At 69.7% G+C, this 54,553-nt stretch carries 56 protein-coding genes (2 of these 56 running past the window's edge); 16 read left to right on the top strand and 40 right to left on the bottom strand.

The genetic code is table 11. The annotated features are described in order from the left end of the window. The 5 genes in view from ACFJI0_RS10385 to ACFJI0_RS10365 are tightly spaced (at most 6 nt apart) and all read right to left on the bottom strand, a layout consistent with a single transcriptional unit that may run on beyond the window. On the bottom strand, nt 1-815 hold the 5' portion of the coding sequence (locus tag ACFJI0_RS10385; protein WP_382324767.1) for a phosphotransferase family protein. The gene continues 223 nt to the left of window position 1, outside the view; only the first 815 of its 1,038 coding nucleotides appear in the window; the start codon lies at nt 813-815; its stop codon lies off the left edge, out of view. A 4-nt stretch (nt 816-819) separates the two neighbouring features. Continuing rightward, the gene (locus tag ACFJI0_RS10380; RefSeq protein WP_382324765.1) at nt 820-1,611 is read right to left on the bottom strand and encodes a TRAP transporter large permease; all 792 of its coding nucleotides are present in this window, start codon (nt 1,609-1,611) and stop codon (nt 820-822) included. Continuing rightward, the gene (locus ACFJI0_RS10375) at nt 1,578-2,129 is read right to left on the bottom strand and encodes a TRAP transporter large permease subunit (RefSeq protein WP_382324763.1); all 552 of its coding nucleotides are present in this window, start codon (nt 2,127-2,129) and stop codon (nt 1,578-1,580) included. The genes ACFJI0_RS10380 and ACFJI0_RS10375 overlap by 34 nt, the downstream gene beginning before the upstream one ends. Then, a complete protein-coding gene (locus ACFJI0_RS10370) occupies nt 2,129-2,635 on the bottom strand; it encodes a TRAP transporter small permease (RefSeq protein ID WP_382324761.1) in 507 nt (168 codons plus the stop codon). Before ACFJI0_RS10370 ends, ACFJI0_RS10375 begins: the two co-directional genes overlap by 1 nt. 6 nt (nt 2,636-2,641) lie before the next feature. Continuing rightward, complete coding sequence (locus ACFJI0_RS10365) at nt 2,642-3,673, bottom strand: TRAP transporter substrate-binding protein (RefSeq protein ID WP_382324759.1); 1,032 nt, start codon at nt 3,671-3,673, stop codon at nt 2,642-2,644. A gap of 187 nt (nt 3,674-3,860) precedes the next feature. Between ACFJI0_RS10365 and ACFJI0_RS10360 the strand changes: the two genes are divergently transcribed. Then, complete coding sequence (locus ACFJI0_RS10360) at nt 3,861-4,808, top strand: DMT family transporter (RefSeq protein WP_382324757.1); 948 nt, start codon at nt 3,861-3,863, stop codon at nt 4,806-4,808. On the opposite strand, the gene ACFJI0_RS10355 is transcribed toward ACFJI0_RS10360, so the two are convergent. From ACFJI0_RS10355 to ACFJI0_RS10280, 16 genes are all read right to left on the bottom strand, one after another. After that, complete coding sequence (locus ACFJI0_RS10355) at nt 4,765-5,379, bottom strand: TetR/AcrR family transcriptional regulator (RefSeq protein ID WP_382158059.1); 615 nt, start codon at nt 5,377-5,379, stop codon at nt 4,765-4,767. The two genes, ACFJI0_RS10360 and ACFJI0_RS10355, sit on opposite strands and share 44 nt — an antisense overlap. Before the next feature lie 40 nt (nt 5,380-5,419). Continuing rightward, nucleotides 5,420-6,631: a CoA transferase gene (locus ACFJI0_RS10350; RefSeq protein WP_382324755.1), complete on the bottom strand. Its 1,212-nt coding sequence runs from the start codon at nt 6,629-6,631 to the stop codon at nt 5,420-5,422. Further along, nucleotides 6,628-8,880 carry an acyl-CoA dehydrogenase family protein gene (locus tag ACFJI0_RS10345; RefSeq protein ID WP_382324753.1) on the bottom strand — a complete coding sequence of 751 codons (2,253 nt, stop codon included), beginning with the start codon at nt 8,878-8,880 and terminating at the stop codon, nt 6,628-6,630. The genes ACFJI0_RS10350 and ACFJI0_RS10345 overlap by 4 nt, the downstream gene beginning before the upstream one ends. Then, the gene (locus tag ACFJI0_RS10340) at nt 8,877-9,623 is read right to left on the bottom strand and encodes an FAD-dependent oxidoreductase (protein ID WP_382324751.1); all 747 of its coding nucleotides are present in this window, start codon (nt 9,621-9,623) and stop codon (nt 8,877-8,879) included. The genes ACFJI0_RS10345 and ACFJI0_RS10340 overlap by 4 nt, the downstream gene beginning before the upstream one ends. Further along, nucleotides 9,620-10,495 (bottom strand): HpcH/HpaI aldolase/citrate lyase family protein, encoded by an 876-nt coding sequence (locus ACFJI0_RS10335; protein WP_382324749.1) that lies wholly within the window; start codon nt 10,493-10,495, stop codon nt 9,620-9,622. The genes ACFJI0_RS10340 and ACFJI0_RS10335 overlap by 4 nt, the downstream gene beginning before the upstream one ends. A 35-nt stretch (nt 10,496-10,530) precedes the next feature. Beyond that, nucleotides 10,531-11,376: an acyl-CoA dehydrogenase gene (locus ACFJI0_RS10330; RefSeq protein WP_382324747.1), complete on the bottom strand. Its 846-nt coding sequence runs from the start codon at nt 11,374-11,376 to the stop codon at nt 10,531-10,533. Then, complete coding sequence (locus ACFJI0_RS10325; RefSeq protein WP_382324745.1) at nt 11,373-12,899, bottom strand: 3-hydroxyacyl-CoA dehydrogenase; 1,527 nt, start codon at nt 12,897-12,899, stop codon at nt 11,373-11,375. Before ACFJI0_RS10325 ends, ACFJI0_RS10330 begins: the two co-directional genes overlap by 4 nt. Nucleotides 12,900-12,903: 4 nt before the next feature. Continuing rightward, nucleotides 12,904-13,680, bottom strand: coding sequence for an enoyl-CoA hydratase-related protein (locus ACFJI0_RS10320; protein ID WP_382324743.1), 777 nt, complete (start codon nt 13,678-13,680; stop codon nt 12,904-12,906). Further along, nucleotides 13,677-14,474: an enoyl-CoA hydratase/isomerase family protein gene (locus tag ACFJI0_RS10315; protein ID WP_382324741.1), complete on the bottom strand. Its 798-nt coding sequence runs from the start codon at nt 14,472-14,474 to the stop codon at nt 13,677-13,679. The genes ACFJI0_RS10320 and ACFJI0_RS10315 overlap by 4 nt, the downstream gene beginning before the upstream one ends. Further along, nucleotides 14,474-15,676, bottom strand: a complete 1,203-nt coding sequence (locus ACFJI0_RS10310) for an acetyl-CoA acetyltransferase (protein WP_382324739.1) — start codon at nt 15,674-15,676, stop codon at nt 14,474-14,476. The genes ACFJI0_RS10315 and ACFJI0_RS10310 overlap by 1 nt, the downstream gene beginning before the upstream one ends. A gap of 3 nt (nt 15,677-15,679) precedes the next feature. Next, nucleotides 15,680-17,161, bottom strand: a complete 1,482-nt coding sequence (locus ACFJI0_RS10305) for a hydroxymethylglutaryl-CoA synthase family protein (protein ID WP_382324738.1) — start codon at nt 17,159-17,161, stop codon at nt 15,680-15,682. After that, complete coding sequence (locus tag ACFJI0_RS10300) at nt 17,158-18,168, bottom strand: alpha/beta hydrolase (RefSeq protein WP_382324736.1); 1,011 nt, start codon at nt 18,166-18,168, stop codon at nt 17,158-17,160. Before ACFJI0_RS10300 ends, ACFJI0_RS10305 begins: the two co-directional genes overlap by 4 nt. Further along, nucleotides 18,165-18,908: an SDR family NAD(P)-dependent oxidoreductase gene (locus ACFJI0_RS10295; RefSeq protein ID WP_382158083.1), complete on the bottom strand. Its 744-nt coding sequence runs from the start codon at nt 18,906-18,908 to the stop codon at nt 18,165-18,167. Before ACFJI0_RS10295 ends, ACFJI0_RS10300 begins: the two co-directional genes overlap by 4 nt. Before the next feature lie 2 nt (nt 18,909-18,910). Beyond that, nucleotides 18,911-19,609, bottom strand: a complete 699-nt coding sequence (locus tag ACFJI0_RS10290; protein WP_382324734.1) for an enoyl-CoA hydratase/isomerase family protein — start codon at nt 19,607-19,609, stop codon at nt 18,911-18,913. A 160-nt stretch (nt 19,610-19,769) separates the two neighbouring features. Then, on the bottom strand, nt 19,770-20,267 hold the full coding sequence (locus ACFJI0_RS10285; RefSeq protein WP_382324732.1) for an aromatic-ring-hydroxylating dioxygenase subunit beta: 498 nt from the start codon (nt 20,265-20,267) through the stop codon (nt 19,770-19,772). Between the two features lie 62 nt (nt 20,268-20,329). Next, nucleotides 20,330-21,625, bottom strand: coding sequence for an aromatic ring-hydroxylating dioxygenase subunit alpha (locus tag ACFJI0_RS10280; protein ID WP_382158089.1), 1,296 nt, complete (start codon nt 21,623-21,625; stop codon nt 20,330-20,332). A 128-nt stretch (nt 21,626-21,753) separates the two neighbouring features. Here ACFJI0_RS10280 and ACFJI0_RS10275 point away from each other — a divergent pair, with 128 nt between their 5' ends. The 3 genes from ACFJI0_RS10275 to ACFJI0_RS10265 all read left to right on the top strand — a co-directional run bounded on the left by ACFJI0_RS10275 (nt 21,754) and on the right by ACFJI0_RS10265 (nt 22,757). Beyond that, the gene (locus tag ACFJI0_RS10275; protein WP_382324730.1) at nt 21,754-22,074 is read left to right on the top strand and encodes a 2Fe-2S iron-sulfur cluster-binding protein; all 321 of its coding nucleotides are present in this window, start codon (nt 21,754-21,756) and stop codon (nt 22,072-22,074) included. Between the two features lie 157 nt (nt 22,075-22,231). Next, on the top strand, nt 22,232-22,507 hold the full coding sequence (locus ACFJI0_RS10270; protein ID WP_382324728.1) for a BrnT family toxin: 276 nt from the start codon (nt 22,232-22,234) through the stop codon (nt 22,505-22,507). Continuing rightward, the gene (locus tag ACFJI0_RS10265; RefSeq protein ID WP_382324726.1) at nt 22,497-22,757 is read left to right on the top strand and encodes a BrnA antitoxin family protein; all 261 of its coding nucleotides are present in this window, start codon (nt 22,497-22,499) and stop codon (nt 22,755-22,757) included. The genes ACFJI0_RS10270 and ACFJI0_RS10265 overlap by 11 nt, the downstream gene beginning before the upstream one ends. Here ACFJI0_RS10265 and ACFJI0_RS10260 read toward each other — a convergent pair. The 6 genes from ACFJI0_RS10260 to ACFJI0_RS10235 all read right to left on the bottom strand — a co-directional run bounded on the left by ACFJI0_RS10260 (nt 22,723) and on the right by ACFJI0_RS10235 (nt 27,236). After that, nucleotides 22,723-23,661 carry an acyl-CoA thioesterase gene (locus ACFJI0_RS10260; RefSeq protein ID WP_382324724.1) on the bottom strand — a complete coding sequence of 313 codons (939 nt, stop codon included), beginning with the start codon at nt 23,659-23,661 and terminating at the stop codon, nt 22,723-22,725. The two genes, ACFJI0_RS10265 and ACFJI0_RS10260, sit on opposite strands and share 35 nt — an antisense overlap. Nucleotides 23,662-23,664: 3 nt before the next feature. Next, a complete protein-coding gene (locus tag ACFJI0_RS10255) occupies nt 23,665-24,417 on the bottom strand; it encodes an NAD(P)H-dependent oxidoreductase (protein ID WP_382324722.1) in 753 nt (250 codons plus the stop codon). 73 nt (nt 24,418-24,490) lie between these two features. Continuing rightward, nucleotides 24,491-24,952 (bottom strand): hypothetical protein, encoded by a 462-nt coding sequence (locus tag ACFJI0_RS10250; protein ID WP_382324720.1) that lies wholly within the window; start codon nt 24,950-24,952, stop codon nt 24,491-24,493. Beyond that, entirely contained in the window at nt 24,949-25,296 is a 348-nt protein-coding gene (locus ACFJI0_RS10245) for a hypothetical protein (RefSeq protein WP_382158100.1), read from the bottom strand. The genes ACFJI0_RS10250 and ACFJI0_RS10245 overlap by 4 nt, the downstream gene beginning before the upstream one ends. 163 nt (nt 25,297-25,459) lie before the next feature. After that, complete coding sequence (locus tag ACFJI0_RS10240; protein WP_382324718.1) at nt 25,460-25,774, bottom strand: hypothetical protein; 315 nt, start codon at nt 25,772-25,774, stop codon at nt 25,460-25,462. Between the two features lie 37 nt (nt 25,775-25,811). Next, complete coding sequence (locus ACFJI0_RS10235) at nt 25,812-27,236, bottom strand: phospholipase D-like domain-containing protein (RefSeq protein WP_382324717.1); 1,425 nt, start codon at nt 27,234-27,236, stop codon at nt 25,812-25,814. Nucleotides 27,237-27,342: 106 nt separating this feature from the next. On the opposite strand from ACFJI0_RS10235, the gene petA reads away from it, so the two are divergent. Beyond that, nucleotides 27,343-27,927, top strand: coding sequence for a ubiquinol-cytochrome c reductase iron-sulfur subunit (petA, locus tag ACFJI0_RS10230; RefSeq protein WP_382324715.1), 585 nt, complete (start codon nt 27,343-27,345; stop codon nt 27,925-27,927). Between the two features lies 1 nt (nt 27,928). Here the strand turns inward: petA and ACFJI0_RS10225 are convergent, their stop codons facing one another. After that, complete coding sequence (locus ACFJI0_RS10225; protein WP_382324713.1) at nt 27,929-28,660, bottom strand: response regulator; 732 nt, start codon at nt 28,658-28,660, stop codon at nt 27,929-27,931. Nucleotides 28,661-28,742: 82 nt separating this feature from the next. Between ACFJI0_RS10225 and ACFJI0_RS10220 the strand changes: the two genes are divergently transcribed. Continuing rightward, complete coding sequence (locus ACFJI0_RS10220) at nt 28,743-30,815, top strand: ATP-binding protein (protein ID WP_382324711.1); 2,073 nt, start codon at nt 28,743-28,745, stop codon at nt 30,813-30,815. A 90-nt stretch (nt 30,816-30,905) separates the two neighbouring features. Further along, on the top strand, nt 30,906-31,265 hold the full coding sequence (locus ACFJI0_RS10215) for a hypothetical protein (protein WP_382324709.1): 360 nt from the start codon (nt 30,906-30,908) through the stop codon (nt 31,263-31,265). Nucleotides 31,266-31,268: 3 nt separating this feature from the next. Here ACFJI0_RS10215 and ACFJI0_RS10210 read toward each other — a convergent pair whose 3' ends face one another. Together ACFJI0_RS10210 and hemP are read right to left on the bottom strand one after the other, a co-directional pair. Beyond that, nucleotides 31,269-32,975 (bottom strand): AMP-binding protein, encoded by a 1,707-nt coding sequence (locus ACFJI0_RS10210; RefSeq protein ID WP_382324707.1) that lies wholly within the window; start codon nt 32,973-32,975, stop codon nt 31,269-31,271. Nucleotides 32,976-33,117: 142 nt separating this feature from the next. After that, on the bottom strand, nt 33,118-33,354 hold the full coding sequence (hemP, locus tag ACFJI0_RS10205; protein ID WP_382324706.1) for a hemin uptake protein HemP: 237 nt from the start codon (nt 33,352-33,354) through the stop codon (nt 33,118-33,120). A 381-nt stretch (nt 33,355-33,735) separates the two neighbouring features. Here hemP and ACFJI0_RS10200 point away from each other — a divergent pair, with 381 nt between their 5' ends. From ACFJI0_RS10200 to ACFJI0_RS10180, 5 genes are read left to right on the top strand one after another with little or no spacing between them, the layout of a single operon-like run. After that, nucleotides 33,736-34,443, top strand: a complete 708-nt coding sequence (locus ACFJI0_RS10200) for an ABC transporter substrate-binding protein (protein ID WP_382163982.1) — start codon at nt 33,736-33,738, stop codon at nt 34,441-34,443. A 12-nt stretch (nt 34,444-34,455) separates the two neighbouring features. After that, nucleotides 34,456-35,142, top strand: coding sequence for an ABC transporter permease (locus tag ACFJI0_RS10195; RefSeq protein WP_382324705.1), 687 nt, complete (start codon nt 34,456-34,458; stop codon nt 35,140-35,142). Nucleotides 35,143-35,155: 13 nt separating this feature from the next. Continuing rightward, complete coding sequence (locus ACFJI0_RS10190) at nt 35,156-35,869, top strand: ABC transporter permease (protein WP_291118681.1); 714 nt, start codon at nt 35,156-35,158, stop codon at nt 35,867-35,869. 22 nt (nt 35,870-35,891) lie between these two features. Then, on the top strand, nt 35,892-37,031 hold the full coding sequence (locus ACFJI0_RS10185) for a succinylglutamate desuccinylase/aspartoacylase family protein (protein ID WP_382158117.1): 1,140 nt from the start codon (nt 35,892-35,894) through the stop codon (nt 37,029-37,031). Between the two features lie 26 nt (nt 37,032-37,057). Further along, a complete protein-coding gene (locus ACFJI0_RS10180; RefSeq protein ID WP_382324704.1) occupies nt 37,058-37,858 on the top strand; it encodes an ABC transporter ATP-binding protein in 801 nt (266 codons plus the stop codon). A gap of 5 nt (nt 37,859-37,863) precedes the next feature. Here ACFJI0_RS10180 and ACFJI0_RS10175 read toward each other — a convergent pair whose 3' ends face one another. Both ACFJI0_RS10175 and ACFJI0_RS10170 read right to left on the bottom strand, forming a co-directional pair. Next, entirely contained in the window at nt 37,864-40,377 is a 2,514-nt protein-coding gene (locus ACFJI0_RS10175) for a penicillin acylase family protein (RefSeq protein ID WP_382324702.1), read from the bottom strand. Nucleotides 40,378-40,460: 83 nt separating this feature from the next. Next, nucleotides 40,461-41,405, bottom strand: coding sequence for an FHA domain-containing protein (locus ACFJI0_RS10170; RefSeq protein ID WP_382324700.1), 945 nt, complete (start codon nt 41,403-41,405; stop codon nt 40,461-40,463). 330 nt (nt 41,406-41,735) lie between these two features. On the opposite strand from ACFJI0_RS10170, the gene ACFJI0_RS10165 reads away from it, so the two are divergent. After that, the gene (locus ACFJI0_RS10165; RefSeq protein ID WP_382158123.1) at nt 41,736-42,071 is read left to right on the top strand and encodes a hypothetical protein; all 336 of its coding nucleotides are present in this window, start codon (nt 41,736-41,738) and stop codon (nt 42,069-42,071) included. Between the two features lie 16 nt (nt 42,072-42,087). Here ACFJI0_RS10165 and ACFJI0_RS10160 read toward each other — a convergent pair whose 3' ends face one another. Together ACFJI0_RS10160 and tadA are read right to left on the bottom strand one after the other, a co-directional pair. After that, nucleotides 42,088-43,086 carry an LD-carboxypeptidase gene (locus ACFJI0_RS10160; RefSeq protein ID WP_382324698.1) on the bottom strand — a complete coding sequence of 333 codons (999 nt, stop codon included), beginning with the start codon at nt 43,084-43,086 and terminating at the stop codon, nt 42,088-42,090. Nucleotides 43,087-43,110: 24 nt separating this feature from the next. Continuing rightward, nucleotides 43,111-44,502 (bottom strand): tRNA adenosine(34) deaminase TadA, encoded by a 1,392-nt coding sequence (tadA, locus tag ACFJI0_RS10155; RefSeq protein ID WP_382324696.1) that lies wholly within the window; start codon nt 44,500-44,502, stop codon nt 43,111-43,113. Between the two features lie 124 nt (nt 44,503-44,626). On the opposite strand from tadA, the gene nhaA reads away from it, so the two are divergent. The 3 genes from nhaA (at nt 44,627) to opgC (ACFJI0_RS10140) (ending at nt 48,288) form a co-directional block, all read left to right on the top strand. Further along, nucleotides 44,627-45,868: a Na+/H+ antiporter NhaA gene (nhaA, locus tag ACFJI0_RS10150; protein ID WP_382324694.1), complete on the top strand. Its 1,242-nt coding sequence runs from the start codon at nt 44,627-44,629 to the stop codon at nt 45,866-45,868. Between the two features lie 25 nt (nt 45,869-45,893). Further along, on the top strand, nt 45,894-47,036 hold the full coding sequence (opgC, locus tag ACFJI0_RS10145) for an OpgC domain-containing protein (RefSeq protein ID WP_382324692.1): 1,143 nt from the start codon (nt 45,894-45,896) through the stop codon (nt 47,034-47,036). Between the two features lie 97 nt (nt 47,037-47,133). Then, nucleotides 47,134-48,288 (top strand): OpgC domain-containing protein, encoded by a 1,155-nt coding sequence (gene opgC / locus ACFJI0_RS10140; protein WP_382324690.1) that lies wholly within the window; start codon nt 47,134-47,136, stop codon nt 48,286-48,288. Here opgC (ACFJI0_RS10140) and ACFJI0_RS10135 read toward each other — a convergent pair. The 6 genes from ACFJI0_RS10135 to ACFJI0_RS10110 form a co-directional block, all read right to left on the bottom strand. Further along, entirely contained in the window at nt 48,263-49,063 is an 801-nt protein-coding gene (locus ACFJI0_RS10135) for an SGNH/GDSL hydrolase family protein (RefSeq protein ID WP_382324688.1), read from the bottom strand. The genes opgC (ACFJI0_RS10140) and ACFJI0_RS10135 overlap by 26 nt on opposite strands. A gap of 157 nt (nt 49,064-49,220) precedes the next feature. Beyond that, a complete protein-coding gene (locus ACFJI0_RS10130) occupies nt 49,221-50,114 on the bottom strand; it encodes a universal stress protein (RefSeq protein WP_382324686.1) in 894 nt (297 codons plus the stop codon). A 47-nt stretch (nt 50,115-50,161) separates the two neighbouring features. Then, entirely contained in the window at nt 50,162-51,331 is a 1,170-nt protein-coding gene (locus ACFJI0_RS10125; protein ID WP_382324684.1) for an ABC transporter permease, read from the bottom strand. After that, the gene (locus tag ACFJI0_RS10120; RefSeq protein ID WP_382324682.1) at nt 51,328-52,515 is read right to left on the bottom strand and encodes an ABC transporter permease; all 1,188 of its coding nucleotides are present in this window, start codon (nt 52,513-52,515) and stop codon (nt 51,328-51,330) included. Before ACFJI0_RS10120 ends, ACFJI0_RS10125 begins: the two co-directional genes overlap by 4 nt. An 8-nt stretch (nt 52,516-52,523) precedes the next feature. Continuing rightward, a complete protein-coding gene (locus ACFJI0_RS10115; RefSeq protein ID WP_382324680.1) occupies nt 52,524-53,507 on the bottom strand; it encodes an HlyD family secretion protein in 984 nt (327 codons plus the stop codon). A 4-nt stretch (nt 53,508-53,511) separates the two neighbouring features. Then, nucleotides 53,512-54,553: the 3' portion of a TolC family protein gene (locus tag ACFJI0_RS10110; protein WP_382324678.1), read on the bottom strand. The gene runs 332 nt beyond the window's last position; the window shows 1,042 of its 1,374 coding nt (coding positions 333-1,374); its start codon lies off the right edge, out of view; its stop codon occupies nt 53,512-53,514.

The raw sequence follows: 54,553 nt of genomic DNA, 5'->3' as shown, positions 1-54,553 counted from the left end.
TCGCGCTCGATCAGCCCGCCGATGCGCGAGGTGCCGGCGGCGAAGGTGCGCAGCCCGGCCCAGGCCAGGTCGGCGTGCGGGTCGCCCAGGTGCACCAGCTCCCAGTCGAGGATGGCGGTGATGCGGCCGTCCTGCTGCAGGAAGTTGCCCACCCGGTAGTCGCCGTGCACGATGGTGATGCGCTCGGCCTCGGGCGCGTGCGCCTCCAGCCAGCGCATGGCGTAGTGCATCTGCGGCGGCGTGGGACCGGTCCCCAGCTGGGCATGCCGCGTCCAGTAGCGCGTCTCGTGCAGCGCGGTGGTCCGCGGCGTGATGGGACCCTCCTGCGCCCAGGCGGCCAGCGGGGTGGTGGTCCAGTCGAAGGCGTGGATGGCGCCGAGCGCATCGGCGAAGTCGTGACCGAGCGACTGGTTGGCCGCTTCGCCGCGTTCGTCCGCGCCGCGCCAGGGCGTGGGCGTGTCGCCGGCCACGCGCTGCGTGATCACGAAGGGCGCGCCGAGGATGGCCGGATCGTCGCTGTGCTCATAGGCCTGGGGGATGGGCAGGTCGGGCACGCTGGCCAGCGCGGCCAGCGCCTCGTACTCGGGCCGCGAGCTGTAGGGCGAGAACAGGCCGCCCGGGTCGCCCACGCGCAGGATGAGGTCCAGCGGCGCCTCACCCGGTGACTCGGCGGTGAAGCCCAGGGTCACCCAGGACATGCCGGCCGGAAAGCGGCTCAGCCCGCTCACCTGGACCGGCTTGCGCCAGCGTTGGGACAGCCACGATTGAAGGCGCGCCGGCAGTTCGGGCGCCGCGGGGTCGAAGACAGGGTTCACGGTGTCAGGCGGCTGCCTTGAACAGCAGGTTGGGCAACCAGAGGGACAGGGCCGGCACGGCGGCGATGAGCAGGATGCGCAGCACGTCGGCCACGATGAACGGAATCACGCCACGCACCACGGTCATCATGGGGATGTCGGGCATGACCGAGCGGATCACGAACAGGTTCACGCCGATGGGAGGCGTGATCAGCCCGATTTCCACCACCATCACGACCAGGATGCCGAACCACACCGGGTCGTAGCCCAGGGCCAGGATGATCGGGAAGAAGATCGGCACGGTCAGCAGGATCATCGACAGGCTTTCCAGCACCGTGCCGAGCAGGATGTACAGCACGATCATCAGCAGGATGATCCCGAACGGCGGCAGGCCGCTCTCCTGCACCACATGCAGCAGGCCTTCGTGCACGCCGGTGAGGTTCACGAACTCGCCGAACAGCGCGGCGCCCAGGATGATGGCAAACATCATGGCCGAGGTGCGCGCGGTGTCGACCAGGATCGCGTAGATGTCCTTGAGCCTGAGCGAGTGGTGCGTCAGCGCGAACACCAGGGCCGCCGTCGCACCGATGCCCGAGGCCTCGATGGAGGTGAAGAAACCGCCGTAGATGCCGCCCATGACCACGCCGAAGATCAGCGCCACGGGCCACAGCGCGCGCAGCAGCGCCAGCTTGTTGACCTGTTCGTTGTCCTCGGCCAGCGGCGCGAGTTCCGGCTGGCGCCAGACCGACCACTTCACCGCCGCCATGTAGCCGCCGATGGCGATCAGGCCGGGCACGATGCCGGCGGCGAACAGCATGCCGATGTGCGTCTGCGTTGCGCAGCGCCGTACACCACCATGATCACGCTGGGCGGGATCAGGATGCCCAGCGTGCCGCCCGCGGCGACCGCGGCCGACGAGAGCGAGTCGCCATAGCCGAGCTTGCGCATGGAGGGGGATCGCCAGCCTTGCCCATGGTGGCTGCCGTGCGCAGCGCTGGAGCCGCAGATGGCGCCGAAACCACCGCAGGCCACCACGGTGGCGACTGCCAGGCCGCCCCGGCGCCGGCCGATGAAGGCCTGCGCCGCGCGGAACAGATCGCCCGAGATGCCGGCACCGGCCACGAGGTTGCCCATCAGCACGAACAGCGGCAGCACGATCAGCGAGTACACCAGCGTGCTGTCCTTGGTGACGGTGGCGACCATGCTCAGCGCGGGCGTGAGGCCATTGAGCACCACGTAACCGCCGAAACCGGCGAGGGCCAGCGCGGTGGCGATGGGCACCTGGAACAGGATGAACGCGAACGCCACGAGAAAACCCAGACAGGCAGCGAGCATCAGATCACCTCGGTGGCGTGTGGCGCGGCAGGCGCGCCGGGATGGCGAAAGGACCGCGCGGCGGCCAGCAGGAACGCGAGCGTGCTGATGGCGGCCATGGCGCCGATGCCGCCGAGCACCCAGGACAGCGGCACGCCCAGCAGCGGCGTGGCCTCGCCATAGCTGGCGGCACGCAACGCCTGGCGGACCATGCACCAGGTGATCAGCGCGAACACCACGGCGCCGATCGCGCCGCTGAGCACGCGCTGTACCTTGTGCAGGCTGGCCGGCAGCTGGATCAGGTCCACGGTGATGTGGCCGAAACCGAGCGCCAGCAAGGGATAGATCGCGAAGATCATCAGGGCCAGCACCATCTCCAGCAGCTCCGTGCCCCAGGGCAGCGGCGTGTTGAAGAGGTTGCGCCCCACCACGTCGATGAAGACGGTGACCATCAGGATCAGCAGCGCGACCGCGCCGATCGCTTCCAGGACGCGGACGGTGCGTCCGCCGGTGGCTTGTGCGGTCATGGCGGCTTATTTGGCGACGGCGATGTCGGCGCGCAGCTGGTCCAGCACCTTCTGCGGATCGGCCATGCCCTTCTTCTTCGCCTTCTCGATCCACTCGCGCTCGATCGGCAGCAGCACCTTCTTCATCTCCGCCAGCGCCGGGGCCGGGAACACCTCGGCCGGCTTGCCCGCCTTGCGCATGGTCTCGAAGGCGGCCTTGTCGCCGTTGGCGTAGGCGCGGCCGATGTTTCGCGCGAACACGTCGCCCGAGATGCGGGTGATCGCCTCGCGGTCCTCGGCGCGCAGCGACTTCCACTTGTCCTCGTTGATGCCCAGCACCAGCACGGTGTTGTAGACCGCGCCCGGCACGATGGTGGCGTAGGGCACGAGCTCGGTCAGCTTGAAGGCGGGAATCGACTCGGGCGGCATGAAGGTGCCGTCGATCACGCCGGAGGACAGCAGCTCGTAGGTTTCGCTCACCGGCTTGGAGATCGGCACCGCGCCCAGCAGCGTGAGCGCCTGCGTGGCGCTGGTCTGCGGACTGCGCATCTTCAGGCCCTTGAAGTCGGCCACGCTGCGCAGCGGGCGCTTGGAGTTGAAGATCTGGCCGGGCGAGACCACGTAGACCGACAGCGGGTGCACGCCCTTGAACTCGTTGTGCGAGGCCAGGTGCTTGCGGTAGAAGCGGTCGGCCAGCGGCGCGTACACCTCGGGGTTGTCACTCACGAACGGCAGTTGCAGCACCTCGAGCAGGTCGAAGCGGTTGGGCGTGTAGCCCGGAATGAAGATCACCAGATCGGCCTGGCCGTCGCGCGCCACGTCGAACTGGGCCGGCAGCGTGCCCACAACCTTGGGCGCGGTGTCGATCTTCACGCGGCCCTGCGTGGCCTTCTCGACCTCGGCGATCCAGGGCTCCACCACCTCCACGCGCATGGCCTGCCCCGGCGGCAGCCAGTTGGAGTACTTGATGACGGTGGTCTGCGCCATGGCGGGCGCGCTGGCGGCGAAGGCACTGGCCAAAGCGAGGGCTGCGGTGAGCCTGGGAAGGGAAAAACGCATGCTTGTCTCCTGGGTGGATTGACGTGAGAACGACCAAACGCTGGCAGCCCGTATAATAGACCGACGGGACGGTTTAACAAAACAATTGGTCAAAAAAAATCCCTAGGGATTTCCCGTATCAAAGGCCGGTTCAGATGAATCTTCTGCCGCTGGATCGATTGCAAATATGACTCATGGGACGGTTTTAATGGGCATCAACCCCAACCATCCGCCGGTTTCCGGCACGGTCCGCCGCCGGTGGGCGCTGGTGGTGGCGCTGGCCCTGATGCTGCTGTGGGGCAGCAACTACAGCGTGCAGAAGGCGGTGATGGCGCAGATCGGGCCGGGCGCCCTGGTCTTCGCGCGCTACCTCGTCACGCCGGCCTGCGCCATCGCCCTGCTGCTGTGGCGCCACGGTTGGCACTGGCCGCGGCTGGAACGGCGCGACTGGCTGGGCCTGGCGGGCCTTGCCCTGCTCGGCCACATCGCTCACGTCAACGTGATGACGCAGGCCATGCACCTGTCCACCGCGTTCTCCAGCGCGCTCATCTCCGCGCTCGGCCCCATGTTCACGCTGCTGCTGGTGCGCGTGCTGCACAGCCAGCGCTTCACGCGCCTGCAGGTGGGCGGTGTGGCGCTGGCCATGGCGGGCGTGCTGGTGTTCCTGTCGGACAAGGTCGCGCTCATGCGCACGCAGGGCCTGGGCGACCTGCTGCTGCTGCTCGCCGCCCTGCTCTTCTCGGCCCACACGGTGGCCGCCAGCCGGCTGTTCGCCCGCCATGGCGTCACCTTGGTGATGGCCTACACCACGCTGCTGGCGATGGTGCCCATGCTCCTCATCAACGCGCCGCAGGCCTTGCAGGTGCCGTGGGCCAGCCTGGGCGCGGCCGTCTGGGGCGCCCTGCTGTGGTCGCTGGCGGTGGCGTCGTTCGCGGGCTGGCTGGCCTGGGGCTGGCTCAACGACCACCTGGGCGTGGCGCGCACGGCGCCCCTGCTCTACCTGCTGCCGCCGGTGGCGGGCCTGATCTCGTGGCTGGCGCTGGGCGAGACCTTCAGCGCCCTGAAGATCGCCGGCGCGATGATGGCCGGCGTGGGCGTGGCGGCCACGCAGTTCAGCTGTAACCCGGCGGATGGTCCCCGCCGTCGAAGCCCTTGAGGTAGACCTCGGTCAGGCGGTCGGCCAGCTCGTGCGGCGTCATGCCGCCGCCCCGGCGGTACCAGGTCGCGGTCGAGATCATCGAGCCGTAGAGGAACAGCGCGTAGGACGCGCTCTCGCGACGCCGCCGCATGAGGTGGGGGTTGATGTCGGTGAGCAGATCGATCACGAAGTCCAGCGCCTTGGCCTGCGCCAGCTTGATCCCCTGCTGCTGCAGCGTCGGCAGGAACTTGAGGTCGTTGGTCAGCACCGTGTGCTCGTGGCGCTTTTCCGCGGCCCGCGTCACCATGGCCCGCACCAGGTTCGTCAGCCGTTCCCGGCTCGTGCCCGGGCCCTGCGCGATGGCCTCGAGCTCGGCCACCGAGCTCATGATGTGCTCGGTGATGATCTCGAGCAGCAGCACTTCCTTGCCAGGGAAGTAGTGGTACAGCGCGGACTTCGACATGCTGCACGCCGCCGCGATGTCCTGCAGCCGGGCACTCTCGTAGCTCGTGCTCGCGAAGAGCGCGGCTGCGACGTCGAGGATCCTCTGGCGTTTGTCGTCGTGGTTCCTTGCAAGCGATCGGGTCATCGTGTTCCGCTCAAGTTTTGAGGCGGCTATTCTGACCCAACTAGACCACGCCCCTGTCGCGAAGATCACCGAATTGCGCCTGGGATACCCCCAGGAGTTCAAACAGCACCTCGCCCGTGTGCTGGCCCAGCGTGGGCGCGGTTCCCGCGGGGATGCGATCCATGCCCGAGAAGTTCAGCGGCAGCCCGGCCGCCAGGTGCGGCCCCACGCCAGGCTGGTCGATGGTGCGGAACATCGGGTTGGCTGGCGAGCAGGCCCCGTCCTGCGTCACCAGTTGCGTGAGCGTCTGGTACTTGCCCCAGCAGGCGCTCTGCTTCGTCAGCGCGGCCGCCACCTCGGCCAGGCTGTGCCGCGACACCCAGGCCTCCACCAGCGCGCCCAGTTCCTTGCGCGCGCGAAAGCGGTGGCCTTCCAGGTCCAGGTCCAGGCCCAGGCGGTCGCCCAGCGCCTTCACGGCCTCATTCAGGCCCATGGCCTCGCAGATGGCCTGCCATTGTTTCAAGGTCAGGCCGACGACGATCACGCGCTCGCCGTCCGCCGTCTTGAAGTCGCGGCCGAAGGCGCCGAACAACTCGTTGCCGTGGCGCTCGCGTTGCTGGCCGAGTTGCGCTTCGGCGATCAGGCCGAGGTGACTCACGGCCGCGAGGGCCACGTCTTCCAGTGGCAGCTTCACGTGCTGGCCCTGGCCGGTCTTGAGGCGGTGGCGTTCGGCGGCCAGCAGGCCCACGGCCGCCATCTGGCCGGTGACGAGGTCCCAGGCCGGCAGCACGTGGTTGACGGCCTCGTTCGTGGCCGCGCCGCGCTCGTCGCCCGTGATGTAGGGGATGCCGACGCGCGAGTTGATGGTGTAGTCCACCGCCGAGCCGCCGTGCCGGTCGCCCTGCACGGTGAGCTGGATCAGGTCGGCGCGCCTCTCTTTCAGCTTGTCGTGGTCCAGCCAGCCGCGCGGCGGAAAGTTGGTGAGCAGGATGCCCGCGTCCTCGCCCGGCGCGGTGATCAGCGCCATGGCGATCTCGCGGGCTTCGGGCTTGCTCAGGTCCAGCGCGACCGAGCGCTTGGACTTGTTGAGGCCGCACCAGAACAGGCTCACGTCGTCCCGGGTCACGGGCCAGCGCTTGTAATCCAGCCCGCCACCCAGGGTGTCGATGCGGATCACGTCGGCGCCCATCTGCGCGAGCGTCATGCCGCCCAGGGGCGCGGCGACGAAGGCGGCGGCTTCGACCACCCGCATGCCGCAGAGGATGGGTTTCATGGTTTGAGTGCGTCTTCCAACAGGCTGCGACCGATGACCTTGAGCGCCAGCGTTTCCTCCGCGCCCTCGAAGATCGAGAGCACGCGCGCATCCACGAAGTAGCGGCTCACGGCGCTTTCCTCAGCGTAACCCATGCCGCCGTGCAGCTGCAGCGCTTCGCGCGTGACCATCTCGGCCGATCGGCAGGCCAGCAGCTTGACCAGGCTGGCCTCCATGCGGCCGCCGCCGGCGTTGAGCTGCTCGGCGATGGCGTAGGCCAGCGTGCGGCAGGCCGCCAGGCGCGCGGCCATGCGCGCGAGCTTGGCCAGGGTGAGCGCGTAGGCCTGCAGCGGCGCGCCGAACACCTTGCGGTCGGCCGTGTAGCGCATCGAGGCGCGCAGCGCCGCGCGCATCACGCCGCAGGCGCGCGCCGAGGTCTGCATGCGCCCGCCCACCATGCCGGCCATGGTGAAGTAGAAGCCCTTGCCCAGGCCGCCCGCGCCGCCGATCACGTTGGCGTCGGGCACGAAGAACTGGTCGAAGGCGAGATCGAACGAGTGCATGCCCCGGTAGCCGATGGTGGGAATCGCCTTGCCGCTCAGGCGCCCGCCGCCGGGCTGCTGGAAGTCGAAGGCGTGGCCGTCGTAGGACGGCTTTTCCACCAGCAGCACGCTCAGGCCCCGGTAACCGGCCGAGCGGTCGGGGTCGGTGCGCGTGACCACCATCAGCAGACCGGCCTTGCCGGCGAAGGTGCACCAGGTCTTGGCGCCGTTGAGCAGCCAGCCGCCCTCGGTGCGCGTGCCCTTCAGGGCCAGGCTGGCCACATCCGAGCCGTAGTCGGGCTCGGTGATGGCGATGGCGCACAGCGGATCGCCCGCCGCGATGCGCGGCAGCCAGGTGGCCTTCTGTTCGTCGGTGCCGCCGCTGATGAGCGCGCGGCTCAGGATCTCGGGGCGCGTGATCAGGCTGCCGGCCGCCGCCAGCGAAGCTTCGGACAAGGCCTCGGTGACGACCACCATCATGGTCGCGTCCTCGCCCTCGTCGGGCCCGGTGCCGCCGTGCGACTCGGGGATGGACAGGCCGAACACGCCCATGTCGCGCATGGGCTGCAGCAGCGATTCGGGCACGGTCGTATCGTGCCGGTGGATATGCTCGGCCTGGGGCGCCACCACATCGGCGGCGAAGCGGCGGAACGCGTCCTGCGCCATCACCACCGGGTCTTGCAGCGCCACGCTGCCCAGCTCCACCGCGTCACCGGCGGCCACGAGGGCGCGGCCGGCCGCCGTGAGCGCCTGCGCGCCGCCCGCCGCGCCGCGCAGCGCGGCCCAGTCGGCGTCGGCACCGAGTTGCTGCAGGGGCGCGAGTGGCAGGCCCAGCTCGATGCAGAGCGCCTCCAGGCGCGGCAGCAGCGCGGCGATGGCGTCCACCGCGAAGATCAGGGCCAGTTGCGACTGCAGCGGATCGCCGTTGAGCCGCGCCAGCGTGGTCTCGGCGGCCAGCAGGTCGGCGCTGGCCCAGGCGATCTCGAAGGTCGCGACCTGTTGCTCGTCCAGCTTCGCGCCGTCGAGCTGGCCGCCCGGGGCGCAGGCCCTGGCGAGCGCGGCCACGCCGTGCTCGAACAGCGGGCGCAACCGCGCCAGCAGCGCGCGCGCCTGGTCCACCTGCGCTTGAAGCTCGGCAACGGCCATCACGCCGCCGCCGCCACGCGGGCACCGTCCAGGTGGGCTTCGGCCTGGCGCGCGGCCTCGCGGCCGGTGTAGGCGCAGGCCTGGGTGCCACCGTCGCCATAGTCCTTCACCGCGTCGCCCACGTGCCAGAGGTTGGCGCAGCGGCGTGGTCTGCGGCAGGTCGAAGCCGGCGCAGGAGCGCTGGGCCGGCCAGCCGTCGCGCATCACGCGCATCGAGAGCATCTTGGCCTGCGCGAAGCCGGGGAACTCGTCGCGCAGGTCCTGCAGCGAGGCCTCGATCTCGGTCTTCTCGTCGAAGTCACCGATGGCCGGGCGCGGCACGGCGTAGGCCACGTACTGGTGCCAGCCGGCCGGCGCGAGCTCGGGGCAGGTGGCGGTGAGTTCGCCCATGTTGCACAGGCGGCGCGTCTTGCCGAAGGTGACCAGGCCGGGCACGTCCACCAGGCGCTGCTGCGTGGCGAAGTTGATGACGATGTTGGCCGAGGGCTTGGGCGCGGTGTGCGCGAGCCGGATGTAGTCGCCGCCGAAGGCCTCGCCGCCGGGCAGGTCCACCGTGGCGCGCGGGCCGATGTTGCTGATCACGGTGCGGGCCTGGATGCGCGTTGCGCAGCGCCGTCCTTCATCACGGTCACGCCGCTGGCCAGGCCGTCCTGCGTGTGCAGCTGGGTCACCGGCGCGTCGAGCCAGATCTCGCCGCCGGCCTGGCGGATGCCGTCGGCCAGGTCGTTCCACAGGCCCACGGTGCCACGCGGGCAGAAGCCGAAGCGCTTGAACGCGCCCTTGACCGCGAAGTAGGTCAGGAAGGCGCGCGCGGGCACCTCGTCGTCGTTGGCGGCGAAGATGGCCGCGCACAGGTTGCGGAAGATCGCGTGCACGGTCTCGTTCTTCGTGTACTGGCTGAGCCACTCCTTGGTGCTCATCTTGGCCTCGGGCAGGTCGCCCGCGCGCGCGTCGGCGAACTTGGTGCCGATCTTGGCGGCCTGCTTGGTGAAAGTGCCCAGCAGCATGCCCCAGCCGCCCTTGGCGACGTTGATGACCTTGCCGTCGATCAGGAACACGGTGGCCGGGCTGGGTTCGCGGATGTCCAACGGCACGTTGAGCAGGCCGAAGGTTTCCTCGAACACGCCGCCGCGCTCGATGGCGATGGCGCCGATGTTGACGGTGAAGCCGTCGATCTGTTCGCTCGATGCGCGGCCGCCGACGCGGCCCAGGCTCTCGACGACCAGCACCTTGCGGCGGGCGGCCACGAGGCGCGCCGCCGCGCTGAGGCCGCCGGCGCCGGCGCCGATCACGACCGCGTCGTACACGGTGGGGTGGGTGTTCATGGGTGTGTCTCCTGTTGGGTGGAAAGGGGGGCCGGTGCGGCGGCGCGGCGCAGGATTTCCCGCGCGCGCGCCACCACGGGCAGATCGACCATCTTCGAGCGGTACTCGGCCGCGCCGCGGCCTTCGCGCGCGGCGGCCTCGAAGGCTTCGATGGCGCCGCGCGCGTGTTCGATGTCTTCCGTCGAAGGCGAGAAACCGGCGTTCATCACCGCCACCTGCGTGGGGTGGATGCACAGGCCGCCGACGAAGCCGAGCTGGCGCGCCAGGCGGATGGTCTGCGCGAAGGCTTCGGCGTCGCCGTAGTCGGCGATGGAGCCGGGAAAACCGAACGGCAGGATGCCGGCGCGCCGGCAGGCGAACAGCACCAGCTGGTTGGGCAGCAGCAGCGCCTCGCGCACTGGCGCCATGCCGGCGGAGGCGGAAAAATCCTCGGGGCCGAGCATCATGCCCAGCATGCGCGGCGAGCAACGCGCGATGGCGTCGAGCTCGGACAGGGCCTGCACGTCCTCGATCAGCGCGATCAGCCGCGTGTGGCCGGCGGGCAGGCCGCGCTGCGCCTCCGCGCGGTCGATGCGCCGCGCCACCTCGCGCACGGTGGCGTCGTCGTTCACCTTGGGCAGCACCAGCGCGCTCACGGCCGGGCCGATGGCGGCGTCGATGTCGGGCGCGGCGAGTTCCCAGGGCTGGTTCACGCGCACCAGCACGGGCGTGCCGTGGGCCGCGATGGCGGCGGCGGCCTGCGGCACGGCGGCGCGCGCCTGCGCCTTCTGCGCCAGCGGCACGCTGTCTTCGAGGTCGAGCACGCAGGCGTCGGCGCCGCGCTCGTGAGCGCGCTCGACGAAGCGCGGCACGTGCGCCGGCACGAACAGCATGGATCGCCAGATCGGGTGATGGCGCATGGCGGCGTTCAACCCAGCGTGGCGCGGGCCGTCATGCCCACCTGGCCGTGCGCGTCCTGCGTCCAGAGCTCGACCGTGTCGCCCTCGGCGGCGGCGCAAAGCTGCAGCGTGTCGGTGTCGAAGGCGGGGCGCAGGGCGCGGAACGAAAAGGACCGCACCGGCACGCCGGGCCGGCCGCGCGCCAGCAGGTCCAGCAGCGCGGTGGCCAGCAGCGGGCCGTGCACCACCAGCGCGGGGTAGAACTCCTCGCGCACCGCGTAGTCGCGGTCGTAGTGGATGCGGTGGCCGTTGTAGGTGAGCGCGGAAAACCGGAACAGCAGCGCCGGGTCCGGCTGCAGCACGGCCGACCATTGCGCGGCTTTCGTGGCCTGCTCGCCCGCCGGCAGGGGTGCGGGGCCGGTGGGTGCTTCGCGGTAGACGATGTTCTGCTCTTCGCGGATGCAGACGCGGCCACCCTGCGCCAGCAGGTGGTCCACCGTCACGAAGACCAGCGGGCCGCTGCGGCCTTCCTTCAGGTCCACGCTGCGCACGGTGGAGGTCTTGCGCGCGGGTGCGCCCAGGCGCAGCGGGCTTTCGCATTGCAGCGAACCGGCGGCCCACATGCGGCGCGGCAGCGGCACCGGCGGCAGGAAACCGCCGCGCTGCGGATGCCCGTCGACGCCGGTGGCGGCGCGCGCGGGCGTCTCCAGGAAATACAGCCAGTGCCAGGGCAGCGGCAGCGCCTCGCCCATAGCCGGCGGCGCGGCGCGGTCCAGCAGGCCGCTCAGGGCGACGGCGGGAAAGGGCTCCAGTGTCTGTTCGGCCACTTGCTCGCGGCCGACCCATTCGCGCAGGTGTTGAATGTCGATGCTCATGAGCGAGGTGCCTCCGGCGTGAGCAGGGACACGCCCAGCGCCACGCGCCGCACCAGCCAGGGGCTGGGCCGGTAGCGCGGGTCGCCGGTTTGTGCCTGCAGGGTGCGCAGGATCTCCAGGATGCGCGCACCGCCGATGCGGTCGCCCCAGGCCAGCGGACCGTGCGGGTAACCCAGGCCCAGCTTCACGGCGTCCTCGATGTCGGCCACGCTGGCGATGCCGCGCTGCGCGATCTGCGCCGCGATGTTGACGATGGTGGCGAGCACGCGCTGGGCGATGAAGCCCGGGCTGTCGTTGATGACGGTGACCGGCACGCCGTCGGCCGCCAGCAGGCCCCAGGCGGCGTCGCGCGCGGCGGCCGAGGTGAGCGCGCTGAGCATGAGCGTGCGGCGCAGGGCCAGCGGCACCATGGGGTCGACGGCGACGGTGCGCGCGGCGTCCAGGCCGAGCGCGGCGGCCGCGTGGCTGGCGTCGCCGCCCCAGGGCTGCACGACGCAGACCTCGGCCTGCGCCGCGCCGTCGGTGAGCCGCGCGCCCGCGCCGCTCAGCAGGGCAATCAGTTCGGCACGGCCGCTGGCCTGCGGGTCGATCCACACCGCCACCCCGGCGCGTGGCGGCGGCACGGGGCGCGCGGGCGCGGCGCGGCGGGTGTCGCCGTCGTAGACGTACCAGCCCTCCCCCGTCTTGCGGCCGAACAGGCCGGCGGCCACGCGCGGCGCCACCAGCGACGAGGGCCGGAAGCGCGGCTCGTGCTGGAACTGCTCGTAGATCGAGGCCATGACCTTGCTCGACACATCCAGGCCGGTGAGGTCCAGCAGCTCGAACGGACCCATGCGAAAACCCACGCCCTCGCGCAGCACGTCGTCCACGTCGGCAGGCGTTGCGGCCTGCTCTTCGAGCACACGCAGGCCTTCGGTGTAGAGGCCGCGCCCCGCGTGGTTCACGAGAAAGCCGGGCTGGTCGGCCGTGACCACCGCGCGGTGGCCGGCGCCGCTCACCAGCTCGCTCAGGGTCTGCACCGTCTGCGGCGAGGTGCGCAGCGCGGCGATCACCTCGGCCACCTTCATCAGCGGCACCGGGTTGAAGAAATGCAGGCCGGCCACGCGCGCCGGGTGGCGGCAGGCGGCGGCGATGTCGGCCACGGTGAGCGAAGACGTGTTGCTCGCGAGCACCGTGGTCTCGGCCACCACGGCCTCCAGCGCACCGAACAGCTGGCGCTTGACGGCCAGGTCTTCCACGATGGCTTCGATCACCACGTCGCAACCGGCGAGCCCGGCCATGTCGACGCAGGCCGAGACGCTCGCGCGAATGGTCTCGAAGGCCTCGGCGCTGAGGCGGCCCTTGTCCACGCCGCGCCCGATCATGCCGAGCGCGAACTCGACGGCCTTGGCGGCCGCGCCAGGCGCCGCGTCGAAACAGCGCACGCGGTGGCCCGCCTGCGCGAACAGCTGGACGATGCCGCGCCCCATGGCGCCGGCACCCACCACGCCCAGGGTGAGCGGTTTCACGTTGTTGGAAGTCATGTGGTCATCGACCCTTGAATTCGGGTTTTCGTTTGTCGAGGAAGGCGCGCATGCCTTCGGTCTTGTCGGCGGTGTCGAACAGGAGCAGGAACTCGCGGTTCTCCAGCGAGAGCGCGGCGTCCAGCGGCAGATCGGCGCCCTGGCGCAGCACATGGCGCGTGGCCTTCACGGCCTTGGGCGGCATGCGCGCGGCCTTGCGCGCCAGCTCGGCGGCGCGTTCCAGCGCTTTCCCGTCGGCGGCCAGTTCGGCCACCAGGCCCAGCTGGCAGGCGCGTTCGCCGGTGATCATCTCGCCGGTGAGCAGCATGAGCGAGGCCACCTGCTTGCCCAGCGTGCGCACCAGGCGCTGCGTGCCGCCCGCGCCGGGCATGATGCCCACGGCCAGTTCGGGCTGGCCGAAACGCGCGCTGGCGTCGGCCACGATGAAGTCGCACATCATGGCCAGCTCGCAGCCCGCGCCCAGCGCGAAGCCGCTCACCGCCGCGATGGTGGGCTTGCCACAGCCGGCCACCGGCGCCCAGTACTGGCCCAGGTCGATCTCGGCCACGTCCTGCGCGCCCTTGTCCACCAGCAGGTTCAGGTCGGCGCCGGCGGCGAACACGCCCTCCCCGCCCGTGATCACGATCGCGCGCACGCTGTCATCGGCGTCGAGGGTTCGCACCGCCTGTGCGATCGCGGCGCGCATCGTGAGGTCGAGCGCGTTGCGCTTCTCCGGCCGGTTGAGCACCACGGTGCCCACGGCGCCTTCGCGGCGCAACAGCACGGCTTCTTCGCTGCTCATCGCTTCACCCCCGGTCGCGCCACGAAATCGGCGGCGCGCTTGTTCACATAGGCGTCGTGCCCTTCGACGAAGTCCTCGCCGAGCAGGCAGACGGCCTGGTCGTTTTCCTCGCGCGCCAGCTCCTCGGCCAGCGAGGTGGACGGGTGGTTCAGCCGCGCCTTCATGCGCGCGAAGGCCTCGCGCGGCAGCAGCGCCAGCTCGGCGGCCTGTGCCACGGCGGTGGCGATCACCTGGGCGTCGGCCACCAGCGTGTCGGCCAGGCCGATGCGGTGCGCCTCGGCGCCGCTCACCGGCACACCCTCGGTCAGGATGCGGCGCGCCACCGGCAGGCCCACGCGCCGGGGCAGCGTGAGCAGCTGACCCCAGTCGGGCACCAGGCCGAGCTTGAGAAAGGGAAACAGGATCTTCGTGCCCTCGCCGACCACGATGCGGTCGCCCATCAGGGCCAGGCCCACGGCCGCGCCCGCGCCGATGCCTTCGATGGCGCTGACCACCGGCACGCCGGCCTCGGCGATGAGCTGGCACAGGCGGTGGATGTGCCGCATGCGCTCGCGCGCCTGCGCTTCGGTGAGGCCCACCATGCTGGGCACGTCGCCCCCGGCGGAGAACACGCCCTGCGCGCCGCCGAAGACGATGGCGCGCACGGTGTCATCGCCCAGCAGCGCGGCCAGCGCCTCGGTGAGCTGCTGGCGCACACCGTGATCGATGGCGTTGCGCTTGTCGGGGCGGTTGATGAGCAGCCGCGCCACGTGCGGCGCGGGGCGGTCCACCAGAACCACGGGGGTGGCGCTCATCACACGCCCTCGCGGCCGACGATGGAGACCGAACACACGTTCTGCGAGGGCTGGCCGCCCAGGTTGTGGGTGAGGCCGATCTTCGGGTCTTTCAGCTGGCGCGGGCCGGCGCGGCCCTGCAGCTGCAGGTACATCTCGTAGAGCATGCGGATGCCGCTGGCGCCGATGGGGTGGCCGAAGCACTTGAGGCCACCGTCGATCTGGCAGGGGATGGCGCCGTCGGCGTCGAATTTGCCGTCCAGCACATCGCGCACCGCCTCGCCCTCGCCCGACAGGCCCAGGTCTTCCATGGTCACGAGTTCGGTGATGGAGAAGCAGTCATGCACCTCGGTCATGCTCACTTCCTTCCCGGGGTTCGCGATGCCGGCTTCGGCGTAGGCCTTGCGCGCGGCGATGCGCGCGGTGTGCACGTAGCTGCCGTCCCACTCGTTGGAGTGCATCTCCCAGCCGTTGGACACCGCGACCTGCAGCGCCTTGAAGGTGATCAGGTCGCGCTTGCCCAGCGAGCGCGCGATCTCCGGCGTCGTGACGATGACCGCCGCCGCGCCGTCGGACACGCCCGCGCAGTCGTACAGGCCCAGCGGCTCCGCGATGATGGGCGCCTTGAGCACCTGCTCCTCCGTCACGGCCTGGCGGAAATGCGCCTTGGGGTTCTTCGCGCCGTTGGCGTGGCTCTTGATCGACACGCGCGCGATGGCGCGCTTGAGCAGCGCCGGGTCCACGTTGTGCTTGCGCTGGTAGGCCGAGGCCAGCTGCGCGAAGTTGGCCGGCGCCACGGCGTTGGGGTACCACTGCGGGATGTAGGTGCCGACGGCCGAAACCGGCAGGCCGCCGTAGCCGGTGTCTTTCAGCTTCTCCACACCGAGCGCGATGGCGATGTCGCAGGCGCCCGCGGCCACGGCGTACACCGCCGCGCGGATGGCTTCGGAGCCGCCGGCGCAGAAGTTCTCGACGCGCGTCACGCCGATGTTGGGCAGGCGCAGCGCGATGCCCATGGGCGTGCCGCCCCGGCCGGTGCCCACGTCGTCCATGTGGGTGGAGAACCAGGCCGCGTCGAGCTGCTCGGGCGCGATGCCGGCGTCGGCCATGGCTTCGTTGTAGGCCTCGACCATGAGGTCTTCGGGGCTGGCGTCCCAGCGCTCGCCGAACTTGCTGCAACCCATGCCCAGAATGGCGACTTTGTCCTTGATGCCGATGGGCATGGCTTACTCCTTGGATGCTGCGGTGGTGTCGACGCCGGAGGCCACGGGCGTGGCCTTCCAGAAATAGCGCGTGAAGCCGCGCAGCTCGTCGATGTCCTTGATGCGGAAGCTCATCTCGACCTCGGTGCCCGAAGCGACGTCGCCCTTGGCGACGTCGGTGAACTCCATGAGGATGCGGCCGCCGCCCTCGAAATCGACCTGGCCGTACTGGTGTGGCGGCGCTCGGTGGAACGAGAGCGACTCGGCCGACCAGCTCAGCACCTGGCCGCGCCGCTCGGCGAGCTTGTGGGGTTTCTGCGTGTCCTGCAGCGGCTTGCCCTGGTCGTAGGAAATGCGCGAGGGCGGGAAATGCACCTGGCCCGTGACCTCGCAGCGCCCGGCCACCAGGCCCAGGATGGCCGTGCGGTGGCGGTAGGCGGTGCTCAGCGCGGTCTTGCGGTCCTGCTCGCCGCGCATGCCGCGCTCCAGGCGCAGCTGTTCGCGGAACGAGAGGAACTTGGTGTAGTTCTTCTCTTCCACGCCGCGCGCAAGCCAGCCCGAGACGCCGCGCGCCGGGCGGAAGGCGGCGATGGCCGGCGTCACGCGCAGCACCACGGCCTGCGCGCCGCCGCCGAACTGCGCCAGCAGGATGTGCTGGCCCGGCTGCGCGCGCTCCAGCACGGCCGCGAGCATGAGCAGCGCGTGCGGCGTGCCGGTCTCGCCCACAGTGGCGGCCAGCGAATCGGCCACGGCCTCGGCGCGGATGCCGCAGGCCTTGGCGAGTTGCGCGTCCATCTTGGCGAAGGTGGTGGGGAAGATGAAGTGGTCCACCGCGATCGCATCCACGCCGGCCTTCTGCAGGGCGCTGGCGATGGCGCGCGGCCCGAGCTTGCCGATGCCTTCGTCGCGCACCCAGCGTTCTTCCCAGTGGTAGTCGATGTCTTCGCCGGCCCTGCGGAAGTGGTCCACGAAGTCGACCGTGAGCGTGGCGCTGCCGAGCACCTCGGCGATCACGTTCTCGCGGCCGAGGGTGAGCGCGGCCGCGCCGTCGCCGTAGTCGAGCTCCTGCGAGCTGGCCGCGCGGGTCTTGCGGTGGTCGGTGGCGATCACCAGGGCATTCCCGCCGCGCGCGTTCACGCGGTCCAGCGCGCCGAGCACGGCGCTGAGCGCGGCGCTGGGCGAGCCGCCCATGTCCAGGGCTTCCACGCCCTCCTCCAGCGTGAGCGCCTCGCAGACCACGCCGGCGTTGAGCCGCTCGGCGAACGGCAGCGTGCTGGAGACCAGCTGCACGCTGCCGATGTGGCCGCGCTCGTCGTCCGCGCCCAGGCAGTCGCGCGCGGCGGCCACGGCCATGGTGAGGCTGTCTTCGTCCCAGTTCGCCATGGAACGCGTGCCCTTGCGGCCCGCGAACTGCGGCGCGTACCAGGCGTTGGCCTGGGCCACGGCCTGGCGGCTCAGGCGCAGCCGCGGGATGTAGCTGCCGTATCCGGTGATGCCTGCGGTCATGTGTGTCGGTCTCCGTGAGTGGGGGTGATCGGTATCGAACCAGAGGTACCGCCGATCCGGCTCTGCCGGTCGGCTGGTATCGCCCCCTTGAGGGGGTGACGCGAAGCGGCGCGGGGGTGAGCCAGATGCCACCGCAGGAAGCGGCCCAGGTCTTGAATGGCCGCGCGCGCTTCGGGCAGCTGCGCGGGGAATTGCTGGAACACGTGGATCATGTGGTCCCACACCTGCAGGGTGGCGTCCACACCGGCCTCCTTGGCGCGCGCCACGAAGTCGCGCGAGTCGTCGAGCACGGTCTCGCGGTCGCCCACCTGGGCGAGCAGCGGCGGCAGGCCCTTGAGGTCGGCGAACAGGGGCGAGACCAGCGGGTCGGCGGGGTTGCCTTCCTTGCCCAGGTAGTTGCGGGCCATGGCCACGATCATGGGCCGCTGGTGGATGGGGTCGCTGTCGGCGCGCGTGCCGTAGCTCGCGCCCGAGGCCGTGAGGTCGGTCCACGCCGACATGAGCACGGCGGCGGCGGGCAGCGGCCGGCCCGCGTCGCGCAGGCGCAGCAGCAGGCTCAGCGCGAGGCCACCCCCGGCGGAGTCGCCCGCGAGGGCGATGTGCCTGGGCTCGAAGCCCTGGCCGATCAACCACTGCCACGCCGCCGACGCGTCGTCGAGCGCGGCGGGGTAACGGTGTTCGGGGGCGAGGCGGTAGTCCACGCCCAGCACGCGGCAACGCGCGGCGGCGGAGAGCTGGGCCATCAGCTCGCGGTGCGAGACCAGCGAGCCGACCTGGAAACCGCCACCGTGAAAGTACAGCAGCACGCGCTGCGCATCGGCCCCGGGCGCGCCGACCCACTGGGCCTTCACGCCGCCGGCGTTCACGTCTTCGAGGGTGGCGTCCACGGGCACGCCGCCAAACAGCGTGTCCCAGTCCTGGCGCATCTGCGCCACCGTGGTGTCGCGCTTCCAGCTGCCATAGACCTGGCGCACGCGCTCGATCACTTGCTCCACAGCGGCGCTCATGCGCCGCACCCCATGCCGCCGGAAACGCCCAGCACCTCGCCGGTGATGAAGCCCGCGTCCGCCGAGGCCAGGAAAGCCACGGCGGCGGCCACCTCGTCGGGCGTGCCCAGGCGGCCGGCCAGCGTGGCGCCGGTCATGGCCTCCAGCAGCTTGTCGCCGCCCTGCGCCACCGCCTGGCGCAGCAGCGGCGTGTCGATGGGGCCGGGCGCGATCACGTTCGCGGTGATGCCCTTGTCGCCGTTCTCGCGCGCGATGGAGCGCGTGAAGGCGATCACACCGCCCTTGGCGGCGGCGTACACCGCGCCGCCGCGCGAGCCCAGGCGGCCGGCTTCGGAGGCGATGTTGATGATGCGCCCGTGGCCCGCCGCCCGCATGGCCGGCAAGGCCGCGTGCGTGGTGGCGAACACCGATTCGAGGTTGATCGCGATCAGGCGGCGCCAGTCTTCCGGCGTGGTGCGGGTGAAGAAGGCGTGCTGGTCCACCCCGGCGTTGTTCACCAGGATGTCCACCGGGCCGTGTTCGGCCATCACCTCGGCGACCTGCGCGAGGTCGGCCACGTCGAGCCGCACGGCGCGCGCCCAGATGCCGTTCGCCAAGGCCTGCGCGGCCTCCATGTCCAGGTCGGCGATGGTCACGAGCGCGCCGTCGGCCGCGAGGCGCCGTGCGATGGCCGCGCCGATGCCCTTGGCGCCACCGGTGACGAAGGCCTTGCGGCCCGCGAGGGGGTTGGGGGCGGCCATGTTCAGCGGCCCGTGAAGGTGGGCGCGCGTTTCTCGATCACGGCGGCCAGGCCCTCGCGCGCGTCGGCCATGCCCGAGAGGTCAGCCTGCATGCGGTTCTCTTCGGGCATGCAGGCGTCCACGCCGGAGCCCAGGCCGTTCCACAGCAGGCGCTTGGTGCCCGCGAGCGCGGCCGGCGCGCCGGCGGCGAGCTGGCGCGCCAGCGCGAAGGCTTCGCTCTGCAGTTGTTCGTCGTCCACCACGCGGGTGATCAGGCCCATGGCCAGGGCCTGCGGCGCGGTGATCACCGGGTTGAGCATCAGGATCTCCATCGCCTTGCGCAGGCCCACCAGCTGGGTGAGCGTGACGGAGACCCCCGCGTCGGGCACCATCGCCACGCGCGTGGCGCCGGCCAGGAATTTCGCCGAGGCACCGGCGACCACGAAGTCGGACGAGCACACCAGGCCCATGCCGCCGCCGCCGGCCGCGAAGCCGTGCACGGCGCTGACCACCGGCGCGTTGAGCCGCATCATCATGGAGGCAACGATCTGCAGGTAGGACGTGGCGATGCGGATGTAGTCCGGCAGCGCCTCGCCCTTGGAGAGGAAGGTGTGCACGTCGCCACCGGCGCAGAAGTTCTTGCCCTCGCCGGTGATCAGCACGGCGCGCACGCGGCTGTCGCCGTGCACCGCCGTCATCACCTCGTGCAGGCCCTTGAGCATTGGCCATGTCCAGGCCGTTGGCGGCCTCGGGCCGGTTCAGGCGGATGTGGGCCACGCCGTCGGCATGCAGCGCCAGCAGCGCCGGGCCTTCGCCGATCAGCACCTCGGGGGTTGGCGTTTTCTTGTCTTGTGGTGCCATGGGTGTGTCTCCTGGGGTGCGCTAGATGAGGAAGGCCATCGAGTACAGCGCGGTCTCGTTGTTGACCAGCACGACTTTCTTGCGCGCCATGCGCAGGGCATCGCCTTCGCGGCGCAGGGTGTATTCGTTGCGCGAGGCCCAGAGGGTGTCGCCCCGCGCCGGGGACGACTCGAACACCATGGCGTTGGAGGTGACCAGCAGTTCCTCGCCCTCGTGTTTCAGGATCTCCACATTCGAGACCACGCGGCGCAGGCGCGACTGCGGCGTCTGGCTGTAGCGCTTGCCGGTGTGGAACTGGCGGATGCGCAAGGCAATGCGCGAGCGGTTGTCGTAGATGATGGACATTTCCTTTTCCGGGTCGCCGCCCTCGCCGTTGGCCGGGATCCAGTAGACGCCGTCGTCCGTCCACAGGGCTTCCCAGTCGTCGTAGGCGTGGTCGTCCTGGTAGCGCGCTTCGCGGTAGATGAACTGCGTGACCTCGTCGAGCAGGGAACGGGCATCGAGTGCCAGGGAGCTCATAGGAATACCTCCGCCCTGCGGGCTGCGGTGCGAACTTGTTTGGGAACGGCCCGGCACTGCGTTCATGCAGCCTCCATCATGGATTTGTAGTGGCGCCAGATGCCGCGCGAAGGGGTTTCGTCGGTGTTGTCGCTGATGCGGTAGCCGTTTTCATCCAGGCGCTCGCGGTGGCGGCCCCGGCCCAGGTAGAGCCACTCGGGGTTGCTGGACTGCACACCGAGCTGCGTGCGCTCGTACATGGCGGCGTCGTCGGCCAGCAGGAAACCGGCCGGGCCCACCGAGCCCATGGTCTGCTGGCGCAGGCGGCGGTTGATGTCGGGCGCGCCCTTGAACTGGATGGCGGTGACGTGCTGCACCGTGTGGTCCACCGACAGCGGCTGCAGCACGAACAGCTGAATCTCCGCGATGAACAGGTTGGGGAAGATCATGATGTGCGGCGTGCCGTCGATCATGATTTCGCGCGCCTTGTCCTTGCCGTAGGCCGCTTCCATCTGCGCGACGTAGGCCGGCAGCCGGTCGGCCGTGGTGCCGAACCAGCCCATGGGCACATCGCGCTTGCGGAACTCGGGCCGCAGGTCGTTTTCGGTGTGGCCCTTGCCGAAGTCGCGCGAAACGGCGGTGGAGTCGCTGTCGTACAGCGTGCCGATGCCGCTCTGCGCCACCTCGAAGATGGAGGCGTGCACGAACGAGGGGTGATAACCGTCGGTCTCGTTCTCGACCAGGAACTTCCAGTTGGCCTTGACCTTGTGCTTGAGGTAACCCGCCGTGACCTCGACCTCGCCCTCGGGCGAGTTCATGCACAGCGCGTCGATCGCGCCGGCGGCCGCGCCCAGGTGCTCCAGCAGCGACTCGCCCTCCTGCGCGAACGAGCCGAACACGAAACCCCGGTGCGAGGCCACGCGCGCCACCTTGCCCAGGCCGAGCTGGGAGCGGTCGGCGCCCTCGTAGCCCGAGGGAAACGGGTAGCCGCGCAGCGCGCCGTCGTTGGCGAAGGTCCAGCCGTGGTACGGGCAGGTGAAGGAGCGCGCGTTGCCCTTCTCCGTCATGCAGACGCGGTTGCCGCGGTGCGGGCAGCGGTTGTGCAGCAGATGGATCTGGCCGGACTTGTCGCGCGTCATGAGGATGGGCTCGGGGCCGATCGACTTCATCACGTAGTCGTTGGCGTTGGGCACCTCGCTCTCGTGGCCCACATAGACCCAGGTGCGGTACCAGATCTTCTGCAGCTCGGCCTGGTAGATCGCGGGGTCGGTGTAGAGGGAGCCGTGCACGTGGTCGTCGCGGACGAGGTCGTCCCAGCGAACGGCCGGGCCGGTCGCGGCAGCGGGCGCAATGGGAATCACATGGGCGCAGTTGCTCAAGGTGTCATCTCCGTGGTGTCGGGGGCGGATCGGGCTTGTTGTCCGTTTCCGATGGTGCAATAATAGTCCGACGAGACGGACTATGTCAAGCCATCGTCCACCGGTCCACCGAAAAGGAAATCGCTCCCATGCCCATCGTCACTTTCATCGAACACGACGGCACCGCCCGCCGCATCGACGCCCCCAACCAGCGCAGCCTGATGCAGATCGCGGTGGACAACGGCGTGCCCGGCATCCTCGGCGATTGCGGCGGCTCCTGCAGCTGCGCCACCTGCCACGGCTACATCGGCAGCGAGTGGGCGCCGCACCTGCCGCCCATTTCCGAGACCGAGGCCTTCATGCTCGAAGGCGTGCCCGAGCCACGCGAGACCAGCCGGCTGTGCTGCCAGCTGCGCATGAGCCCGGCGCTCGACGGCATCGTGGTGCACCTGCCGGCCGAGCAGGTCTGAACAGCGAGCCATTCGGACTCTCGCGGCCCGCCTCATCCTCCACCGATACGGGTGGGGGAACCCTGCTCTTCACACTCTTAGACTGCACGCGAACGTCGTGCAAGCGCCCTTGCCGAACGACGCGGTCGCCAAAACGGGTTTGTGTAGCTACAATAACATGCGTGTCACCTTCGATGCCGCCAAACGGGACCGAACACTTCTGGAGCGTGGACTGGATTTTTCCGATGCCGCCCTCGTGTTCGAGGGCACCACGCTCGAGATGGAAGACACGCGCAAGGACTACGGTGAGATCCGCATCATTTGTTATGGCCTGCTGGCAGGCCGCATGGTGGTGGTGGATTACACGCCGCGTGGCGCGGATCGCCACATCTTCAGCATGAGGAAAGCCAATGACCGCGAAAAAGACCGCATCGGCCCGCTCCTTGAAATCTGATCTGAAAAAGGTCGATGCCCACCGACTGCAGGCCTCGGAGTACGAGGAACTGCCCGAACTGACAGAAGACATGCTGGAGCGCGCCACGATCAACAAAGGCGGTCGCCCCAAGGCCTCTTTCACCAAAGTGCTGGTTTCCGTGCGCTACAGCCCCGAGGTCCTCGACTACTTCCGCAGCACCGGTGCCGGCTGGCAGGCCCGCATGGACGGTGTGCTCAAGGACTACGTGGCGCAACACGCTCGGCGGTGATGGCTGCCTGGGCATCGACAGGCTGGCTCACATAAGCCATCAGGCATTCCTGCGTCATCGACGCCAGCTGGCGGCCTTGCTGGTCGTGCACCGAGCCGATGGACAGGCCGCGCCCGGCCTGCGCGCACGGGCTGGTGCAGTCCACGTGCAGCCACTGGTCGGCGCGCACCGGGCGGTGCAGCCACAGCGCGTGGTTCAGGCTGGAGATGTAGAGCGGCCGGCCGTGGAGGTCGCGCAGGTGCAGGCCCAGCGCGGCGAAGTTGAGCCACCAGTCGGAGAGGTAGGCGAAGGCGGCGGCCTGGAAGCGCGCATCGTCCGGCAGCGGCTGGATCGCGCGCATCCAGAAGCGGAAGCGCCCGTTCATGTGGGTCTCGGCGAGCTGGCGCGTGGGGTCGGGCACGCGGAAGTCGATGCTGGGCTTGCGGTCCTGCGAGTAACCACCGAGCCGCGTCAGGTCGCCGATCAGCGCGCGGTCCACCTCGTCGAACCGGGGCAGATCCTCCGGCCGCTCGCCCAGGGGCGCGGTGCTCGGGCTGGCGTGGGTCGGCGCGTCCAGCGGCAGCGCGCAGGTGACCTGCGCGTCCAGCACCGTGCGGCCATTGCCCTGCGCGGCGCGCACGTGGCGCGAGCTGAAGCGCTTGCCTTCCTGCAGCACGGTCACGCCGAAGTCCACCGGCTCATGGGGCATCGCGCCTTGCAGGAAGAGGAACTGCATCATGGTCGCCTCGCGGCCGGCGGGCACGTCCATCAGCGCGGCCATCATGGCCTGCCCGAGCAGCTGGCCGCCGTACGAACGGCCGTTGAGGTTGGCGTCGCCGTGGCGGCTGCGCCAGCGCCCTTCGCCCAGACGGTCCAGCGTCAGCAAGGCTTCGATGTCGAGATCGCTCCAGGTGGCCTGTGGCATGGGTCAGGCCTCCGTGGACAGTCGGCGGTGCCCGGCCGTGCGCGGAGCGATCCCGGGTTTGAGCCGCCAGTCGGGGCCGAAGTCGGCCAGGGGGTGCGAGGGCATCACCTCTTCATGCTCGATGCCGCGCAACCGTGCCTCGTAGGCGTCGAGGTGGGCGTGCCGCTGGGCCTCGTCGGTGTACTGGATGGAGAAGCCCACGAAGGGCGGTAGCACCTGCAGGCCGCCGTAGCCGAAGGTGCCGTGCTGCAGGTGCCACAGGATCACGTCGCGCTGCCCCAGCAGGCCGTCGGCCTCCATCATGTCGGGGAAGCAGCCGGTGGTGAAGGCCAGCATGGCCTTGCGCCCCTTGAGCCCGCCGTTGTCGAAGCGTTTGCCGCCCGCACCGTACACGGTGCCGTTGACGAACACGCGGTCGATCCAGCCCTTGAGGATCGCGGGCACCGAGAACCACCACAGCGGGAACTGCAGGATCAACAGGTCGCAGGCCAGCAGCTTGTCGAGCTCGGCCTGGATGTCGGGCGTGAAGGTCTGGCGCTGCGAGGACTGCTTCTGCTCGCGGTCGTACTGCAAGGCATCGGGGAAGCGCCGCTCGGTGAAGTCATCGCCCGTCGCCACGGGGTTGAAACCCATCGCGTACAGGTCGGACACGACGACCTGGTGCCCGCAGGCCTGCAAGGTCTGGACGGAGCGGTCGAGCAGCGCCTTTCCGAAGGACCGGGGTTCCGGGTGGGCATAGACGATCAGCACATTCATGGCGGTCTTTCATTGGGGGTCGAATCCCAATAATAAACCGCCGCGTCTGATTATTTATAGAACAGGCGAGGCCCTAGGCGTCTCGTTCTGGCCCGGCTTGGTCGCGGGCACCTTCCACGCGGCGTTGGCGCGAGCGCTGCAGCAGCAGGCCCACGAGCACCATGGCCGCGGCCGAACCCGAAAGGCCGGGAGACATGAGCACCAGCCGCGCCAGGCCATCGACCGCTTCGACGCTGACCTGCTGTGCGTGATCGACCAGCGCCACGATGTCGGCGGATTGCACGTTGGGGATGTCCTCCAGCCGCACGTGGAACTCCTGCCAGCCACCGCGAAAACGGATCTTCGCGAAGACGCCGTCGGCGATCGCCACCAGCGACAGCACGCCCAGAGGGCGCAGCAACTGTTCCAGCATGTGGCCGCGTTCGGCCGGCAGCGCGGTGTCGTACACCTCGGCGACCAGCTCCGGGATGGCCCTGCCATTCGGGGCCTGGCGTGGATCGCCGCCGCCTGCGGACGGCTCGGTCGTCGGGTTCATGAGACCCGGCCTGACAGGGCTCGCATGAGGTCCAGCGCCGTTTCCAGGGCCTCCTCCGCGCGCAGGAACTCGTGGTGGCGGATGAACCAGGACGCCTCGTCCAGCGCGACCAGGGCATCGGCCACACCCACGGCGGACGTGGCATGCAGCGCGCGGCGGGCCTCGCGGATGGCCGAGATGGCCAGGCTGTCGTGGCTGCAATAGACGTCGACCTGCGCCCGCCGGACATGGTCCATGGCTTGCATCGACAGCGGCACAGCACCCGACTCGTGCAGCGGGGGGGTGTAGGCTGTGGCGCCGACCATCGCATCAACGAGCAGGAGCGCGGGGAGGTTGTTGGACATGTTCGGCCTTTCTGGTCGGTGGTTGGGATGAGGTTCACTCTGCGGCGGGCGTGGGAACGGGAGGTTGCAAACGACAACGCCGCAGATGACAAATGTCATTTGCGGCGCCGTGGCATGGTGGGGCGCGGCGGGGCGCTGCCGGCGCCCCACCCCGTTGCGTGCGTCAGCCCGCGGCTTTCTGCTCGGTCGGCATGGCCTTCTGCTTGTGTGTCGCCTTCTTGGCGACGTGCTTCTTGTGCGGGGCCTTGGCGGCCTTGTGCTTTTCGGCCGGCATGGTCTTGGGCATCGCGGTGGTCGCGGGGGCGGCCGCCGGGCTTGGCATGGCGGGTTTGGGCGAACTGTCCATGGTGCTTTGCGCAAAAGCGCTGGCCCCCATGGCGGCAATCGCGGCGGTGATGAGGACGGTACGTAATTTCATTCGAAGCTCCAGGTTCGCAGCGGTCTTGGATTGCGGTCGATGCTGCGTTTCGTCAACCACGGTTCCGATGCTGGTGGCCCGGTGTGCTTCGCCGGTGTCAATCCACCCGTTGGCACATTTCACTTGCAATCGCGGGGATCAGAGCTGGAACCCCAGCCACAGCAGCATGCCTTCGGCGATGTCGCGCGCGAGCCCGGGTGCGGTGGCCGACGTAGGGCTGTGCCGTGCCGCGCTCCTGGTCGAACCAGTCGGCGAACCGCTGCACGTCGGCCGGCGGGTGGAAGGCGCACATCAGCTCGTAGTTCAGCAACAGGCTGCGGCTGTCCAGATTGGCCGAGCCGCACAGGGCCAGCGTCTGATCGAACACCGCGAGCTTGGCGTGCATCATCCCGGGCGCGAGCCAGATCCGGCCGCCGGCCTGGGCCAGCGAGCGCAAGGCCCGGCCCCGCGCCATGTCCGAGAGCCGGTGGTTGGAGCGGGCGGGCACCAGCAGGTCGACCACCACACCGCGCCGCGCGGCCAGGCACAGCGCCATCAGCAGCGCCGCGTCGGGCACGAAGTACGGTGTGGCCAGGGCGATGCGGGCCTTCGCCCGGTAGGCCGCCGTCAGCAGCAGCGCCAGCACGGTGTCGTCCGCCTGGTCCGGCCCCGAGGCGACGAGCTGGGCACCTTCCCCGGCCTGCGCGCTGGCGTGGAGGACTTCGCGCGGAAGGGACGGCAGGCCCCGGGCGAAGCGCCAGTCGTGTTCGAACAGCTCGCTCGCCTGCTGCACCAGCGCACCGCCCAGGTCGAAGCTCAGATCGCGCCAGGGCGCCTGCCCGGCTGAACCCATGAAGTACTCGGCGGCCAGGTTGCGGCCACCGCACCACAGGCGGGCCGAGGGCAGGCCCGCGTCGGCGATCAGCATCTTGCGGTGGTCGCGCAGGTTGGTGCGCCCCCGGATCGGCGAGCGCAGCGGCGGCACGAAGCGCACGAACTCGGCCCCCGCGCGGGTCAGGCGGTCGAGGCTCGGGGGACGCTGCATCAGGCTGCCCATGCCGTCGAGCAGCAGGCGCACGCGAACGCCCTGCCCGGCCTTGGCCGTCAAGCGGTCGACCACCGCCTGCCCCGGCCCCTCACGCCCCAGGATGAAGGTGCACAGATCGAGGGTGGCCTGCGCGCCGTCGATCGTGCGCATCAAGGCCTCCTGGGCTTGGCGGCCATCGCGGTGCAGCCGCAGGTCGCGGTAGGCGGCGGGTGCGGGCTGTCCGAGCGAGACGATGGTGCCGGCCGCCCAGCCATCGCCCGAGGCCAGTGGGCGCGGCGCGGTGCCCGCGAGGGAGGCCGGTCGGGCGAGCTTGCGCGAACCGAGCAGAAGGAACGCCGGCAGGGCCACATAGGGCAGCAGCACGATGAACAGGACCCAGGCGATCGCCGACGCGGGCGGCCTGCGCTGGCGCATCGCGTGCGAGCTGAAGACGTAGACCAGGACCGCCAACGAGACGGCGAGGCCGTGCAGTGTCAGCCAATGGCTGGGCAACATGTCACTTGTCATCTGCCTTTGCGCTCCATGCAATACCGCCCAGGCCGGGCAAGCGCAGTATCCCCTCATGTCCAGGCTCCCTCCTGGAACCCCGAGGAACCCCACCATGCCCACCGACCCCCAACGGCGCATCTGGATGGTGACCACCGCCAGCCTGGGTGGCGCGGCGGCGGTGGTCGCGGCCTACCCGTTCGCCGCGTCGTTCGCCCCGAGCGAGCGGGCCAAGGCGGCCGGCGGGCCGGTGGAGGTCGATGTCTCGACCCTGGCTCCCGGGGCCACCACCATCGTCGAGTGGCGGGGCAAACCGGTGTGGGTCGTGCACCGCACGGCCGAGATGGTGGCCGCGCTGCAGGGCCACGACGCCGAGCTGGCCGACCCGCAGTCGAACCGCAACCAGCAGCCCGCCTATGCCCGGAATCCGGCCCGTTCGATCAAGCCCGAGTTCTTCGTCGCCGTGGGCATCTGCACCCACCTGGGCTGCTCGCCCACCTCGGTGCCGGCAGGCACCGGCAATCCCGGCCTGCCCGCCGACTGGCCCGGTGGTTTCTTCTGCCCCTGCCACGGCTCGACCTTCGATGGCGCGGGACGGGTGTTCAAGAACAAGCCGGCACCGAGCAACCTCGAGGTGCCGCCGCACCGCTACGCGAGCGCCACGCAACTCGTGATCGGCGACGACGACGCACCCGCGTGAATCAGAACAGCGTCTCGACCTCGCTGGCCAGCAGGTAGCCCGCGCCGCGCTCGGTGAGGATCAGCGTGGGGTTGGTGGCGTCGGCTTCGATCTTGAGGCGCAGGCGGCGGATCTGCACGTCGATCGTGCGGTCGTAGACCTCGGCTTCATGCAGGCGCGACATCGACAACAACTGATCGCGGCTCAGCACGCGCCGCGGCGCCCGGCACAGCGCGTTGAGCAGGCTGAATTCGCCGTTGGACAGCTCCACCGACTGGCCCGCCGGCGACACCAGGCGGCGGGTGCGCAGGTTCAGCTCCCAGCCCGAAAAGCGGTAGGCGCGCCGCGTGTTGTCGCGCTCGGGCAGCGTGGCCTGCACCTGGTAGCGGCGCAGCACCGCGCGCACGCGAGCGAGCAGCTCGCGGGGGCTGAACGGTTTGGTGACGTAGTCGTCCGCGCCCAGCTCCAGGCCCATGACGCGATCGGCCTCCTCGCTGCGCCCGGTCAACAACACGATGGGCACGGTGGCCCGTTCGCGCAAGGCGCGGGCCAGCAGCATGCCGTCCTCGCCGGGCAACCTGAGGTCCAGCAACACGAGGTCGATGGCCTCGCGGTCGAACAGCGCGAACATCTCCGCCCCCGAACACCCGGCGCTCACGCGCATGTCGTTCTTGCTGAGGTACTCGACCACCAGGTCGCGCACGTCCGCGTCATCGTCGATCACGAGAATGTGGGGAACGGTGGTGGTGCTCATCGTGTGGCGCCCAATGTAGCGCAAGCCACCGCTCGGGACACGCGGCGGCGCATACTGGACACCCATGCGCACAGGTGCCTCGTTGAACCGATCGACCCCTGACACCACCTTCCGACCGCGAGCCTCGGGCCTCCCGTGGCTGTTCGCACTGGCGCTGTGGTTGCTGCTGGTGGCGGTCACCTCGCTGGCGCTCTGGCAGTTGCACCGCAGCGCACTGGAGAGCCAGGGACGGGAAATGGCCCTGCTCTCCCTGGCGCTGACCGACGAACTCGATCGCGGCTTGCAGGGCGCCGAAGAGGGTTTGCAGGCATTGGCCCTGGAACTCGGCCGGCGCCGACTGCCCACGGTGGACAGCCAGACCGTCCAGGCGCTGCAGACGCGAGCGGCCCTGATGCCGCTGGTGACCACGCTCTGGCTGCTGGACAAGGACCAGGCGCCGATCGCCTCGTCCGAGGCCACGGCCCCGCCGGACCTGCAGACCTTCCTGCCACGGCTGGACTCGCTCGCCGAAGGGGCCACCGCCCTGAGCCAGCCCTTCGTGCCGGCCGGGGGGTCGCAGGCGCAGGTCGCGCTGGCGTTTCGCGTGGGCGCCGTGCACGGCCACCCGGGCGGCTGGATCGTCGCCGCCATGCCGGCCAACCAGTTGCTGGGCGCCTTTGGCGTGGCCCTGCCCGCGGCCGACGCGCGCATGGCCATCTTCCGCCGCGATGGCGCGCTGCTCGCGGGGGTCAACGTCGGGCTGCTGCGAGCCGATGAGGCCGGACTGGCGCAGCGCCCTCGCCTGGCCAGGCAGCGCTTCAGCGATGGCAGCGAGCACCTGGTCGGCTCGCACCGGGTGCCGCGCTACGGCCTGGATGTCGTGGTGTCCCGGGAACTCGCCGCCGTGCTTCAGGGCTGGCGTGGCGCGCTGCAGCTGGCCATCGCCGCGCTGGCCTTCCTGCTGGTCACCATGGCAGCAGCGGTGCACTTCGTGACGCGGTCCGAACGGCAGCGGCTGGCGGCGCAGCAAGCCCTTCAGGTGCAACTGGCCCGCACCAGCCGGCTCGAGGCCCTGGGCGCCCTGGCCGGCGGCGTCTCGCACGACTTCAACAACGTGCTGGCCGGCATCGTCGGGTACGGGGAAATGGCGCAGGACGCCGCCGCGCCCGGCAGCGACCAGGCCCGGCACCTGGACAAGGTGCTGCAGGCCGCCCAGCGCGGCCAGTTGCTGATCGAACGCATCCTCTCGTTCAGCCGGGGCGGCGCGCGCACCTCGGCCGTCTTCGAGCTGGAGCCGGTGGTCGAGGAGGTGCTGACGCTGCTGACCGCCTCGCTGCGTCCGGGGGTGGTGCTGGAACGGATGCTCGCCGCGCCCGGCGCGCGGCTGCGCGGCGACGCGACACAGGTCTTCGAGGCGGTCATGAACCTGTGCACCAACGCCATGCAGGCCATGCCCGATGGCGGCATGCTCAGCGTCCAGCTCGAGCGCCGGCAGGTCACCACGCCCCAGGTGCTGTCCCACTCGCCGCTGCCCGCTGGCGACTACCTGGCGCTGGGCGTGACCGACCAGGGCGTGGGCATCACGCCCGAGGTCATGGAGCACCTGTTCGAGCCTTTCTTTTCCGCGCGCGGCACCCAGGGCGGCACGGGGCTGGGCCTGGCGGTGGTCTTCGGCGTGGTGGCGGAGTTCGGCGGCGGGATCGACGTCGACAGCCTGCCGGGCCAGGGTGCGCGCTTCACGCTCTACCTGCCCGAATGCACCGACGCCGTTCCCGAATCGACCGCGGCTTCCACGCCCGTGCCCGCCGGCGCCGGCCAACGCCTGCTGGTGGTGGACGACGAGCCGGGGCTGCTGGCGCTGGCCCAGGAGATGCTGACGGGCCTGGGTTACGAGCCCGTGTGCTTTGACGATGCCGGCGACGCGCTGCAGGCGGTGACCGAGGCGCCGCAGCGGTATGCCGCCGTGATCACCGATGAACGCATGCCCGGCCTGAGCGGCACACAGTTCGCCAGCACCTTGCGGGCGCGCTCGCTGCAACTGCCGGTGGTGCTCGTCAGTGGCTACGGCGGGGCGTTGCTGGCCCGCCGCGCCAGCGACTCGGGCGTGACCCGCGTTCTGATGAAACCCCTGCGGCGCGACGAACTCGCTCGCACCCTCGCCGAACTGATCCCCTGACGGGCGGGTCTGTCCGCCTTTGTGTCAGATGGCACACAAGCACCCGGACCGCGACACATGGCTCGGCAGCCCAAGGACCAAGATGCGCCCATGATGGATGCCGACACCCTCGCAGAAGGCCAGGACACCCGATCGCGGCTGCTGATCCATGCCTGTGCCGACGAGACCCGCTGGTCCGTGCCCGTCCTGTGGCGGCGCATGCTGGCGCGGGTGCGCGGCGCGCCGCCCGCTGACCGGGCCCTGCCCACGCTGGAAATCCACGATCTGCCGGGGCGCCGTCTGCTCACCCTCACCAACGCGGGCGCCCCTCTGATCGACATGGTGCTGCCGACGGGCACCTACCACGTCACCGCGCTGACCGGCGAGAACCGCCGCAGCTACACGGTGGTGCTGGCGCAGGACGCCACGACCGAACTCCACCTGCTGCCGGCCCATTCGCGCCGGCATTGAGGGTCAGCGCTGGGCGCGCGCCGGGAAATCGTCTTCCTGAAAGGCCTGCCCGCCGCGCGAGCCCGCGGCCACCCGCTGGGCCTCTTCGGTGCGCAACTGCACGCGCCGGATCTTGCCCGACACGGTCTTGGGCAGTTCCTGCACGAACTCCAGCCGCCGGATGCGCTTGTACGGCGCGAGGTGCTCGCGCGAGAACGCAAAGAGGGCCTGCGCCAGTTCCGGGCTGGCCACCACCCCGGGCCGCAGGATCAGGTAGGCCTTGGGCACCGCGAGTCGCACCGGATCGGGGCTGGGCACCACGGCCACCTCCATCACCGCCTCGTGCTCCATCAAGGCGCTTTCCAGCTCGAAGGGGCTGATGCGGTAGTCCGAGGCCTTGAACACGTCGTCGGCGCGGCCCACGAAGGTGATGTAGCCGTCGGCATCGCGCTGGGCGATGTCGCCCGTGTGGTAGTGACCGTCGCGCATCGCGCTGCTGTTCTGCGACTCGCTGCCCTGGTAACCCGCCATCAGGCCCAGCGGTCGCTGCGCCAGCGGCAGCGACACCTCGCCTTCGCTCGCGGCTTGTCCGTCCACGTCGAGCAGCTCGATGCGGTAACCAGGCAGAGGCCGCCCCATGGAGCCCGGCTTGAGCAACTGGCCCGGCGGGTTGCCCACCTGCGCCGTGGTTTCGGTCTGGCGATAGCCGTCGCGCAGGTCCAGGCCCCACGCGGCGCGCACCTGTTCGATGATCTCGGGGTTGAGCGGCTCGCCGGCGCCAATGAGTTCGCGCAGGCTCAGGCGCTCGCGCCGCGCCGCCAGGTCTTCCTGGATCAGCATGCGCCACACCGTCGGCGGCGCGCACAGGCTGGTCACGCGGTGGCGTTCCAGCACGGACAGCAGGCCGGGGGCGTCGAAGCGCGCGTAGTTGAAGATGAAGATGCAGGCCCCGGCGTTCCAGGGCGCGAAGAAGCAGCTCCAGGCGTGCTTGGCCCAGCCCGGCGACGAGATGTTCAGGTGCACGTCACCCGGCAGCAGGCCGATCCAGTACATGGTGGCCAGGTGCCCGACGGGGTAACTCTGGTGCGTGTGCAGCACCAGCTTGGGCTTGGACGTGGTGCCGGAGGTGAAGTACAGCAGCAGCGGGTCGGTGGCGCGCGTGGGGCCATCGGGCGTGAAGGCCGTGGCGGCCTGCGCCGCGTCCTCGAAGCGCAGCCAACCGGCCACGCCCTCCCCCACGCTGATGCGCGTGTAGTCGCCCGCGAGGCCGTCGAACTTGCCCGTCTGCGCGCTGGCCGCGACCACGTGCCGCACCTGGCCGCGCTCCAGCCGGTCGCGCAGGTCGTGGGCGGTCAGCAAGGCGGTGGCCGGGATCAGCACGGCACCCAGTTTCATCGCCGCGAGCATCACCTCCCACAGCGCCAGCTCGTTGCCAAGCATGAGCAGGATGCGGTCGCCCCGCTGCACGCCGATGGCGCGCAGGTGGTTCGCGACCTGCGAGGAGCGCTCGGCCATCTGAGAGAAGGATCGTTTCACCTCGCTGCCGTCGTCGCCCACGATGTGCAGGGCGGTGGCGCCGTTGCCGCGCGCCATCGCGTCGAAGTGGTCCAGCGCCCAGTTGAACTCGCCCAGCACGGGCCACTGGAAATCGCGGTAGGCGCGCTCGTAGTCCAGTCGGTGGGTGAGCAGGAAATCGCGAGCGGCCAGAAAGGAAGCAGTGGAATCTGTCATGGTTCCTCGGATGTCTTGGGGCGGGACATCCGGATTCTGCTTGAACTCAGCGGGGGAAAAAATGCATGGCTGGCCGGCATCACCGATGGCTAGCAAAAACGACACCTGAGAACCAAGCCCCAGGGTCGCCCCACGAAAAAAACTATTTGGTCAGGATCAGCTTGCCCAGCTTGGTGGATTGCAGCTTGTACATCGATCCGTTGTGCGCGATCTGCACGCACTTGCCACCCTGCAGCAGCGACAGGCTGTCGATGCTCGAAAGCCCATCGAGCACGCTCGGCGCGACCTGGGTCTGCGCCTCGTCCGCATCGACAGCGGACACGGCGGCAACACGTCGCGGCACGCGCAACAGCGGACGGGTGATCGACAAAGTCTGCATGGCATCGGCTCCTGGGTGGTCAGTGCATGCAGTGTACCCCATAAATGCGACTGATTCTCATTTATAAAAAATAAACTGCGCGCTGATGCAGGATCCGGACGCACCAACATGGGCCGGCTCGGTTGTTGCTATGGCTATACGGGGAAACACCGGGATCGCCCGTCCGTCTGCCGATGGGCCCAGATTTACAATGTGAAAGCCCGTCACTGCCGCATTCAGCGGCGTTCAAACGAAAGACATTTCATGAAGAACCTCTTCCTTTCCCTGAGCCTGATTGGCGCCGCCGCCTTGGTTGGTTGCGGAAAATCCGAAACGCCGGCGCCCGAAGCCGCCCCGGCAGCTCCCGCTGCGGCACCCGCCGCCGCTCCCGCCCCGGCCGAGATGCCGGAACTCAAGGTGGCGATCGACCCGACCTACGAACCCTTCACCTTCAAGACCGCCGACGGCAAGCCCACGGGCTTCGACGTCGACATCGCCGAAGCACTGTGCAACCAGATCAAGCGCAAGTGCGTGTACGTCGAACAGGTGTGGGACAGCATGATTCCCGGCCTGCAAGCCAAGAAGTACGACGCGATCATCAGCTCCATGTCCATCACCGAAGAGCGCCTGCAGGTCGTGGACTTCACGGACAAGTACTACTTCACCCCCAGCCGCATCGTGGTCAAGACCGGCACGGCCTACACCGACCCGGCTTCGCTCAAGGGCAAGAAGATCGGCGTGCTCAAGGGCAGCACGCAAGAGAAGTACGCCATGGGTGAACTCAAGCCCGCGGGCGTGAGCATCGTCCCCTACGAAGCCCAGGACCAGGTCTACCTCGACATCAAGTCCGGCCGCCTGGATGGCACCGTGGCCGACCAGGTGGAAGTCAATGGCGGTTTCCTGCGCAAGCCCGAAGGCGCGGGTTACGGCTTCGTCGGCCCCGTGCTGAACGAGGCCAAGTACTACGGCACCGGCGTGGGCGTGGCGCTGCGCAAGGGCGAGACCGCGCTCAAGGACGAACTCAACGCGGCCATCAAGGCCATCCGCTCCAACGGCGTCTACGACACGGTCGCCAAGAAGTACTTCGACTTCGACGTGTACGGCAACTAAGCCGTCCCCGTTTTGTCCGGCTACTTCGCCTCGATCCTGCAGGGCGCCCTCCTCACGGTGGGCGTTTCCCTGGCCGCCTTGCTGGTTGGCATCCTGCTGGGCCTGCTGGGCGCGGTGGCCAAGCTCTCCGGCCGCCCCCTCCTGGTGGGGCTGGCCACCGTCTACACCACGCTGGTTCGGGGCATCCCCGAGCTGGTGCTGATGCTGCTGATCTTCTACGGCGGCACCATCGGTCTCAACCACCTGCTGGCTGCGTCGGGCAGCAAGGGGTCGGTGGACATCAATCCCTTCCTCGCCGGTGTGCTCACCATCGGGTTCATCTACGGCGCCTACATGACCGAGACCTTCCGGGGCGCCATCCTTTCGATTCCGAAGGGCCAGATGGAAGCCGCCTGGGCCTTCGGCATGGGGCCGGTGCGCACCTTCCTGCGCATCACCGCGCCGCAGATGGTGCGCTACGCCCTGCCCGGCTTCACCAACAACTGGCTGGTGCTGATCAAGGCCACCGCGCTGATCAGCCTGATCGGCCTGAAGGAAATGACCTACCTGGCCAAGCAGGCCAGCGCGGCCACCCGCGAGCCCTTCACCTTCTTCCTGTTCGCCGCCGCGCTGTTCCTGATCTACACCTCGGTGTCGCTCTGGGCGCTGCGCCGGCTGGAACGGCGCTTCAGCCTCGGCGTGAAACGCGCCCACACCTGATGGACACCCGCACATGAAGTGGGAAGTCATCTTCCAGCCCGCCAACCTCGCCATGTACGGCGAGGGCCTGATCACCACCTTGTGGCTGCTGCTGTCCTCGCTGGGCGTGGGCGCGGTGCTCGCCCTGCTGTTCGCGCTGGCCCTCACCAGTTCCATCGCGCCGCTGCGCTGGGTCGTCGGCGCCTACACCTATGTGATCCGCGGGACGCCGCTGCTGATCCAGCTCTACCTCATCTACTACGGCCTGGCGCAGCTGGACTGGATCCAGGCGCGCTGGAACGACGTCTGGCCCTGGACGCATTTCAAGGAACCGTTCTTCTGCGCCCTGCTGGCCTTCAGCCTGAACACGGCGGGCTACACCGCCGAGATGCTGGCGGGCGCCATCCGCGAAACCGCCGCGGGCGAGATCGAGGCCGCCCAGGCCATGGGCATGAGCCCGGCCATGGCGATGCGCCGCATCGTCCTGCCCAGCGCCATGCGCCGCACGCTGCCCGCCTACAGCAACGAGGTGGTGATGATGCTGCACGCCACCAGCCTGGCCAGCACGGTGCCGGCCATGCTGGACGTGACCGCCGCCGCCAGCCGCATCTATTCCGACTACTACCTGCCGTTCGAGGCCTACATCTTCGCGGCCGCGATCTACCTCACCATCACGTTCAGCCTGGTGGGCATGTTCAAGCTGGCCGAAAGGCGTTTCCTGGCCCATCTGGCCCCGCGCGGGCATTGAGCGCCGAGAACCAGGCCGCCCCATGCAACGCATCGAGTACCCCCTGCTGAGCCCCAGCCTGGGCAGCCAGAAGACCCTTGTGGGGTTCCACTTCGGCACGCCCGGTGCCCGGCCCAAGGTCTACATCCAGGCCAGCCTGCACGCCGAGGAACTGCCCGGCATGCTGGTCGCCCACCACCTGCGCCAGCAGCTGGAAGCCGCCGAGAAGGCCGGGCCGCTGCGGGGAGAGGTGATTCTGGTGCCGGCGGCCAACCCGATCGGCCTGAGCCAGCGGCTGAACCATCGGCCCCTGGGCCGCTTCGAGTTCGACACCGCGCAGAACTTCAACCGGCACTATCCCGACATGGCCGCCGCCGTGCTGACCGACGCCATCCCCCGCATGGGCGCGGACGCGAAGGCCAATGTGGCCACCGTGCGCCAGCTGGTCGGCCAGTGGCTGAACCAGTGGCAAGCGACCAGCGAACTCGACAGCCAGCGCCGGCAGCTGCTGCTGCTCTCGCACGACGCCGACCTGGTGCTCGACCTGCATTGCGACACCGAAGCCGTCATGCACCTGTACAGCGAGGAGGCCTGCTGGCCGCCCTTCGAACCGCTGGCGCGCCTGCTGGGCTGCCAGGCCGTGCTGCTGGCGAAAGAGTCGGGCGGCGGGCCGTTCGACGAACGCCTCTCCGGTCTCTGGTGGCAACTGGCCGCCGCCTTGCAAGCCGCGGGCGTCAAAGCTCCCCTGCCCCAGGCCTGCGCGAGCACGACGGTGGAGCTGCGCGGCGAAGCGGATGTCTCGCACGACCACGCGCGCCAGGATGCGCAAGCCATCCTCGCCTTCCTGGCGCACGCTGGTGTCCTGCATGCCGGCGCACCGGCGACGCTGCCGCCCCTGGCCTGCCAGCCCACGCCGCTGGCGGGTTCGCAGACGCTGCGCTCGCCCGTGCCCGGTGTGCTGGTCTTTCTCGTGCAGCCCGGCGCCACCCTGGCGGTGGGCGACGTGGTGGCCGAGGTCATCGACCCCACCGCCCCGGCGGCCGCGCGCGTGCACGAAGTGCGCGCCGAGGTGGCCGGTGTGCTGTACGCCGCCGTGCGCGAACGTTATGTGGTTTCGGGCGGCGAGGTCGGCAAGATCGCTGGCGAGACGCCGTTCCGCTCGGGCGACCTGCTGGGCGCCTGAGTTTTTCTTTTCATCGGGCATCGAACATGACTGCAGAACCCACCGCCAACCGAACGCCCGGCCGCCCTCTTCTGGAGGTGCAGGACATCCACAAGCGCTTCGGCGCCAACGAAGTGCTCAAGGGCGTCTCCCTGCAAGCCAATGCGGGCGACGTGATCAGCCTGATCGGCAGCTCGGGCTCGGGCAAGAGCACGCTGCTGCGCTGCATCAACCTGCTGGAGCACCCCAACAGCGGGCGCATCGTGCTCGGTGGTGAAGAGCTGCAGCTCAAGGCCGACCGCCACGGCGAACTGCGCGCGGTCAACGCCGCGCAGCTGCAGCGCCTGCGCACCAAGCTGGCCATGGTGTTCCAGCACTTCAACCTCTGGGCCCACATGACGGTGTTGCAGAACATCATCGAGGCGCCGGTCAACGTGCTGGGCATCCCGAAAGAAAAAGCGGTGGAGACCGCGCGCCGCTACCTGGAGCGCGTGGGCCTCAAAGGCGTGGAAGACCGCTACCCCTCGCACATGAGCGGTGGCCAGCAGCAGCGCGTGGCGATCGCCCGCGCGCTTGCGGTGGAGCCGGACGTGATGCTGTTCGACGAACCCACCAGCGCGCTCGACCCCGAACTCGTGGGCGAGGTGCTGCGCGTGATGAAGCTGCTGGCCGAGGAAGGCCGCACCATGGTGGTGGTGACGCACGAAATGGGCTTCGCGCGCGAGGTGTCCTCGCACCTCATCTTTCTGCACAAGGGCTGCATCGAGGAACAGGGCGTGCCCAAGGAGGTGCTGGCCCGGCCCAAGAGCGAACGGCTCGCGCAGTTCCTCTCGGGCAACCTGAAGTAAGAGGCTCAGGGCGCGGCCGGTGGCCGCAGTTCCAGCGTGCTGCGCCACTGCGCCGGCTTCATCGTCAGCACGCGGTACTGCACCGCCACCCAGGTGTCGCTCATGTCGCGGTAGCGGCCCGAGAACACGTTGCCGCTCTGCCCGGTCTGGTAGATGAAGCGCGAGTTGTCCAGGTCCGCGAGATCGTAGACCGCGCGCAGGCTGGCCGCATGGCGGTTGGCATAGGGTGCATCGGCCTTGTCCAGGTGGTACTGCCCCACGTTGACGGTGAAGGGATCGCCCCCTGTGGGCGTGCGCACGTCGAAGAGCGCCGCCAGCGGCTTCACGTTGCCGAACGGGCGGTGGGCCGAGATCGCCGGGTGGGCATCGCCCCAGCGCCAGGCGGCCACGTCGCTGCCGTGCACGGCCTGCAGCTTGTTCAAGGCGTCCGTCAGGGCCAGGCCGCTGGCCGCCGCGCAACCCGCCGCGCCGCACCAGCTCGCGTCGTCGCGCTCCAGAATGCCTTCCACCGCGTTGCGGAACAGGCGCTTGCCGTACATGCCTTCGAAGCGCGCCTGGCCCACGCGCTCGCCCACCACGCGGCGCGTGAAGGCATCAACCCAGGCGCTGTAGATCAGCGGCGCGGCGGCATCGGCGCGCATCTCGCCCTTGAAATCGCGCAGCGCGGCCTGCGCGGCCGCCGCCAGCGGGTGGTCCGACGCGGCTTTCTGCAGGAACGGCAGCAGGCGCACCGTGGCGGCCGATTGCTGGTCGGCGTGCATGGCGCGGAACGAGTCCAGCGTGTGCTTCGGGGTCTGCGCCAGCATCGCTTCGATGCGCTCCTGGCGGTAGGGCGCGGCCCAGTCCTGGGTCAGGAAATGCGGGTAGTCCGCGGCGTGGATGCGCTGGTTGGCGGTGGCGATCCAGCCGCGCGCGCCATCGTCCTGCGGCGTCTCTTCGTAGGGCAGCCAGCCGGCCCAGTCGTAGCGCAAGTCCCAGCCCGGCGCCGGTGCGACGCCGCGGATGTCGTTCTCCGGCGCGCGCAGGGGCACGCGGCCCGCGGCCTTGTAGGCGATGCGCCCCGTGCGGTCGGCCATCACCACGCTCTGCATCGGTGAATGGAAATCGCGGAACGCCTTCTGGAGTTCGTCGACCGATTGCGCGCGGTTCGACTCCAGGGTGGCGACCACGTTGCGGTTGTCGGCGTCCAGCGCGGTCCAGCGCAGCGCGAGCACGAAGCGGCTGGTGTCCATCACCTCGCCATGGCGCGCCTGCGCATCGCTCAGCACCGGGCCGTGGCGGGTGCTGCGCACCATGTGGCTCACGTCGGGCTGTCCCTTGACCCGGATGGTCTCCATGCGCAGGCCGAAGTTGGCCCAGGCCGGTTCCCCGGAGGGGGACGGCACGCGGTACTGCGCGGGGTTGGCGGGGTTGATCTGCTCGAGGTAGAGGTCCTGCACATCCGGGCCGGTGTTGGTGAAACCCCAGGCCACCTGCTGCGTGCGGCCGAGCACCACGAAGGGCGTGCCGGGCAGCGTGGCGCCCATCACGTCCATGCCCTTGATGCCGTCGGCATCGGGCGCCTGCAGCCGCGCGAAGTACCAGATGGCGGGCGCGCTCAGGCCCAGGTGCGGGTCGTTGGCCAGCAAGGGCATGCCCGAGGCGGTGCGCGAGCCGTTGACCACCCAGTTGTTCGAGCCCTTGCCCTCGATGTTGCCCAGCTCGTCGGCCCAGCGCTGCAGGTCCGCGCCGATCTGCCCGCGCGCCGAGGCGACGATGCCGGACGCGGCCGGCACCTCGGCCTTCGAGGTCGTGACCGGCTTGCCCCGGTAGACGCCTAGTTCGCGGTAGAGCTTGGCGAGGTCGGCCGTGGCCGCTGGCTGCTCGCCCGGGTACGGCGGGAACAGCTCCCACAGGGCCTGGGTGTCGATCGCCTCCAGCGCGGTGAACCGGGCGAACTCGTTGCCCCAGTTGCCGCCCAGGTCCAGCGCCATCATGAGCGACCAGGCCACGCAGTCGACCGGGTCCCAGTAGCGCCCCGCGGCCGCTTCTTCGCGCGGGCTGATGCCCAGCAGCAGGAACTCGGGCGAAGGCAGTTGTTCGCTGTGGGCGAAGAAGGCGTTCACGCCGTCGCTGTAGGCCTGCAGGGCTTCGCGGGCCTCGGCTGGCAGGGTTTCCAGTTGCTGGCGCGCGGCCTGCCGGATGCCCAGCGTGCGCATGAGCTTGTCGGTCTCCAGCGTGGTCGGGCCCAGCACCTCGGACAAGGTGCCGCGCATGATGCGGCGGTTGAATTCCAGTTGCCAGCCGCGCTCCTGCGCGTGCACGTAGCCCATGGCCATCCAGGCGTCGTGCGGCTTGCCGGCCAGGATGTGCGTGACGTCGCTCGCGTCGCGGTGCACCTTCACCGGCGCGGACAGCCCACCCAGGTTGAGGCTGCCCTCGGTTTTCGGCAGGCTGCGCCAGGCATAGAAGGCGGCCAGCGCGGCGGCGAGCACCACCAGCAGCGACAGCAAGGCAAAGAGTCGTTTGATCCAGCGCACGAAATGTCCCCACTCATTGTTGTGATCCCGACGGCACGCGGGTGTCCCGTGCGCCGCCTTGCGGCCTTCCCTGCCGCGCCTGCTTATTTCTCGATGCCGATCGGCCCGATCGACATCTGGCCGTCGACCAGCCGGAAGCGCACCGTGGGCGCGCTGAAATCGCTGAAGGGCGCGCCCATGGCGATCTCGCCGTCGCTGTGCAGCAGGCACTCCTGGCGCCGCAGGGCGATCACGTTGTCGCCCGCGCCGAAACGCACCCAGGTGCCGTAGCTGCTGATGTCTTCGAGCACGTAGTTGCCCGAGCGGATGTCGATGCTGGCGTGCATGCGCGAGACGCGCGGGTCGCTCACCACGAAATCGGCCTCCGGCACGCGGCCGATCTTCATCGGCAGGTCGGTCAGGCTGAAGGCCTGCGTGGTGTCGAGCCAGGCCAGCTCGAAGCCTCCGAACACGGACTCCTTCATCGGACTCAGGGCGTGCAGGTCGGCCGGCAGCGTGAGGAACTCGGACAGCATCTCGGGCTGCCACTCGACGCGGAACACCTCGCAGGGCTCCACCCGGCCCTTGATGCGCATCGGCCCCAGGCTGCGGCTGCGCACGCCATGGCGGGGGCCGAGTTTGCGGATCACGGTGTCGGCGGCGATGATCTGTTCGGGGCCGGCCAGGTCGCTCAGGCGCGAGGCCACATTGACCGCGTCGCCGAAACAATCGCCATCGACCACCACGACCTGGCCGCGCGCCATGCCGATCTGCATCATGAGCTTGAGGCGGTCGGGCCACTGCATGACGCGCTTGGCGTGCTCCTGCTGGATCAGCACCATCGCATCGACCGCGTTGCGGTTGTTGGCGAACGACATCAGCACGCCGTCGCCCAGCATCTTGACCACCGTGCCCCCGTTCTCCACGCCCATGGAGCCAATCCACTGGGTCAGCTTGGTGACGGCCTTGGTGGCGCGGTCGTTGCCCAGTGTTTCAAACACCGAGACGCTACCCGTCAGATCCACGAAAGCAATTGTCAGTTCGGCCATAGGAGAGAAGACATATCGGCTGGATTACAACACACCACCCAATGTATGAAGGCGTGTCGGAAAACCGCCGTTTCGAGCCCTCGAAAGCGGGCCCTGGCGGTTGAAAAAAAGTGCACCCGACCCGGCCTGCTCGATGGCGCTACGTCGATGCAAATTGTTAACGAATGCGTAAGAAGGTATTACACACCTCATGGAGTCAATCAAAAACCGACGATAAACATATGATTTATTTGTTGTTTTTTGAGTGTTGTCAAACATTCCCGATTGCACATCCCCGCGCTCGCGACGTATCCTGTATCCAATTAGTACAAAGTCGTTGAGGCCACTTCCATGCGCTGGTTCAAACCCGGTATCCGCAACAGCATTTCCGCCCTTCTCAGCCCCGAGACGCGCAAGGACTCGCCCGAGTCCCTGGAGCCGGTGCGCGAAGCCATGCTCGCGGTGCTGGGCGAAGAAGGCGCCAAGGCCAACCCACAGCTCACGCGCAAGCTGAAGTACCTGCACGATGCTCACGCCCTGTGGTTCGCACGCGCCGAGATGGTGGCCGTGCTGAGCCAGTTGCACGGCGAGGCGCTCGCGGTGCACCGCGTGCAAAGCCTCTCGCCGGTGTTCCAGGGCCTGGTGCCCAAGAGCCTGATCGACGCTGGCCGCTCGCGCAGGTCCTGATCTCCCCGCAAGGCCTTCAGCCCCAGTAGATCAGGGCATCGCGCCCTTCCACCATCAGATCCACCTTGCGCCCCACGGGCAGCAACACCTTGGTCGGCACGTGCCCGAAGGGCAGGCCCGTGAACACCGGCGTCTTCGTGCGCGTGCGCATCCAGTCGATCACCGTCTGCAGCTTGAAGCCTCGGTCGTAACCCGGCACCAGCTTGAAGCGGTTGAACGAGCCCATCAGCACCGCCTTCTGCTGGCCGATGATCCCCGCGTTGAGCAACTGCGTGAGTTGGCGCTCGATGCGGTACGGGTGTTCGTTCGCGTCCTCCAGGAACAGGATGCCGCCTTTGACCTGAGGCAGGTAAGGCGTGCCCACGAGCGCGCAGATCACGTTGAGGTTGCCGCCCCACAGCGTGGCGCCGCGCAGCCGGAACACCGGCGCTGCCTCGCCGTCCTTGCGCGGGGCCGCCTTCGCGTCCGACACCGGCAGCCGCCAGCCCGAGCCTTCACCGTGGCCCACGAGCAGGTCGTCGAAGCAGGCTTCCATGATGTCGTCCGGCACTTCGGCGCCGAAGTCCTCGCCCAGTGCCGGGCCGCCCCAGGTGACGGCACCAGTCTTGGCCAGCACCGCCATCTGCAGCGCCGTGAAGTCGCTCAGGCCCACGAACTGGGTGCCGCGCTCGATCGCCTTGGCGATCTTCTTGAAAGGCAGGTCGCCCACGATGCGCGTGAGCCCATACCCCCCGCGCGAAATCAGCGCCACGTTCGCGCCGCTGGCGGTGGCGCGCTCGATGGCGGCCAGGCGCGTGGCGTCGTCGCCCGCGAAGCGCATGTGGCTGCTCAGCGCCGCCTCGTCGATCTCGACCTCGTGGCCCAGCGCCTTGAGCCGCGCAACGCCACGGCGGAACGCGGCCTTGTCGCGCACCGCGCTGGAGGGCGAGTAGATGTAGATGTGCTTGGTGCCGTGGTGGTGGCTGTGGTTGCAATCGGGGCTGCAGGCGGGCGTGTGCGTATGACCGTGGCTCATGGTGTTGGGCGAAAAAGGGCTCGATTATCCGGGTGCGGCCGCCGCGAAATGGCGCACCGCGGCCTGGGCGATGGACAGGCCATGCTCCTGCACAAAGTGACCGGCCTGCGGCAGCCGAAGGGGTTCGGGGCAATGGCGGATCTGCGCGTGCAGGGCCTGCATGACGGGCTCGCCCAGCACCGGGTCCTGCAGGCCGATGGCCATCAGGCTCTGCCCCTGCCATTCGGTGGACCAGAAGTCCCTCGCCTGCCGGCTGAGGGCCGCGCCCTCGTCGTCGGCGTGCTCGGGCACCATGGGAGGGAAGGCGCGCAGCGCGGCGCGGTGGCCCCGGTCGGGGAACGGCGCGTTGTAGGCCGCGCACTCTTGCGCGCTCATCTGCGGGTTGCCGCGCGCGAACAGGCGCGCCACGTCGAACTCGGGGTTCTGCGCGCACATGTTGCGCCAGGCCACGAAGCCGGGCGACAGCGGCACCTCGCCGGTGGCCAGTGTGGTGTTCATCACCAGCAGCCCCCGGTAGCGCCGCGGCGCGGCCATGGGCAGGGTCAGGCCCAGCAGCCCGCCCCAGTCCTGCACCACCAGCACCACGTTGTGCAAGTCGAGGCGCTCGACGAATTCCAGCAGCACCTGGCGGTGCCAGGTGAACGAGTGCGCGCCGTCCTTCTTGGGCTTGTCGCTGCGGCCGAAACCGATCAGGTCGGGCGCGACCACGCGCGCACCGCTGGCCAGGAACGCCGGGATCATGTGGCGGTAGAGGTAGCTCCAGGCCGGGTTGCCGTGCAGGCAGAGCCAAGTCATCGGCGCGTCCTTCGGCCCTTCGTCGAGATAGTGCAGGCGCAGGCCACCGAGCGCGGGCAGATCGCTCACATACTGCGGCGCCCAGGGGTAGCCCGGCAGGTTCTGAAAACGCTCGTCGGGCGTGCGCAGGGCATCGTCGCGCAGGGGGTGGAGGTTCACTCGGCGCTCCTTGAAAAAACCGCGCAACAGTTGCGCGCCTTCCTCGGCCAGCACACCGCCTTGCACGATGGTCTGGTGGTTGATCCGGGCATGCCCGAACAGATCGAGCACCGAGCCCGCCGCGCCGGTCTTGGGATCGGTCGCGCCGAACACCACGCGGGCCAGGCGCGCGTGCAGCATGGCACCGCTGCACATGGCGCACGGCTCCAGCGTCACGTAGAGCGAACAGCCATCGAGCCGGTAGTTGCCCAGCGCCTGCGCGGCGGCGCGCAAGGCGACGATTTCGGCGTGCGCGGTAGGGTCGTGGCCGTCGATGGGGGCGTTGCGGCCGGTGGCGATCACGCGGCCGTCCTTCACCACCACCGCCCCCACCGGCACCTCACCGGCCTGGGCCGCGGCTTGGGCTTCGGCCAGCGCCAGGCGCATGAAGCGGGCGTCGTCGAAAACGGGCGTGTCGGGCATGCGGCGAGTGTAGGCCAGGGCCCATACCCCATCGGGTAAAATACAGGGCTGGGTGTTCGCGCTGCCTGTCGCAGCGAAACAGGTTCAAGCGCTGGTCGGGCCGCCGCGCGGAGTTGATACGTCCATGAATCGAGCCCCTTCCCGGCAGACCCTGCCGCGCGCCCAACTTGTTGCCGACCGCGCATTCGCCGCCCTCTCCCGTTTTCTCCACATCGAAGCCGTCAGTGGTGTCGTGTTGCTGCTCGCGGCGGCCATCGCCCTGATCTGGGCCAACTCGCCCGCCGCCGCCAGCTACCACGCGCTCTGGCATGCGCCCCTGACCTTCGGCATCGGCCCCTACGTGTCGGTGCAATCGCTGCACTTCTGGATCAACGATGCCCTGATGGCGGTGTTCTTCCTGGTCGTGGGCATGGAGATCCGGCGCGAGATCCACGAAGGCGCGCTCGCCAGCCTCCCGCTCGCCGCCCTGCCCCTGGCCGCCGCGCTGGGCGGGGTGCTGGTGCCAGCGCTGATCTATGTCGCGTTGAACACCGACCCCACCACGCTGCGCGGCTGGGCCGTGCCCACCGCCACCGACATCGCGTTCGCCGTCGGCGTGCTGGCCCTGCTCGGCCGCTCCATTCCAGGCAACGTGCGCGTGCTGCTGCTGGCCCTGGCCATCATCGACGACATCGTGGCGGTGCTCATCATCGCGGTCTTCTATTCGGGCGGGCTGGACTTCAGCGGCCTGTTGGTGGCCGGCCTGGGCATCTTCATGGTGCTGGGCCTGCAGCGCATCGGCATCGGCTCGGCCTGGGCCTACGTCGTGCCCGGCGCCGTGCTCTGGCTGGGCCTGCTGCAGACCGGCGCGCACCCCACGCTGGCGGGCGTGGTGCTGGGCCTCATGACACCCGTGCTGCCGGTGCGCCTGCGCGGCGAGGCCCCGGTGACCCGCGTGCAAAGGGCGCTGCACCCTTGGGTGGCCTACGCTGTGATGCCCCTGTTCGCCCTGCGCAATGCGGGCGTGACGCTCGACGGCGTGGACCTCGCCTCCGGCAGCGCGCAAGCCGTCACCCTGGGCGTGGTGCTGGCCCTGGTGCTCGGCAAGCCGCTCGGCGTGCTCGGCGCCAGCTGGCTGGCCGTGCGCCTGGGCCTGTGCCGCCTGCCCGACGGCGTGACCTGGTCCGGCGTTGGCCTGGTCGGCCTGCTGGCGGGCATTGGCTTCACCATGTCCATCTTCATCGCCACGCTGGCCTTCGACGATGCCCAGTTGCTCGGCGCCGCCAAGCTGGGCGTGCTGCTGGCCTCGCTGCTGGCGGCCGTGCTCGGCCTGTCCTGGGGTTTTCTGCAGGCCTGGCGGGCCCGCCGCAGCGCCCCTCTGGCATGATCGCGGGTTCTACTGGTTTTCCCTGATGCCACACGCCCCGCAACGCCGCTGGGAGCTCGACGCCCTGCGGGGCTTGATGCTCGTCCTGATGACGCTGACCCACATGCCGACGATGTACTCGTTGCCATCGGGCCAGCCGTTCGGCTTTGTCTCGGCGGCCGAGGGTTTCGTGTTCCTCTCGGCCTTCATGGCCGGCCGCGTCTACGGCCGCCGCGCCCGGCGCGATGGCCTGCCCGCCATGCAGGCCGCCTTCCATGAACGGGCGCTCAAGCTCTACCTCTGCCAGCTGGGCCTGCTGCTGCTGGCCTTCACCCTCATCGCCTGGCTCGGGGTGTTCAACCGGCAGGGCGGCGTCACCGGCCTGCTCGAATTTTTCTTCATCGACCCGCAGGCCGCCGTGGTCGGTGCCGCCTTGCTGCTGCACAACCCGCCGCTGCTGGACATCCTGCCGCTCTACATCTTCATGATGCTGGCCAGCCCCTGGCTGCTGCGCCGCGGCCTGCGACACGGCTGGCTCGGCGTGCTGGCCGTCAGCGGCCTGCTCTGGCTGGGCGAACAGTGGGGCCTGGGCCGGGGCGTGCACGACCTGGTCGTGGCGCTGACCGGCCTGCCCATCCCGTACAAGGACATGGGCGCCTTCCACTGGCTGGCCTGGCAGGCCCTGTGGGTCGCGGGCCTGTGGCTGGGCGCGCGCGAACAGCCCTGGCCGCGCCTGCCGGGCTGGGTGCTGGCGCCGGCGGCCGTGTACGCCGGGGCCATGCTGGCGTGGCGCCACATCGCGGGCCAGGACCCGCTGCCCTGGCTGCCCGCCGTGGGCCTGCTGCTCGACAAATGGTCGCTCGGGCCCATGCGCGTGCTGAACTTCGCCAGCGTCTTCGTGCTGCTCATGGCCGCCGGCCCCTGGCTGGTGCGCGTGCTGCCGCGCCCGCACGCGCTGGAGCTGCTGGGGCGGCACTCCCTGTCGGTCTTCTGCGCCCACATCGTGATCGCGCTGTTCACCCTCGCCTTCTTCGGTTCGACCCAGGTGGTGCGCCCCTGGACCACGGACGTCGCTCTGCTGCTGGCCGCGTTCGCGGGCCTGTTCGCGGTGGCGATGCTGGTGGAGGCGCGCGAGCGCGCCGGCCGGCGACCCGGCGTGTTCTGGCGCGCGCGTTCCCAGGCGCAGTGACGCGCCTCCCCATACCGGGGAACTTTGCGAGGCTTTGCGGCCCCGATCAGGGATCGAGTCACCTGGCAGGCACGCCACCTGCCCCCGCACCACCGCCATGAGCCAGGACGATCGCCAGTGGGAACTGGACGCCATGCGCGGCTTGATGCTCGTGCTGATGACCCTCACCCACCTGCCCACGAAGCTCGCGGACCCGTTGGGTCAGCCGCTCGGCTATGTGTCGGCCGCCGAAGGCTTCGTGCTGCTGTCGGCCTACATGGCCGGCCGTGTGTATTCCACCAAGGCCGACACGCAGGGCGCGCAGGCGATGAAAAACGCCTTCTTCAATCGCGCGCTCAAGCTCTACGCCTGCCAGCTGGCCCTGGTGCTGTTCGCCTTCACCGCCATCGCCGGCCTGGGCCTGGCGCTGCGCGAAGGGGCCGTGACCGACCTGCTCGCCTTCTTCCTGGAGCGGCCGGTGGTCGCCACCCTGAGCGCCGGCCTGCTGCTGTACAGCCCGGCGCTGCTGGACATCCTGCCGATCTACATCGTCTTCATGCTGCTCAGCCCGCTGGTGCTGCTGCACGGTCGGGAGCACGGCTGGCGCGCGGTGATGGCGCTGAGCCTCGCGCTGTGGTTCGGCGCCCAGTTCGGCCTGGGCCCGGCGCTCTACCAGATGGTCTTCGGCTGGTTCGACATGCCGGTGCGCTACCGCGACATGGGTGCCTTCGAAATCTTCGCCTGGCAGTTCCTGTGGACCATGGGCCTGTGGATGGGCACCGAGCACAGCCGCCCGGACCACACCCCCACGCGCTTTCCGCGCTGGATGGTGCGCACCGCCCTGGCCCTGGCGGCCTGCGCCTTCCTCTGGCGCCACGCCGTGGGACAGACGCCGATGCCCGATGGCTCGGTGGTCAACCTGATGTTCGACAAATGGCACCTCGGCCCATTGCGCCTGATCAACCTGCTGGCCCTGCTGGTGCTGGTGATGCATTTCGGCCCCTGGCTCAAGCGGCACCTGCCGCGCTGGCGGCCCCTGGAAACCCTGGGCAAGGCGGCCTTGCCGGTGTTCTGCGCCCACCTGGTGGTGGCCCTGCTGGCGCTGGCCGTGTTCGGCGCCACGAACCCCGCCAGGCCCTGGTCGGTGGACCTGCTGATCCTGTTCGTGGGCTTCTACGCCTTGTGGGTGGTGGCCCGCGTGTCGCTCGGCCGGGATCGCCGCGCCGCGAAAAACGCGGCCCGCCTCGTCAGCCCTTCAGGTGCAGGGCGATGATGCGCTGCCACAGCGCATAACCTTCGGCATTGAGGTGCAGGCGGTCGCCCAGGAACAGCTCCGGGCGGGGCTGGCCGTCGGTGCCGAGCATGGAAGAGAACACATCGATGAAGTCCAGCTGCGGCTCGGTCACGCTGTAGGCCTTGATGAGCTCATTGGTCTCGCGCACCGACGCCATCAGGCCCGCGCGCGACGGGCTGGGCTTGATGGAGACGAAGGCGATGCGGCTCTCGGGCAGCTCGGCCTTGACCGCGCGCACGAAGGCCGTGAAACGCTCCAGCACGTCGCGCGGCGTGGCGCCTTCGGACAGGTCGTTCTCGCCCGCGTACACCACCACCATGCGGGGCTTGTAGGGCAGCACCAGCCGGTTCACCAGCTTCACACAGTCGAGCAGCTGCGAGCCACCGAAACCGCGCTTGATGACCACGGGCTGGTCGGCAAAGCTGGTCTCCAGGTCGTTCCAAAGGCGGATCGACGAACTGCCCACGAAGACCACGCCGCCCGGTTGCGGCGCCTGCTTCAGGTCGGCGGCGGCGAAGGCCTCGAAACTCGAACTCCAGCGCGGGTCGATCGCCGCCAACTGCTGGGCGACCGGGGGAACCACCACGGTCGGGCTCGCGGGCGCGGCCACCGCCAGCTGCTGGGTCGCCGGGGCCAGGGAAGGCGGGGGTGTTTCGGCCTGCGCGATGGCCAGGGAGCCGATGCCCAGCGCACCGGCCAGGGCCAGTTGCAGCGGCAGCGAGAAGCGCAATGAACGGTGGGGCAATGGGTGCAAGGCGGTCAGGGAGTGGTGGGGGCGCAGAATGGACAGCACCGCGCGCGGAAAGTTCAGACACCACCAGTGTAAATATCGGTATCGGGCCGGTCCACCCGGACGCCCCGAACTGTTGTCCTGACGCCCCAGACGGGCCCGTTCGTCGGAGCCGCTGGACTCAGGCGGCCTCTGGTGGCACCACCAGCACGTCGTTTTCGGCCATTTCCAGCACGCGCTGCGCCACGCTGCCCAGCAGCAGGCCGAGCACTCCACGGCGCTGCTGCGTGCCCAGCACCACCAGGTCCGCCGGGTGCGCCAGCCCATGGGCGTGCAGCAGCAGGCCCGTGTCGCCATGCTCCAGCCAGGTGCGCAGGCGCAGGCCCACATCGCCGGGCAGTTCGCACGACTGGATGAAGGCCTCGGCCTCGCGTTCGGCCTGGGCCAGGCCGTCGGCGCGCACCTTGGTGGTGTCCACGCCGCCGATCGCGGGGTACGGGTTGTCGAACGCGTGGAACAGCGTGAGCTCCGCCTGGGGAAAGAGCGCGGCGGCGGTGCGCAGGGTGTGGCGCGACGCGGGCGAAAAATCGCTGGCCACGATCACGTGGCTGTAGGTCGCGCGCGGCCGGTTGCGCACCACGAGCAAAGGCACGGGCGAGCGGCGCGCCAGGGCATCCACCGTCGAGCCCAGCACCACGCGGCTGAGCGCCTCGTTGCGCGCCACACCGGTCACGATCAGGCCACTGCCCTCGGCCGTGCGCACGGTGAGCACGGTGTCGGTCACGGCGCCCTGCTCCACCCGGGGCACCAGCGGCAGGTCACCGTCCTCGCCCGCGAGGTCGGCGCGCAGCCGCTGCTCCACCATCGCCCGGCGCGCGGTGCCGCCGCTCAGGCCCGATGCGCGCGACAGCACCGAGGTGGGCGCCTCGGCCGGCTCGGGCTCGACCACCGTCAGCGCGACCAGGCGCGCGTCCCACTCGCGCGCCAGGCGCACGGCGCGGTCCAGGGCGCGGTCGCTGCGGCTGCTCAGGTCGGTGGCCAGCAGGATGTGGCGCGGGGTGGCGGGTGTGCTCACGCGAAAGCTCCTTTCAAGGTGACCGGCACGCGGAGCGGGCCGTCGGTTCAGACCTTGGAAGATACCAAACGGTCCTCGGCGCGCCAGCGCCACAGGCCCGCCGCCGTCGACACCAGGCACACGGCGGCCAGCGCGGCGGCCTCCGCCGCCACCTGGGCCAGGCCCGCGCCCAGCTGGTTCAGCGCGATGAAGCCCTGCACGCCAGCGGTCGAGGGCACGAGCCAGCGCAAGGCCTGCAACGCCGGTGGCAGGGCTTCCACCGGCCACGACAGGCCGGTGAGGAACATGAACGGCAAGGCCGTGCACAGCAGCAGTTGCACGCTGCGCTCGCGCGTGCGAAAGAGGCTGCCCAGCAGCATGCCCAGCGCCGCGACACAGAGCGCGAACAGGGCCGCGAACAGCAGCAGGCCGCCGAAATTGCCCGCCCGGGGGTAGTCCTGCCACCACAGCACGAAGCCGAAAAAGTACAGGCTGTTGGCAAAGGCCACGGTGGCGAAGGCCAGCAGCATGCCGAAGTAGGCGGCGCTGCTGCGTCGGACCGGGAAGGCGCCGCGCTCGCGCCAGGTGCCGAACAGCAGCGTGATCGCCAGCAGCAGCGTCTGCTGGATGATCAGCACCGCCACACCAGGCACGATGTAGGCGCCATAGCCTTCGCGCACGTTGAAAAGAGCCACCGCATTGACGTTGACCGGTTGCCGCTGGGCCATGGCCTGGGCGGCCGAGGGCGTGCTGGCCGCCAGCCGCTTGAGTTCGATGCCGGCCGAGACCGTGCCCACGGCCTCGGCCAGGCCGTTGAGCGCCACCTTGTTCATCATCATGTACACGCCGTTGCCGCTGATGTCGACCTCCGCCCGGCGACCGCTCAGGACCTTGCTCTCCAGCCCGGGCGGGATCATCAGCACACCGGCGATCTCGTTCTTCCAGAGCAGGTCCTGCGCTTCGCGAAGGTCGGGCGTGACCCGTCGAATGTCCACGGCGGGGTGCGCCGCGACGTAACGGGTGATCTGGCGGGAGATCGCGCTGAGGTCCTGGTCGACCACCGCGACCGGCACCTGCTGCACGCTCTCGCGCGAATAAGGCAGCGGATAGAAAAACGAGTAGACGATGCCGCCCACGAACAGCAGCATGATGGCGCCGACATCGCCGAGCATGGCGCGCCAGGTCGCCACGAAACTGCCGATCAGGCTGGCGGGCCCCGGCGATGGATGGCCGCTCATGTGCGCCCCCAGGCCGAGGGCTGGCCCGCCCGCTGCTTCAGGATCAGCAGCCCGGCGCCGCCGGCCACCACCGCAAAGCCGAGCAGGACCAGGGCATCGCCCACGCCATAGGTCCAGGGCGCGCCGGCCAGCCAGTGTTTGCCCTGCAGCTGCAGGTAGTGGGTCAGGGGCAGCGCTTCGGCCCAGGCGCGCGCCAGCGGCGGCATGGCGCTCAGGGGATAGCCCTGGCCCGAGAAGGCAAAGGCCGGCGCGGTGACGAAGGCCGCCGCCGACAAGGCGTTGCGCAGCGTGAGGGTGACCGCGATCATGAGCAGGCCCAGACCGAGGTAGGCGGCGATCAGCAGCCACAGGCCGACGACGATCATCGCGCCGCTGCCTTCGATCGCCCACCCGCGCACGAAGCCGAAAAACACCACGAACAACACCGCCTGCACGGCAAAAGCCAGCGCGGGGATCACCAGCTTGCCGGCCACCGCCGTGCCCCAGCGGCCTCCCGCGCTCTCCAGCCACTGCGGCACGCTGCCCGCGCGCAGCTCGCGGCCGACCGCGGTGATGGCCGCGAGCGCCACGAAGATCTGCAGCATGGACGGGATCAGCGCGAGCACCAGGAAGGACTCGTAGTTCGCGTTCTCGTTGTACAGCGTGCCCAGCCGCAGGCGGATCGGCTCGAACTGCTCCGCGGCCTGCGCCGCCGAGGCGCCGCGCTTGCCGCGCGCCGTGATCTCGATGCCGGCGCTCAGCGTGGAGACGGCGGTGCGCACGTCGCGGGTCAGGCCGCCCGCGTGCACCGAGAACTGCCCGTTGTAGAACCAGGACACGGTGGCCGAGCGCCCGGCCCCGATGTCGTGCTGGAACGAGGCCGGCACGACCAGCAGCCCATAGGCGCGGCGCTCGCGCAGCCAGGCCGTGGCCTCGGCTTCGCTCCCGACCGCCGCCGCCACACGCACCCCCGGCGACCCGTCCACCAGGCGCAGCAGCGAGCGCGACAGGCTCGACTGGTCCCGGTCGATCACGACGATCGGCAGGTCGCGCGCGATGCCGGCGGCGAACATCCACCAGATGAGCAGGCACACGCCCAGCGGTATCCAGGTGAGCATGCCCAGGTCCCAGGCGTCGCGCCGCAAGCGTTGCCACTCGCGCCGGACCACGGGGCCGAAGCCGGTCGCGTTGGCGGTGGTCTCCACGGGCGGGCTCAGGGTGCGGGGAAGACCACGCTCATGCCCGGTCGCAGCTGCGCCACCGGACTGGCTGGGCGCAGCCGGATCTCGAAGGTGCGCAGATCGGTCCCACCCGGTCGCGCGGCGCGCCAGGTGGCGAAGTCGGGCAGCACGCCGACCGACGCCACCACCAGTTCGATGCTGCGACGCAGCGCCGGCACCTCGGCGGTGTGCCGGCTGCCCACCGCATAGTCCGCCATCGCGTCCTCGCGCACCTGCAGCACCGCCCACACGTCCTGCAGGTTGACCAGGGTGATCACCGGGAAGCCCTGAGGTGCGATCTCGCCGGGCTGGATCTGGATCTTGCTCACGTCACCGGCGGCGGGCGCCGTGATGCGCGTCTCGGCCAGCGCCACCTCCGCTTCCGACAGCACGCCGCCGACCTGCTGGGCCTGGTACTGGGCGGCCGCCTTGTCTTCCGGGCGCGCGCCCTTGCGCGCCATCTCGTACTGCGCCCGCGCCGCATCGGCCTGCTGCTGGGCCGCCCGCCACTGGGCCAGGGCTTCGTCGCGCTTCTGCCCGGACAGGATGCCCTCGGCGAACATGGTCTGCACCCGGTCGTGGGTGGTCTTGGCCAGTTGCGCGCCGGTCTTGGCGCGCTCCCAGTTCAGGCGCGCGGCCTCGACCTCCTCCGGCCGCGCACCGGCATTGGCCTTGGCGGCCACGGCCGAGGCCGCCGCCTCGGCGGCGCGCGCCTGGGCGATCTTGGCGGCCACTTCCGGGCTGTCGAGTTCGAACAGCAGATCGCCGGCCTTCACGGTCTGCCCCAGGTGCACATGCACCGTGCCGACGCGGCCAGGCACCTTGGACGACACATTGATCTCCTGCGCCTCGATCTGGCCCTGCAGCGGCAGCGGCTGCGGCGTGAAGGCCTTCCACAGCCCCCACGCGAGGAAGGCGACGACGGCCACACCGAGGATGGCGAGAAGGACGCGCTGGACTTGGGAGGGCATGGGCATGGGCTTACTCGGCTGGGGGAGCGATCTTGATGTCGGCGTTCTGCGCGAATTCGGCCAGGCGCTGGGGTTGGCCGCTGGCCTCCAGCAGGCGGGCCAGGGCCATGACGTAGTCGTAGGCGGCCTGCACGCGCTCGGTGTCCACCTTGAGCAGGTTCAGGCGCGCATCGGTCAGGTCCAGCGAGGTGCTCTGGCTCTGCTGGAACGACACCGTCTGCAGGCGCAGGTTCTCGCGGGCCAGGCGGATGGTCGAGTCCATGGACAGGAACTGCGCGCGCGCATTCTGCAGGGCCCGCCACTGGCTCTCGATCAGGGTCGGCACGTCGCGCTGCGCCTGCTCCTCCAGGGCGCTCACGCGCTGTTGATCGAGGATGGCGGCCTCTTTCATCTTGCCCCGGTCGATGCGGTCGATCAGTGGCACCGACACCAGGATGCCCACCGCCCAGTTGGGCTGCACCAGCTTGTCGCTGCTGCGGTTGAAGTTGTAGTTGCCGATCGCCAGCACCGTCGGCAGCTGGCCGCCGGTCTGCAGCTTCAGGGCCTGGTCGGCCTGGGTCCGCTTGCTCGCGATCTTGTCCCAGGCGGGGTTGTGGGAGAGCCCCGCGTCGATGAAGGACTGCAGCGTGCCCACCGATGCCGAGTTGACGAACAGCGGCGTGGTCAGCGGCGCGGGCGAGGCCGCGCCCAGCAGGCGCGTCAACGCCACCTGCGCGATCTCGAGGTCGCTCTGCGACCTGGCCAGGTCGCGCCGCGCGCCGTCGAGCGCCACGTCGGCCTTGAGCCGCTCGGCGGTCGCGATCAGGCCGGTCGCCTCCAGGCGCTGCGCGGCGCGCTGGTGGTCGGCGATGCCCTTGGCCGCCGCGCTGCGCAACTGCACCGCGTGCGTGGCGAGCTGCAGCGAGAAATACCGCTGGGCGACGGTGGTCGACATCTTGTCTTCGACGTCCCGGGCCTCGGCCCGGGCCTCGTCGGCCTTGCCCGCTTCCAGCCCATGGATGGCTTCGAGCCGGCCGCCGGTGTAGATCGGCCAGTTGGCGCTCAGGCCCAGG

This window comes from Hydrogenophaga sp. UC242_53, from assembly GCF_042696965.1.
Lineage (GTDB): Bacteria > Pseudomonadota > Gammaproteobacteria > Burkholderiales > Burkholderiaceae_C > Hydrogenophaga.
Note: the sequence above shows the minus strand (reverse complement) of the source record. Positions and strands in the feature narration are given on the sequence as shown.

Bases quoted from the DNA above. Each gene is read 5' to 3' on its own strand.
- ACFJI0_RS10380 (WP_382324765.1), bottom strand. From the start codon at position 1,611: ATGCTGTTCGCCGCCGGCATCGTGCCCGGCCTGATCGCCATCGGCGGC.
- ACFJI0_RS10375 (WP_382324763.1), bottom strand. From the start codon at position 2,129: ATGCTCGCTGCCTGTCTGGGTTTTCTCGTGGCGTTCGCGTTCATCCTG.
- ACFJI0_RS10370 (WP_382324761.1), bottom strand. From the start codon at position 2,635: ATGACCGCACAAGCCACCGGCGGACGCACCGTCCGCGTCCTGGAAGCG.
- ACFJI0_RS10365 (WP_382324759.1), bottom strand. From the start codon at position 3,673: ATGCGTTTTTCCCTTCCCAGGCTCACCGCAGCCCTCGCTTTGGCCAGT.
- ACFJI0_RS10360 (WP_382324757.1), top strand. From the start codon at position 3,861: ATGGGCATCAACCCCAACCATCCGCCGGTTTCCGGCACGGTCCGCCGC.
- ACFJI0_RS10355 (WP_382158059.1), bottom strand. From the start codon at position 5,379: ATGACCCGATCGCTTGCAAGGAACCACGACGACAAACGCCAGAGGATC.
- ACFJI0_RS10350 (WP_382324755.1), bottom strand. From the start codon at position 6,631: ATGAAACCCATCCTCTGCGGCATGCGGGTGGTCGAAGCCGCCGCCTTC.
- ACFJI0_RS10340 (WP_382324751.1), bottom strand. From the start codon at position 9,623: ATGAACACCCACCCCACCGTGTACGACGCGGTCGTGATCGGCGCCGGC.
- ACFJI0_RS10335 (WP_382324749.1), bottom strand. From the start codon at position 10,495: ATGCTGTTCGTGCCGGCGCACGTGCCGCGCTTCGTCGAGCGCGCTCAC.
- ACFJI0_RS10330 (WP_382324747.1), bottom strand. From the start codon at position 11,376: ATGAGCATCGACATTCAACACCTGCGCGAATGGGTCGGCCGCGAGCAA.
- ACFJI0_RS10325 (WP_382324745.1), bottom strand. From the start codon at position 12,899: ATGACTTCCAACAACGTGAAACCGCTCACCCTGGGCGTGGTGGGTGCC.
- ACFJI0_RS10320 (WP_382324743.1), bottom strand. From the start codon at position 13,680: ATGAGCAGCGAAGAAGCCGTGCTGTTGCGCCGCGAAGGCGCCGTGGGC.
- ACFJI0_RS10315 (WP_382324741.1), bottom strand. From the start codon at position 14,474: ATGAGCGCCACCCCCGTGGTTCTGGTGGACCGCCCCGCGCCGCACGTG.
- ACFJI0_RS10310 (WP_382324739.1), bottom strand. From the start codon at position 15,676: ATGCCCATCGGCATCAAGGACAAAGTCGCCATTCTGGGCATGGGTTGC.
- ACFJI0_RS10305 (WP_382324738.1), bottom strand. From the start codon at position 17,161: ATGACCGCAGGCATCACCGGATACGGCAGCTACATCCCGCGGCTGCGC.
- ACFJI0_RS10300 (WP_382324736.1), bottom strand. From the start codon at position 18,168: ATGAGCGCCGCTGTGGAGCAAGTGATCGAGCGCGTGCGCCAGGTCTAT.
- ACFJI0_RS10295 (WP_382158083.1), bottom strand. From the start codon at position 18,908: ATGGCCGCCCCCAACCCCCTCGCGGGCCGCAAGGCCTTCGTCACCGGT.
- ACFJI0_RS10290 (WP_382324734.1), bottom strand. From the start codon at position 19,609: ATGCTCAAGGGCCTGCACGAGGTGATGACGGCGGTGCACGGCGACAGC.
- ACFJI0_RS10285 (WP_382324732.1), bottom strand. From the start codon at position 20,267: ATGAGCTCCCTGGCACTCGATGCCCGTTCCCTGCTCGACGAGGTCACG.
- ACFJI0_RS10275 (WP_382324730.1), top strand. From the start codon at position 21,754: ATGCCCATCGTCACTTTCATCGAACACGACGGCACCGCCCGCCGCATC.
- ACFJI0_RS10270 (WP_382324728.1), top strand. From the start codon at position 22,232: ATGCGTGTCACCTTCGATGCCGCCAAACGGGACCGAACACTTCTGGAG.
- ACFJI0_RS10260 (WP_382324724.1), bottom strand. From the start codon at position 23,661: ATGCCACAGGCCACCTGGAGCGATCTCGACATCGAAGCCTTGCTGACG.
- ACFJI0_RS10255 (WP_382324722.1), bottom strand. From the start codon at position 24,417: ATGAATGTGCTGATCGTCTATGCCCACCCGGAACCCCGGTCCTTCGGA.
- ACFJI0_RS10250 (WP_382324720.1), bottom strand. From the start codon at position 24,952: ATGAACCCGACGACCGAGCCGTCCGCAGGCGGCGGCGATCCACGCCAG.
- ACFJI0_RS10245 (WP_382158100.1), bottom strand. From the start codon at position 25,296: ATGTCCAACAACCTCCCCGCGCTCCTGCTCGTTGATGCGATGGTCGGC.
- ACFJI0_RS10235 (WP_382324717.1), bottom strand. From the start codon at position 27,236: ATGTTGCCCAGCCATTGGCTGACACTGCACGGCCTCGCCGTCTCGTTG.
- petA (WP_382324715.1), top strand. From the start codon at position 27,343: ATGCCCACCGACCCCCAACGGCGCATCTGGATGGTGACCACCGCCAGC.
- ACFJI0_RS10225 (WP_382324713.1), bottom strand. From the start codon at position 28,660: ATGAGCACCACCACCGTTCCCCACATTCTCGTGATCGACGATGACGCG.
- ACFJI0_RS10215 (WP_382324709.1), top strand. From the start codon at position 30,906: ATGATGGATGCCGACACCCTCGCAGAAGGCCAGGACACCCGATCGCGG.
- ACFJI0_RS10210 (WP_382324707.1), bottom strand. From the start codon at position 32,975: ATGACAGATTCCACTGCTTCCTTTCTGGCCGCTCGCGATTTCCTGCTC.
- hemP (WP_382324706.1), bottom strand. From the start codon at position 33,354: ATGCAGACTTTGTCGATCACCCGTCCGCTGTTGCGCGTGCCGCGACGT.
- ACFJI0_RS10200 (WP_382163982.1), top strand. From the start codon at position 33,736: ATGCCGGAACTCAAGGTGGCGATCGACCCGACCTACGAACCCTTCACC.
- ACFJI0_RS10190 (WP_291118681.1), top strand. From the start codon at position 35,156: ATGAAGTGGGAAGTCATCTTCCAGCCCGCCAACCTCGCCATGTACGGC.
- ACFJI0_RS10185 (WP_382158117.1), top strand. From the start codon at position 35,892: ATGCAACGCATCGAGTACCCCCTGCTGAGCCCCAGCCTGGGCAGCCAG.
- ACFJI0_RS10180 (WP_382324704.1), top strand. From the start codon at position 37,058: ATGACTGCAGAACCCACCGCCAACCGAACGCCCGGCCGCCCTCTTCTG.
- ACFJI0_RS10170 (WP_382324700.1), bottom strand. From the start codon at position 41,405: ATGGCCGAACTGACAATTGCTTTCGTGGATCTGACGGGTAGCGTCTCG.
- ACFJI0_RS10165 (WP_382158123.1), top strand. From the start codon at position 41,736: ATGCGCTGGTTCAAACCCGGTATCCGCAACAGCATTTCCGCCCTTCTC.
- ACFJI0_RS10160 (WP_382324698.1), bottom strand. From the start codon at position 43,086: ATGAGCCACGGTCATACGCACACGCCCGCCTGCAGCCCCGATTGCAAC.
- tadA (WP_382324696.1), bottom strand. From the start codon at position 44,502: ATGCCCGACACGCCCGTTTTCGACGACGCCCGCTTCATGCGCCTGGCG.
- nhaA (WP_382324694.1), top strand. From the start codon at position 44,627: ATGAATCGAGCCCCTTCCCGGCAGACCCTGCCGCGCGCCCAACTTGTT.
- opgC (WP_382324692.1), top strand. From the start codon at position 45,894: ATGCCACACGCCCCGCAACGCCGCTGGGAGCTCGACGCCCTGCGGGGC.
- opgC (WP_382324690.1), top strand. From the start codon at position 47,134: ATGAGCCAGGACGATCGCCAGTGGGAACTGGACGCCATGCGCGGCTTG.
- ACFJI0_RS10125 (WP_382324684.1), bottom strand. From the start codon at position 51,331: ATGAGCGGCCATCCATCGCCGGGGCCCGCCAGCCTGATCGGCAGTTTC.
- ACFJI0_RS10115 (WP_382324680.1), bottom strand. From the start codon at position 53,507: ATGCCCATGCCCTCCCAAGTCCAGCGCGTCCTTCTCGCCATCCTCGGT.